16 protein-coding genes (2 of these 16 running past the window's edge) are annotated in these 57,671 nt (G+C 74.1%); 13 read left to right on the top strand and 3 right to left on the bottom strand.

Annotated features, from left to right (window positions below; all coding sequences use genetic code 11):
• The 9 genes in view from ACSMX9_RS28500 to ACSMX9_RS28540 are tightly spaced (at most 32 nt apart) and all read left to right on the top strand, a layout consistent with a single transcriptional unit that may run on beyond the window.
• On the top strand, window positions 1-3,525 hold the 3' end of the coding sequence (locus tag ACSMX9_RS28500; protein WP_445398324.1) for a type I polyketide synthase. 10,650 nt of this gene lie to the left of the window's left edge; the window shows 3,525 of its 14,175 coding nt (coding positions 10,651-14,175); its start codon lies off the left edge, out of view; its stop codon occupies window positions 3,523-3,525.
• 16 nt (window positions 3,526-3,541) lie between these two features.
• Window positions 3,542-18,460, top strand: a complete 14,919-nt coding sequence (locus tag ACSMX9_RS28505; RefSeq protein WP_445398326.1) for a type I polyketide synthase — start codon at window positions 3,542-3,544, stop codon at window positions 18,458-18,460.
• A 32-nt stretch (window positions 18,461-18,492) separates the two neighbouring features.
• Window positions 18,493-30,270 carry an SDR family NAD(P)-dependent oxidoreductase gene (locus tag ACSMX9_RS28510; protein WP_445398328.1) on the top strand — a complete coding sequence of 3,926 codons (11,778 nt, stop codon included), beginning with the start codon at window positions 18,493-18,495 and terminating at the stop codon, window positions 30,268-30,270.
• Between the two features lie 28 nt (window positions 30,271-30,298).
• Window positions 30,299-40,546, top strand: coding sequence for a type I polyketide synthase (locus tag ACSMX9_RS28515; protein WP_445403121.1), 10,248 nt, complete (start codon window positions 30,299-30,301; stop codon window positions 40,544-40,546).
• A gap of 31 nt (window positions 40,547-40,577) precedes the next feature.
• Window positions 40,578-46,778: a type I polyketide synthase gene (locus tag ACSMX9_RS28520; protein ID WP_445398330.1), complete on the top strand. Its 6,201-nt coding sequence runs from the start codon at window positions 40,578-40,580 to the stop codon at window positions 46,776-46,778.
• 27 nt (window positions 46,779-46,805) lie between these two features.
• The gene (locus ACSMX9_RS28525) at window positions 46,806-47,675 is read left to right on the top strand and encodes a 3-hydroxyacyl-CoA dehydrogenase family protein (protein WP_445398332.1); all 870 of its coding nucleotides are present in this window, start codon (window positions 46,806-46,808) and stop codon (window positions 47,673-47,675) included.
• A gap of 26 nt (window positions 47,676-47,701) precedes the next feature.
• Entirely contained in the window at window positions 47,702-47,983 is a 282-nt protein-coding gene (locus ACSMX9_RS28530) for an acyl carrier protein (RefSeq protein ID WP_445398334.1), read from the top strand.
• On the top strand, window positions 47,976-49,091 hold the full coding sequence (locus ACSMX9_RS28535; protein ID WP_445398336.1) for an acyl-CoA dehydrogenase family protein: 1,116 nt from the start codon (window positions 47,976-47,978) through the stop codon (window positions 49,089-49,091). Before ACSMX9_RS28530 ends, ACSMX9_RS28535 begins: the two co-directional genes overlap by 8 nt.
• The gene (locus ACSMX9_RS28540) at window positions 49,088-50,212 is read left to right on the top strand and encodes an HAD-IIIC family phosphatase (RefSeq protein WP_445398337.1); all 1,125 of its coding nucleotides are present in this window, start codon (window positions 49,088-49,090) and stop codon (window positions 50,210-50,212) included. The genes ACSMX9_RS28535 and ACSMX9_RS28540 overlap by 4 nt, the downstream gene beginning before the upstream one ends.
• Window positions 50,213-50,335: 123 nt before the next feature.
• On the opposite strand, the gene ACSMX9_RS28545 is transcribed toward ACSMX9_RS28540, so the two are convergent.
• Complete coding sequence (locus tag ACSMX9_RS28545; protein ID WP_445398339.1) at window positions 50,336-50,998, bottom strand: class I SAM-dependent methyltransferase; 663 nt, start codon at window positions 50,996-50,998, stop codon at window positions 50,336-50,338.
• A gap of 60 nt (window positions 50,999-51,058) precedes the next feature.
• The gene (locus ACSMX9_RS28550; protein WP_445398341.1) at window positions 51,059-52,930 is read right to left on the bottom strand and encodes a BTAD domain-containing putative transcriptional regulator; all 1,872 of its coding nucleotides are present in this window, start codon (window positions 52,928-52,930) and stop codon (window positions 51,059-51,061) included.
• 647 nt (window positions 52,931-53,577) lie between these two features.
• Here ACSMX9_RS28550 and ACSMX9_RS28555 point away from each other — a divergent pair.
• The 4 genes from ACSMX9_RS28555 to rutA all read left to right on the top strand — a co-directional run bounded on the left by ACSMX9_RS28555 (window position 53,578) and on the right by rutA (window position 57,374).
• A complete protein-coding gene (locus tag ACSMX9_RS28555) occupies window positions 53,578-53,922 on the top strand; it encodes a LuxR family transcriptional regulator (protein ID WP_445403122.1) in 345 nt (114 codons plus the stop codon).
• A 259-nt stretch (window positions 53,923-54,181) separates the two neighbouring features.
• A complete protein-coding gene (locus tag ACSMX9_RS28560; protein ID WP_445398343.1) occupies window positions 54,182-55,144 on the top strand; it encodes an ACP S-malonyltransferase in 963 nt (320 codons plus the stop codon).
• Entirely contained in the window at window positions 55,141-56,220 is a 1,080-nt protein-coding gene (locus ACSMX9_RS28565; protein ID WP_445398345.1) for an arylcarboxylate reductase, read from the top strand. Before ACSMX9_RS28560 ends, ACSMX9_RS28565 begins: the two co-directional genes overlap by 4 nt.
• A gap of 65 nt (window positions 56,221-56,285) precedes the next feature.
• On the top strand, window positions 56,286-57,374 hold the full coding sequence (rutA, locus tag ACSMX9_RS28570; protein ID WP_445398346.1) for a pyrimidine utilization protein A: 1,089 nt from the start codon (window positions 56,286-56,288) through the stop codon (window positions 57,372-57,374).
• A 36-nt stretch (window positions 57,375-57,410) separates the two neighbouring features.
• Here rutA and ACSMX9_RS28575 read toward each other — a convergent pair whose 3' ends face one another.
• Window positions 57,411-57,671, bottom strand: the end of a protein-coding gene (locus tag ACSMX9_RS28575; RefSeq protein ID WP_445398348.1) for an alpha/beta fold hydrolase. Its footprint extends 615 nt past the window's final position; only the last 261 of its 876 coding nucleotides appear in the window; its start codon lies beyond the right edge, outside the window; the stop codon is at window positions 57,411-57,413.

Below are 57,671 nucleotides of genomic sequence, written 5' to 3' on the forward strand. Positions count from 1 at the left end.
GAATCGGCCGGCGACCTCGCCCTGGACCGCCCGTTCCGCGAGATGGGCTTCGACTCGCTCACCGCCGTGGAACTGCGCAACCGGCTGGTCGCGGCCACCGGCCTGCCGCTGCCCGCCACGACGGTCTTCGACCATCCGACGACGGCCGCCCTCGGCAGCCACCTCTTCGCCGAGTTCCGTGGTGCGGAAGCCGTCGCCGTGGACGGCCCGCCCGGGCCCGCCCCGGTGGCCGCGGCCCCCGGGGAACCGTTGGCGATCGTCTCCATGGCCTGCCGCTTCCCCGGCGGCGTCGGCTCCCCCGAGGACCTGTGGCAGCTGGTGACCGACGGGGTGGACGCGATCACGGCCCTGCCGACCGACCGCGGTTGGCCCTTGGACGCGCTGTACGACCCGGACCCCCTGCACCCGGGAACCTTCGCCACCACCGGAGGCGGCTTCCTGGACGGAGCCGCCGAGTTCGACGCCGAGTTCTTCGGGATCTCGCCGCGCGAGGCGCTGGCGATGGACCCCCAGCAGCGGCTGCTGCTGGAGACCAGCTGGGAGGCGCTGGAACGGGCCGGCCTCGACCCCTCCTCGGTGCGCGGCAGCGAAGGCGGCGTCTACGTCGGCGTCGCCGCCCAGGGCTACGGCGCCGGACCGCAGGACCCGGCCGCCGAAGCCGAGGGGCACCTGCTCAGCGGCACCGTGACCAGCGTCGCCTCGGGCCGCATCGCCTACACCCTCGGCCTGAACGGCCCCGCCGTGACCGTGGAGACCGCCTGCTCCTCCTCCCTGGTGGCACTGCACCTGGCCGGGCAGGCGCTGCGCTCGGGGGACTGCTCGTTCGCCCTGGTCGGCGGATCGGCGGTGATGGCCAGCCCGGACGCCTTCGTCGAGTTCAGCCGGCAGCAGGGCCTGTCGCCGGACGGCCGCTGCCGGTCCTTCGCCGAGGCGGCCGACGGCACGGGCTGGGGCGAGGGCGTGGGCGTGCTGCTGGTGGAGCGGCTCTCCGACGCGCAACGCCTGGGGCACCCCGTGCTCGCCCTGGTCCGGGGCACCGCGGTCAACCAGGACGGTGCCAGCAACGGCCTCACCGCGCCCAGCGGCCCCGCCCAGCAGCGGGTGATCAGGGCCGCGCTCGCCACCGCCGGGGTGCGGGGCGCCGACGTCGACCTGGTCGAGGCGCACGGCACCGGCACCACCCTCGGCGATCCCATCGAGGCGCAGGCGTTGTTGGCGACCTACGGTCAGGACCGTTCGGCGGAGCGGCCGTTGTGGTTGGGGTCGTTGAAGTCGAACATCGGGCACACCCAGGCCGCGGCGGGGGTGGCCGGAGTGATCAAGACGGTGCTGGCCCTGCGGCACGGGGTCCTGCCCCGCACCCTCCACGCGGACGAGGCGTCGAGCCGGGTGGACTGGTCCGCGGGCGCGGTCCGGTTGCTCGCGCAGGCCCGCCCTTGGCCCGCCCCGGACGGGGACCGGCCGCGCCGGGCCGGGGTGTCCGCGTTCGGCATGAGCGGCACCAACGCTCACGCCGTCCTGGAGGCCGCCCCCGGCACCGGCTCGACGACGGCCCCTCAGGACCCGCCCGCCGGGCCGCCCGAGGAGGCCGGGCGGACGGCGCCGTGGCTGCTCTCCGCCAGGACCCCCACCGCCCTGCGGGACCAGGCGGAGCGGCTCGCCGAGCACCTGCGGGCCCACCCCGGGCGGGGAACGGCCGCCCTGGCGCACGCACTGGTCACCACCCGCCCCGCCCTGCCCTGCCGGGCCGCGGCGACCGGCCGCGACCGTGAGGAACTCCTCGCCTGGCTGGACGCGCTCGCCGCGGGAGCACCCGCACCGCACGCGGTGCAGGACCGCGTGCGCGGCGGGCGGACGGTCTTCGTCTTCCCCGGCCAGGGCTCCCAGTGGGCCGGGATGGCGGCCGAGGCGCTCGACGTCTCGGAAGCGTTCGCCGACGCCGTCGCCGCCTGTGAGCACGCCCTCGCCCCGCACGTCGACTGGTCCCTCACGGAGGTGTTGCGCAACGCCCCCGGCGCGCCCTCGCTCGACCGCGTGGACGTCGTCCAACCCGTGCTCTTCGCGGTGATGGTCGCCCTGGCCGCGCACTGGCGCGACACCGGCATCGCGCCGGACGCCGTGGTCGGACACAGCCAGGGCGAGATCGCCGCCGCCTGCGTCGCCGGAGCCCTCTGCCTGGAGGACGCGGCCCGGGTGGTGGCACTGCGCAGCCGGGCACTGCTACGCCTGGCCGGCAGCGGGGGCATGGTGTCGGTCGCCGCCTCCGCCGCACGCACCGAGGCCCTGCTACCGGCCGGCGGACGCAGTTGCGTCGCCGCGCTGAACGGCCCCGACGCGGTGGTCGTCGCGGGGGAACCGGCGGACCTGTCCGCCCTGCTGGCCGCGTGCGACCGGGAAGGACTGCGGGCCAGGACCGTCCCGGTGAACTACGCGGCCCACTCGGCACAGGTCGCCGAGATCGAGGACGAACTGCGCGCCGCACTGGCAGGGATACGGCCCCGCGCCTCGACGGTCCCGCTCTACTCCACGGTGACCGGGGAGCCCGTCGCCGGAGAGTCGCTGGACGCCGACTACTGGTACCGCAACCTGCGCGAGCCCGTCGACTTCGCGGGCGCGACCCGCACCCTGATGGAGGCGGGCCACGCCCTCTTCGTCGAAGTCAGCCCCCATCCGGTGCTGCTCGGCGGGATCGAGGCGGTGGCCGAGGACGCCGGGCGGGAGGTGTCGGCGGTCGGCACGCTGCGGCGCGGCGACGGCGGCCGGGACCGACTGCTGGCCTCGCTGACCGAAGCGTGGGCCGCCGGCGGCCCGGTGGACTGGTCGACCTGGGTGCCCGCCCCGCCCGAACCCGCCCCGCTCCACCTCCCGACCTACCCGTTCCAGCGCGAACGCTACTGGCTGCCCACACCGGGCCGGAGCGGCGCGTCGGTCCTCGCCGCGCCGGTCGCCGCGGAACCCGCCGCAGCGGCCCGCGACGGCGCGGAAGCCCCGGCCGCTCCGTTGGCGGAACGGCTGGCCGACCTGGACCGCAAGGGCCGCCGCCAGGCGCTCCTCGACCTGGTCGTCGGCCATGCGGCAGCGGTCCTCGGGTACGTCGGATCGGGACCGGTGCGGCCCGAACGCTCCTTCTCCGAGGTCGGCTTCGACTCGATGCTCGCGGTGCGGTTCAGGAAGCGGCTGTGCGAAGCCACCGGACTGGCCGTCCCCCCGACGATCGTCTTCGACCACCCCACGCCCGAGGCGCTCGCCGCCCACCTCGACGCGGAACTGTCCGCCGTCCCCGAGCCGCTCCCGCCCCTGCTGGCCGAGCTCGACCGGCTGGCCGTGACCCTCGCGACGGTCCCGCCCGGGACGGCGGGCGCCGACCGGGTCGGCGACCGACTGGGCGAACTGCTGCGCACCTGGGCGCGGCGCACCGAACAGGCCGACGGCACGCCGCCCCCGCCCGCACCGGTGGACGACCCCGCGACCGCGACGGCGGACGAACTGTTCGCCCTGCTCGACAACAACTTCGGAATGTCCTGAGAGGGAGTTGGCACCGGTGTCCGACGACAAGAAGCTGCTCGACTACCTCAGGCGCGCCACGGCTGACCTCGGTGACGCCCGCAGACGATTGCGGGAGGCCGAAGAGGCCCGGCACGAACCGATCGCGATCGTCTCCATGGCCTGCCGGTACCCCGGCGGGGCGAACTCGCCGGAATCGCTGTGGGACCTGCTGTCCCGGGGCGTCGACGCGATATCCGAATGGCCGGTCAACCGCGGTTGGGACGTCGAGGCCCTCTACGACCCGGACCCCGACCACCCCGGCACCTCGACCACCCGCCACGGCGGCTTCCTGCACGACGCCGCCGAGTTCGACGCGGAGTTCTTCGGGATCTCGCCGCGGGAGGCGCTGGCGACGGACCCCCAGCAACGGCTGGTGCTGGAGGCCGCCTGGGAAGCGGTCGAGCGGGCGGCGATGGACCCGCGTGCACTGCGCCGGACCGCCACCGGCGTCTTCCTCGGGGCGATCGGCAACGGCTACGGCGCGGGCTCCCGCCACCTCCCCGAGGTGCAGGGCCTGTTGGACACCGGGACCGCGAGCAGCGTGGTCTCCGGCCGGGTGGCGTACACCCTGGGCCTCGAAGGCCCCGCGGTGACCGTCGACACGGCCTGCTCCTCCTCGCTGGTCGCCCTGCACCTGGCGATCAGGGCGCTGCGGGCGGGAGACTGCGAACTGGCCCTGGCCGGCGGCGTCGCGGTGATGGCGACCCCCGACCCGTTCGTGGCGTTCAGCCGCCAGCGCGCCCTGTCGGCGGACGGCCGCTGCAAGGCGTTCGGCGCCGGCGCGGACGGCACCGGCTGGTCCGAGGGCGTCGGCGTGCTGCTGTTGGAGCGGCTGTCGGACGCCCGGCGCAACGGCCACCGGGTACTGGCGGTGGTGCGGGGCTCGGCCACCAACCAGGACGGCGCGAGCAACGGCCTCACGGCGCCCAACGGCCTCGCCCAGCAGCGGGTGATCCGCGCGGCGCTGACGGACGCCGGCCTCACGGCGTCCGAGGTGGACGCCGTGGAGGCGCACGGCACCGGCACCACCCTCGGGGACCCGATCGAGGCCCAAGCGCTGCTGGCGACCTACGGCCAGGACCGACCCGCGGAACGGCCGCTGTGGCTCGGCTCGTTGAAGTCCAACATCGGTCACACCTCAGCCGCGGCCGGAGTCGGCGGCGTCATCAAGATGGTGCTGGCCCTCCAGCACGGTGAACTGCCGCGGACCCTGCACGCCGACCTGCCGACCCCGATGGTGGACTGGTCGACGGGGGCCGTGGAACTGCTGACCGAACCGCGCGCCTGGGACGACACGGGCCGTCCGCGCCGGGCCGGGGTGTCCGCCTTCGGCGTCAGCGGCACCAATGCGCACCTGATCCTGGAGCAGGCACCGACGACGGACGCCGCCCCCGCCGAGCCCCCCGCCCGACCCGGGCCCCTGCCCTGGGTGTTGTCGGGACGGACCGAGGAGGCGCTGCGGGAGCAGGCCACCCGACTGCTGGCACACCTGAGCGCCTCCCCCGGGCAGGGGCTCGGCGCACTGGGACACGCCCTCGCCACCACCCGCACGGCCTTCGAGCACCGGGCCGTGCTCGTGGGCGAGGACCCGGCCGCGATGAGCGAGGGCCTGAGGGCGTTGGTCGAGGGGGGCGCGGTGCCCCATGTGGTGCGGGGCGACGGCGTGTCGACCGGGCGTACGGTGTTGGTGTTTCCGGGTCAGGGCTCGCAGTGGGTGGGGATGGCCGCCGGGTTGCTGGGCGAGTCGGAGGCGTTCGCGCGGCGGATGGCCGAGTGCGAGCGGGCGTTGGCGCCGCACGTCGACTGGACGTTGACGGAGGTGCTGCGCACGTCCGCCCCGTTGGACGAGGTGGACGTGGTGCAGCCGGTGCTGTGGGCGGTGATGGTGTCCCTGGCGGAGGTGTGGCGTTCCCACGGTGTGGCGGTGGACGGCGTGGTGGGGCACTCGCAGGGCGAGGTGGCGGCGGCGTGCGCGGCGGGTGGTCTCTCCTTGGAGGACGGGGCTCGCGTGGTGGCCCTGCGTAGTCGGGCGGTGCGGGTGCTGTCGGGGCGGGGCCGGATGGCCTCGGTGCCGCTGCCCTCGGAACGCGTACGGGAGCGGATCGCCTCCTGGGACGGCCGACTGTCGGTGGCGGCGGTGAACGGTCCCGCGGCGACCGTGGTCTCGGGTGACGCGGACGCGGTCGCCGAACTGGTCGAGCAACTCGTCCGGGAGGAGGTCCGGGCACGCCGGATCGAGGTGGACTACGCGTCCCACTGCGCACACGTCGAGGAGATCCGGGAGCGGCTCCTCGACGAACTGGACGGCATCACGCCCCGTTCCGGTTCGCTGCCGTTCTACTCCACGGTCACCGGCGGCTGGCTGGACACGGCGTCCTTGGACGCCGACTACTGGTACCGCAACCTTCGCGGGACGGTGCGGTTCGAGGAAGCCACCCGGGGCCTGCTGGAGGAGGGCTTCCGGTTCTTCGTCGAGGCCAGCCCGCACCCGGTGCTCGGCTTCGGCGTCCAGCAGACCGCGGAGGCGATGGACACCGCCGACTCGGCGCAGGGACCGGCGGTCGCCCTGGGCACCCTGCGGCGCGGCGAGGGCGGCCTCGACCGCTTCCTGCTCTCGTTGGGCGAGGCCCACGCCGGCGGTCTGTCACCCGACTGGAACCTCCTCTTCGCCGGACACCGCTCGGACGACGTCCGGCTGCCGACCTACCCCTTCCAACGCCGCACCTACTGGCTGGAGGACACCGACCCGACACCGGGCGACGGCACCGGACCGTCCCCGGAGGGCGAGGACCTCTGGGAGGCCCTCGGCAGCGGTGACCTGGACCGCTTCACGGCGACGCTCGGGGTGGCCCCCGAGGACCCGCTGGCCGTGGTGCTCCCCGCACTCGCCCACTGGCGCACCGAGCGCCAGGAGCGGTCGGCGGGGGAGTCCTGGCGCTACCGGGTCGCCTGGCGTGCCCTGCCCGAAGGCCCCCCGGCCCCGCTGACGGGCCACTGGCTCGTCCTGTCGTCGGCCGGACAGCCCGCGGAGCGGGCGCACCGGTCGGCCGAAACCGTCCGTGCCCTGGAACGCGCCGGCGCCGCCGTGGTGCACGTGGAGCTCACCGAGGACCACTCCCGCCGCGCGGCGCTGGCCGCGCGGCTCGGCGCGGCCCTGGAGCCGCTGACCGGCCCGGTCGCCGGGGTGCTGTCGCTGCTGGGCCTCGACGAACGCACGCACCCCGGGCATCCGACCGTCCCGCTCGGGACCGCGCTGAACCTGGCCCTGGTGCAGTCCCTCGGCGACGTCGGGGTGGACGCGCCCCTGTGGTGGGCGACCCGGGGCGCGGTCTCGGTCGGGGACGCGGACGGCCCGGTCAGCGCCGCGCAGAACCTCCTCTGGGGCCTCGGCCGGGTGGCCGCGCTGGAGTACCCGCAGCGCTGGGGCGGCCTGGTCGACCTCCCGGAGACCCTGGACGGGGACACCGCCCCCCGCCTGTGCCGGGTGCTGGCCGGCGGAGCCGGACCCGAGGACCAGGTGGCCGTGCGGGCCACCGCCTGCCACGGCCGACGTCTGGTCAGGTCCCCCCTCGGCGACGCCGTCCCGCGGCGCGCCTGGCGCCCCGGCGGAACCGTCCTGATCACCGGCGGGACCGGCGGGATCGGCGCGCAGATCGCCCGTTGGCTGGCCCGGCGCGGAGCCGAGCACCTGGTCCTGATCAGCCGTCGCGGAGCCGACGCCCCCGGTGCCCCGGAACTCTCCGACGAACTGGCCGCGCTCGGCGCCCGGGTCACCCTGTCCTCCTGCGACGTGGCCGACCTGGACGCCCTGCGCGACCTGAAGGACGGTCTGGAACGGGACGGCGAGCGGATCGGCACCGTCTTCCACGCCGCCGGCGCCGGACTCCTGGTGCCCCTGCCCACGACCGACCTGGACGAGTTCGCCGACACCCTCTACGCCAAGGTCGGCGGGGCCAGGAACCTGGACCTGCTCTTCGACCGCGACACGCTCGACGCGTTCGTGCTGTTCTCCTCCATCTCGGGGGTGTGGGGCAGCGCCGACCACGGCGCCTACGCCGCCGCCAACGCCTATCTCGACGGCCTCGCCGAGAACCGCAGGAGCCGCGGGCTGGCCGCGACCTCCGTGGTGTGGGGCATCTGGAACCCCGAGGACGGGGTCGGCATGGCCGCCGCCCTGGTGGAGGAGACCCTGCGCGGTCACGGCGTCCTGTTCATGCCGCCCGCGGTGGCGATCACCGGGCTCCAGCAGGTGCTGGACCACGACGAGACGGTGGTCCTGGTCGCCGACATCGACTGGGACCGCTTCGCCGCGGTGTTCACCTCGGCCCGCCCCAGCCCGCTCATCGCCGAACTGCCCGAGGTGCGCCGGGCCCTGGCCGCCGACCAGGGCGCCGGCCCCGAAGGGGCGCCCTCGGCCCTGGCCGACCGACTGCGCCCGCTCCCGGCCGCCGAACGGACCCGGGTGCTGGTCGAGCTGGTGCGCACCCAGGCGGCGGCCGTCCTCGGCCACGGCTCGTCGGACGACGTCATCTCCGGCCGCGCCTTCCGCGACCTCGGCTTCGACTCGCTGACCGCCGTCGACCTGCGCAACCGGCTCAACGCCGCCACCGGGCTGCGACTCCCGGTCACCGTGGTCTTCGACCACTCCTCGGCCTCCGCGCTCGCCCGTCACCTGGAGACCGGGCTGCTGGGAGCGACCGAGGAGGAACCCGCCCCCGCCCCGCCGCCGGTTCCGGCCACCTCCGCGGACGACGACCCGATCGTGATCGTGGCCATGAGTTGCCGCTACCCCGGGGGCGTGCGCAGCCCCGAAGACCTGTGGAGCCTGGTCGCGGACGGCCGGGACGCCGTCTCCGAACTGCCGTCCGACCGGGGCTGGGACCTGGACGGCCTCTACGACGCGGATCCCGACCGGCCCGGCAAGAGCTACACGGCCGCGGGCGGCTTCGTCCACGACGCCGGCCTGTTCGACCCGGGGTTCTTCGGGATCTCGCCGCGCGAGGCGCTGGCGATGGACCCCCAGCAGCGACTGCTGCTGGAAACCTCCTGGGAGGCCATCGAACGCGCGGGCATCGACCCGGCGTCCCTGCACTCCACCGCGACCGGAGTCTTCGCCGGCGCGTCCTACCAGGGCTACGGCGGCACCCTGCGCGACGTCCCCGACGAACTGGAGGGCCTGCTCATCGCGGGCATCTCCACCAGCGTCCTGTCCGGGCGGGTCGCCTACCACCTGGGCCTGCGCGGGCCCGCGGTGACCGTCGACACGGCGTGCTCCTCGTCGCTGGTGGCGGTGCACCTGGCGGCCCAGTCGCTGCGCTCGGGCGAGTGCACCCTGGCCCTCGCCGGCGGCGCCACGGTCATCGGCACCCCCCTGTCCTTCACCGGGTTCAGCCGGCAGCGGGGGCTCGCCGAGGACGGGCGCTGCAAGTCCTTCGCCGCCGCGGCGGACGGCTTCGGCATGGCGGAGGGCGTGGGGCTGCTGCTCCTGGAACGCCTCTCGGACGCGCGGCGCAACGGGCACCCGGTGCTGGCCGTGCTCCGCGGCTCGGCGATCAACCAGGACGGCGCCAGCAACGGCCTGACCGCGCCCAGCGGCCTGGCCCAACAACGGGCGATCCGCGGCGCCCTGGCCAACGCCCGGCTGACGGCCGCCGACGTGGACGCGGTGGAGGCGCACGGCACCGGCACCCGACTGGGCGACCCGATCGAGGCCGACGCGCTGCTGGCCACCTACGGCCGGGACCGGCCCGGGGACCGGCCACTGTGGTTGGGGTCGCTGAAGTCCAACATCGGCCACACCCAGGCCGCCGCCGGCGTCGGCGGCATCATCAAGATGGTGCTGGCGATGGAGCAAGGGATGCTGCCGCGGACCCTGCACGTCGACCGGCCGTCCCCGGCCGTCGACTGGACCGCGGGTGCCGTCTGCCTGCTGACCGAGGCCACCCCGTGGCCGGAGACCGACCGCCCGCGCCGGGCCGGCGTCTCCTCCTTCGGCCTCAGCGGCACCAACGCCCACGTCATCGTCGAACAACCCCCCGCCCTCCCGGCGGAACCCACCGCGCCGGACGCGCCCGGGGTGCCCGCCCTCGTCCCGTGGGTCCTGTCCGGGCGCACCCCCGAAGCACTGGAGGACCAGGCGGCACGGCTGCACGCCCACCTCACCGGGAGCCCGGAGACCTCCCCCGTCGACATCGGCTACTCGCTGGCGACCACCCGGACCGGGTTCGAGCACCGTGCCGCCGTCGTCGGCGGGGACCGCACGGCCCTGCTGCGCGGTCTGGCGGCACTCGGCGCGGGGCGCCAGGACCCCGCCGTGGTGCGCGTCGGCGTGGCCCGGTCGACGAGGACGGTGTTCGTCTTCCCCGGCCAGGGCGCCGAATGGGTCGGGATGGCGCGGGAATCGCTCGCCGTTCCGGTCTTCGCGGAGCGCATCGCCGCCTGCGAGCGGGCTCTCGCCCCGCACCTGGAGTGGTCGTTGACGGCGGTCCTGCGGGACGAGCCGGACGCGCCCCCCTTGGACCGGGTGGACGTGGTGCAGCCGGTGCTGTTCGCGGTGATGGTGGCGCTGGCGGAGGTGTGGCGCTCCTACGGGGTGGTGCCGGACGCGGTGGTGGGCCACTCGCAGGGGGAGATCGCCGCGGCCTGTGTGGCGGGGGCGCTCTCCCTGGAGGACGCGGCGCGGATCGTGGCGCTGCGGAGCCGGGCGCTGTCGGCGTTGACCGGCCGGGGCGGAATGCTCTTCGTGCCGCGGGCGGTCGACGCGGTCCGGGAGGAACTGGAGCCCTGGGGCGGGGTGTTGAGTGTCGCCGCGGTGAACGGGCCGGCCTCGGTGACGGTTTCCGGTGATCCGGAGGCCCTGGCGGAACTGGGCGAACGGTACGCCGCGGCCGGGGTGTTGACCTGGCCGGTGCCAGGGGTGGACTTCGCCGCGCACTCGGTGCAGGTGGAGGAGATCGAGGAGGAGCTGCGCACCGTGCTCGCGGGGATCGTGCCGCGGGCGTCCGGGGTGCCGTTCTACTCCACGGTCACCGGCGGGCCGGTGGAGACGGCGGAGTTGGACGGCGACTACTGGTACCGGAACCTGCGGCGGCCGGTGGAGTTCGGACGGACGGTCGAGGCGCTGATCGCCGACGGCCACCACACCTTCGTCGAATGCAGCACCCACCCCACGCTCGCGGTCTGGCTGCAACAGGCCCTGGAGGCAGCCGACGTCGTCGGCGGAGCCGTCGTCGAAACCCTGCGCCGCGACGAGGGCGGCCCCGAGCGGCTGCTCGCCTCGCTGGCCACGCTCCAGGTGCACGGGACCGCCGTGGACTGGGAGGCCGTCTTCGCCGGATCCGGCGCCCGCAAGCAACCCCTGCCCACCTACCCCTTCCAACAGCAGCGGTACTGGCTGGACACGGCCGCCCCGGGGCGTTCCACCGACGTCCTCACCGGCTCCGACCCGGCCGAAGCCGGGTTCTGGAACGCGATCGACCGCGGTGACCTGGACGCCCTCGCCGCCACCCTGCGCGTCGAGGACGGTGAGCTGCGCGCCTCCCTCGCCTCCCTCGTCCCCACCCTGTCGGACTGGCTGCGCGCACGACGTGCCAGCGGCACCGCCGACGGCTGGCGCTACCGGGTGGCCTGGAAGCCCCTGCCGACCACCGGGCGACCCCGGCTCTCCGGAAGCTGGTTGGTCGTGGCCGGTACCGCTGCCGACCCCGCCGTCGCGTTCGCCCTCGACGCCCTGCGCGCACACGGCGCCGCACCGGTCCTGGTCGAGGCGGGCCCGTCCGCCGCCGACCGGACCCACCTCGCCGACCTGCTGCGGGCCGCCCAGGACGCCGACCGGGCGCCGGCCGGAGTGCTGTCCCTGCTCGCCCTGGCCGAGGAACCCCACGGCGAGGGCTCGGCGCTCCCGCTCGGGCTGGTGCAGACGGTCGCCCTGCTCCAGGCGCTGGGCGACCTCGGCGCCGACGCCCCCCTGTGGTGCGCCACCCGGGGCGCGGTCTCGATCGGCCGCTCCGACCGCACCGGCAGCCCCGTGCAGGCGCTGGTGTGGGGCCTCGGCGGCGTCGCCGGGGTCGAGTACCCGCAGCGCTGGGGCGGACTGGTCGACCTTCCGCAGCAACTCGACGACCGGGCCGCGGCCCGACTGGCCGTGGTGCTGGCGGGGCTGGACCACGAGGACCAGGTGGCGGTGCGCGCCTCCGGCGTCTTCGGCCGCCGGCTCGCCCGCGCCGGACTCGGCGAGGCGACCCCGGTCCGCCGCTGGACGCCCGAGGGCACTGTCCTGATCACTGGTGGAACCGGCGGCCTCGGAGCCCAGATGGCCCGCTGGCTCGCCCGGGAGGGCTCCGCGCACCTGCTGCTGACCAGCCGTCGCGGAGCTGCGACACCCGGCGCGGAAGCCCTGCTCGCGGAGGTGCGCGGGCTCGGCGCCGAGGTCACCGTGGCGTCCTGCGACGTCGCCGACCGGGACGCGCTGGCCCAGCTGCTGGCCACGATCCCGGCCGAACGCCCGCTGCGCGCCGTCCTGCACGCGGCGGGGGTCCTGGACGACGGAGTGATCGACTCGATCACGCCCGAGCGCGCGGCCGGGGTACTGCGTCCCAAGCTCGACGCCGCCCGCAACCTCGACGCGCTCACCCGGGCGCACGACCTGACGGCCTTCGTCCTCTTCTCCTCGCTGGCCGGGACGCTCGGCGGCACCGGCCAGGGCAGCTACGCCGCCGCCAACGCCTACCTCGACGCCCTGGCCCGGCAGCGCCGTGACCTCGGGCTGCCGGCCACCTCGGTGGCCTGGGGCCTGTGGGGCGGCGACAGCCTCGCCTCGGGGGCGGTCGGCGAACGGCTGGTCCGCAACGGTCTGCCGGCCATGGCCCCCGAATCGGCGACGGCCGCACTGCAACAGGCCCTCGACCACGACGACACGGCGGTGCTGGTCGCCGACTTCGCCTGGGAACGCTTCACCCGGGCGTTCACCGCGCTCCGGCCCAGCCCCGCCATCGGCGACCTGCCGGAGGTGCGGCAGGTGCTCGCGGCGGGGCGGCCCGCCCCCGGGACGGACGACGCCACCGGCTCGCCGCTGCTGCGGCTGGCCGGGCTGCCCCCGGAGGAACGGGACCAGGCCCTGCTGGAACTGGTCCGCACGGAGGTCGCCGCCGTCCTCGGCCACCCCGGACCCGAGGCGGTGGAACCCGACCGGGCGTTCAAGGACATCGGCTTCGACTCGCTGACCGCCGTCGACCTGCGCAACCGGCTCGCCGAGGCCACCGGACTGCGCCTGTCGGTGACCCTCGCCTTCGACTACCCGACGGCGACGGTGCTGGCCGGCCATCTGCGCACCGAACTGCTGGGCGCCGCCGAGGCGCTGCCCGCCGCCCCGCGGCGGGCAGCCGCACCGGCGGCGGAACCGGACGACGAGACGATCGCCGTCGTCGCCATGAGCTGCCGCTACCCCGGAGGCGTCGCCACCCCCGAGGACCTGTGGGAACTCGTCACAGGCGGCCAGGACGCCATCTCCGGCTTCCCCACCGGACGCGGCTGGGACCTGGAGGGCCTCTACGACCCCGACCCCGACCGGGTCGGCAGCACCTACGCGCGGGAGGGCGGCTTCCTCCACGAGGCCGACCGCTTCGACCCGGCCTTCTTCGGGATCTCCCCGCGCGAGGCGCTGACCATCGACCCGCAGCAGCGGCTGCTGCTCGAACTCTCCTGGGAGGCGTTCGAAAGGGCCGGCATCGACCCGCTCTCCCTCAAGGGCAGCCGCAGCGGCGTCTTCGTCGGGTGCAGCCACCACGACTACGGCTCACGGGTCGCCCGGCCCTCCGAAGAGACCGAGGGCTACCTCGGCATCGGCAGCGCGGGCAGCGTGGCGTCCGGACGGATCTCCTACACCCTCGGGTTGGAAGGACCCGCGGTCACCGTGGACACGGCGTGCTCCTCGTCGCTGGTCGCGGTGCACCTGGCGGCCCAGTCGCTCCGGGCGGGGGAGTGCTCGCTCGCCCTCGCCGGCGGGGTCACCGTGATGTCGACGCCCGGGGCGTTCGTGGAGTTCAGCCGGCAACGGGTGCTCGCCGAGAACGGGCGCTGCAAGCCCTTCGCCGCCGCCGCGGACGGCACCTCCTGGGCCGAGGGCGCCGGGCTGCTGGTCCTGGAACGACTCTCCGACGCCCGCCGCAACGGGCACCCGGTGCTCGCCCTGGTACGGGGCTCGGCGGTCAACCAGGACGGTGCCAGCAACGGACTGACCGCCCCCAACGGCCCCTCGCAGCAGCGGGTGATCCGGGCCGCGCTCGACCACGCCGGGCTGGCCGCCTCCGAGGTGGACGCGGTGGAGGCGCACGGCACCGGGACCAGGTTGGGCGACCCGATCGAGGCGCAGGCCCTGCTGGCGACCTACGGCCGGGAACGGGCGGCGGACCGGCCGCTGTGGCTGGGTTCGCTCAAGTCGAACATCGGGCACAGCCAGGCCGCCGCCGGGGTGGCCGGGATCATCAAGATGGTGCAGGCGATGCGGCACGGGGCACTGCCCCGCACCCTGCACGTCGACGCGCCGACCCCCTTCGTGGACTGGTCGGCCGGCACGGTCCGGCTGCTCACCGAGGACACCCCGTGGCCGGAGACCGGCCGCCCCCGCAGGGCCGCGGTCTCCTCGTTCGGGGTCAGCGGCACCAACGCCCACACCATCCTGGAACAGCCCACCGACCCCGTCCCCGCCCCCGACGCCCCGCCTTCGACGGCCCCCCCGCTGCCCTGGCTGCTCTCCGCGCGGAGCGCGGCCGCGCTCCGCGCGCAGGCCGGGCGGCTGCTCCGGCACCTGGAGCGCGACCCCCGGCTCCGCGTCGAGGACCTGGGCCGCACCCTGGCGCTCAACCGCAGCGCCTTCGAACACCGCGCCGCCCTCACCGGCACCGACCGCGAAGCCCTGCTGCGCGGGCTGACCGCCCTCAGCACGGCCGAGCCGGCGGCGGACCTGGTCCGCGGCGTCACCGACACCGCCGGCAAGACCGCCTTCCTCTTCCCCGGCCAGGGCAGCCAGCGGCCCGGCATGGGCGCCGAACTGTACGCCCGTTTCCCGGTCTTCGCCGACGCCTTCGACACCGTGTGCGCCGCACTCGACCCGCTGTTGGACCGTCCGCTGCGCGAAGTGGTCGATGCCGCCCCCGGCACCCCCGACCACGGTCTGCTGGACCGCACCGGCTACACCCAGCCCGCCCTGTTCGCCCTCGGCGTCGCCCTGTTCCGGCTGGTCGAACACTGGGGCGTACGCCCCGACTACCTGCTCGGCCACTCGGTCGGCGAACTGGCCGCCGCCCACGTCGCCGGAGTGCTCTCGCTGCCCGACGCCGCCGCCCTGGTGGCCGCACGGGCCCGGCTGATGCAGGCACTGCCGGCGGGCGGCGCGATGGTCGCCCTCACCGCCCCGGAAGAGGACGTGCTGCCGCTGCTGGCGGGCCGGGAGGACACCGTCGGCCTGGCCGCCGTCAACGGGCCCGCCTCGACCGTGATCTCCGGCGAGGACACGGCGGTCACCGAACTCGCCGCCGAACTCGCCGCGCTCGGGCACAAGACCCGGCGACTGAAGGTCAGCCACGCCTTCCACTCGCCCCTGATGGAACCGGTCCTGGACGAACTGCGGAAGGTCGCCGCGCAGATCGATGCGGGCGAGGCCACCATCCCGATCGTCTCCGACCTCACCGGGGAGCCGGCCACCACCGAACAGCTCGGCTCCCCGGACCACTGGGCCGAGCACGTGCGCGCGACGATCCGGTTCCAGGACGGGATGCGCCACCTGGAACGCGAGGGCGTCACCGCCTTCCTGGAGCTCGGCCCGGACGGCGCGCTCAGCACCATGGGACAGGACTGCCTCACCGGCGACTCCGACCGCGCCGTGCTGATTCCGTTGCTGCGCCGGGACCGCCCCGAGGTCGCCACCGCCACCACCGCCCTGGCCCGGCTGCACGTGCACGGCGTCCCGGTGGACTGGCAGGCCGTCCACACCGAGGGCGCGGCGACCCCCACCGACCTGCCGACCTATCCCTTCCAACGCCGCAGCTACTGGCTGGAGGGCAACTCCGCCGGAGCGGACCTCCCCTCGGCCGGACTGCTGACGGTCGATCACCCGCTGCTCGGCGCCGGCTCCGAACTGGCCGACTCGGACGGCTTCCTGTTCACCGGCCGGATCTCCCTGCGCAGCCACCCGTGGCTCGCCGACCACGGAGTCTTCGAGGGCGTGCTGTTCCCGGCCACCGCCTTCCTCGAACTCGCCGTGCGCGCGGGTGACCAGGTCGGCTGCGAGCGGGTCGAGGAACTCACCCTGGAGGCACCGCTGCTGCTGCCCGCCGGCACGGCGGTGGCCCTGCAACTCACGGTCGGCGCCCCCGACGGCTCCGGAGTCCGCCCGCTGAGCATCCACGCCAGGCCGGAGGGCTCCGACACCGACACGCCGTGGACCCGGCACGCCAGCGGACTGCTCGCCCCGGACGACGAGCCGGCCGGGGACGACCCCACGCACCCCGCGCCCTGGCCGCCGGCCGGAGCCGTCCCCCTCGACGTGGAGGGGCTCTACCAGCGCTTCGCCGAGGGCGGATTCGCCTACGGTCCCGCGTTCCAGGGCCTGCGGGCCGCCTGGCGGCTCGGCGAGGAGGTCTTCGCCACCGCGAGCCTGCCCCCGCAACAGCAGGCCGACGCCGCCGGCTTCGGCCTGCACCCCGCCCTGCTGGACGCCGCCCTGCACGCCCTGGTCTTCGACGTGCTGCAAGGACCGGAGAAGGGCTGGCTCCCGTTCTCCTGGAACGGGGTGCGGCTGCACGCCGCGGGCGCGTCCGAACTCCGGCTGCGGCTGACCCCGACCGGCGGCAACGCCGTCGAGGTGGTGGCGACCGACGACACCGGACGACCCGTGGTCTCGGCCCGGTCCCTGGTGCTCCGTCCCGTCTCGGCCGACCAGTTCAAGGCCGCGCAGCACGGACACCACGAGGAACTGTTCCGCCCCGGGTGGCAGCCCCTGCCCGCGGGCGCCGGCACCGCCGACGCCCTCCCCGGCCCGGAGTCCTGGACGGTACTGGGCACCCGGTCGCCCTGGTGGTGCGGATCCCCGCCGTTCCCGGGCCGGACGGTGCCCGACCTCGCGGCACTGGGCGAACTGATCGACGGGGGCACCCCGCCGCCCCCGCTGGTGTGGGCCGCCTGCCCGACCGTGGCGGGCCCGTCGGACGACCTCCGAGCGGCGGTGCACCGCGAGGTCGGCGCGGTCCTCGGCCTGCTGCGCGACTGGCTCGCGGACGAGCGCCTCACCGGATCCCGGCTGGTGCTGGTGACCTCGGGCGCGGTGCCCCTGCCCGACGACCAGGACGCCCCGGACCCGGTCCGGGCGGCCGTGTGGGGGCTGGTCCGCTCGGCGCAGACCGAGAACCCCGACCGTTTCGTCCTGCTCGACACGGACGCCCACGAAGCCTCGCCCGCGGCCCTCGCCCGGGCCCTCGCCTCCGGTGAGCCCCAACTGGCGGTCCGCGCCGGGAACGTGCACGTCGCCCGACTGGCCCGGGTACCGCTCTCCACCCCCGAACGCAGGCCCGGCTGGGACCCCGGGGGAACCGTCCTGATCACCGGCGGCACCGGCGCCATCGGCGCCCACGTGGCCCGCCACCTGGTCGCCGAGCACGGCGTCCGCCACCTGCTGCTGACCAGCCGCAACGGGCCCGCCGCCGAAGGGGCGACGGAACTCCACGCGGAACTCACCGCAGCGGGCGCCCACGTCGAGGTCGTCGCCTGTGACGCCGCCGACCGGGACGCCCTCGCGGCCCTGCTGGCCGGACTGCCGACGGAACACCCCCTGACCGGGGTGGTGCACGCCGCGGGCGTACTGGCGGACGGCGTGGTCGCCGACATGACCCCCGACCGACTCGACCCGGTGCTGCGCCCCAAGGTGGACGCCGCGGTCAACCTGCACGAACTGACCGCGGACCTGGACCTCACCGAGTTCGTCCTGTTCTCCTCCATCGCGGGCGTCTTCGGCGGCATGGGCCAGGGCAACTACGCCGCGGCCAACGCCTTCCTGGACGCACTGGCCCACCGCCGCCGGGCCGAGGGCCTGGCCGGACGCTCCCTCGCCTGGGGGCTGTGGGCCAACCGGACCGGGATGACCGGCGGCCTCACCGAGGCTGACCTGAAACGGATCGCCCGGGGCGGCATCGTCGCCTTCACCCCCGCCGAGGGACTGGCCCTGTTCGACGCGGCCGGGGAACTCGACGAGACCGTCGTCCTGCCGCTGCGGCTGGACACCGCCGCGGTGCGGGACCAGGCCGCCTCCGGCGGCGTCCCGGCGCTGCTGCGCGGCCTGGTGCGCCCCGCCCCCCGGCGCGGCACCGCGGGCCGCGCCACCGACAGCGGCCCCGACCGGCCGGATGCGCTCAAGCAACGGCTCGGCACCCTCAACGGTCCGCAGCGCGAGCGGGTGCTGCTCGACCTGGTCCGCTCGCACGCCGCGATGGTGCTCGGCCACAGCGGCCCCGCCGCGGTCGAACCGGGGCGCGGGCTGCTGGAGATCGGCTTCGACTCGCTGACCGCGGTGGAACTGCGCAACCGGCTGCGCGCCGCCACCGGCCTCCCCCTCCCGGCGACCCTGCTCTTCGACCATCCGACCCCGGCCGCGATCGCCGGGCACCTGACCACCGAACTGACCCCCGAACCCGGGCCCGCCCCGGTGCCGGCACTGGCCGAACTGGACCGACTGGAACGCGCCCTCGACGACGGAGTCGACGACGACGCGGCCCGAGAACGGCTCGCCGTCCGACTCCAGGAACTCCTGGGGCGCCTCCACCCCGCGGCCGCCGACGCGACCGGCGACGGGATCGAGGACCGCATGGACGGTGCGACCGACGACGAGATCTTCGACTTCATCGACAACGAACTCGGCATGGCATGACGACGAGGCGCGCGAACCGAGGTGACGAGGCAATGGGGAACGACGACAGGCTGAGGGACTACCTCAAGCGGGTGACGGCCGACCTGCACCGGACCCGGCAGCGCCTGACCGAGACCGAGACGGCGGCCCGCGAACCGATCGCCGTCGTCGCCATGAGCTGCCGGTACCCGGGCGGCGTGCGGACGCCGGAGGACCTGTGGCGGCTGGTCGCCACCGGCACCGACGCGATCACCGGCTTCCCCGACGACCGCGGATGGGACCTGGACCACCTCGACGACCCGCAGCAGCTGCGCAGCGGCACCAGCTACGCCGCGCGGGGCGGCTTCCTCGACGACGTGCAGGGGTTCGACCCCGGCTTCTTCGGGATCTCGCCGCGCGAGGCCCTGGCGATGGACCCCCAGCAGCGGCTGCTGCTGGAGACCACCTGGGAGGCGTTCGAACGCGCCGGCATCGACCCGGCGTCCCTCCGGGGGAGCCGGACCGGGATCTTCGCCGGAGTGATGTACCAGGACTACGCGGTGCGGTTGCGCCGGGTCCCCGACGACGTGGCCGGCTACCTCGGCAACGGCAGTTCCGACAGCGTCGCCTCGGGCCGCATCGCCTACACCTTCGGCCTGGAGGGCCCGGCGGTCAGCGTCGACACCGCCTGCTCCTCCTCCCTGGTCGCCATCCACCTCGCCGCCCAGGCCCTGCGGCAGGGCGACTGCACGCTGGCCCTGGCCGGCGGCGCGATGGTGATGTCGACGCCGGTCCCGTTCGTGGAGATGAGCCGACAGGGCGGCCTGGCCAGGGACGGCCGCTGCAAGTCATTCGCCGCCGCCGCGGACGGCACCGGCTGGGGCGAGGGCGTGGGCGTGCTGCTGCTGGAGCGGCTCTCCGACGCCCGCCGGCACGGGCACCCCGTACTCGCCCTGATCCGCGGCACCGCCGTCAACCAGGACGGCGCCAGCAGCAGGCTCACCGCGCCCAACGGCCCCGCCCAGCAACGGGTGATCCGTCAGGCACTGGCCAACGCCGGGCTCGCCCCCACCGAGGTGGACGTGGTGGAGGCGCACGGCACCGGCACCCCGCTCGGCGACCCGATCGAGGCACAGGCCCTGCTCGCCACCTACGGCCGGGAACGGCCCGCCGACCGACCGCTGCTGCTCGGCTCCTTGAAGTCCAACATCGGCCACACCCAGGCCGCCGCCGGCGTCGGCGGCGTCATCAAGGCCGTCATGGCCATGCAGCACGGCACCGTCCCGCCGACCCTGCACGCCCAGGACCCGTCCCCGCAGATCGACTGGGCCTCGGGCGCGGTGCGCCTGGTCACCGCGAGCACCCCGTGGCCGGACACCGGACGACCCCGCAGGGCGGCGGTGTCCTCGTTCGGCGTCAGCGGAACCAACGGACACGTCGTCCTCGAACAGGCCGACGCCCCGACCGGGCCGGCGGACGACCCGGCCGCGGAAGCACCGGACGCCGAAGCCGGCACCGGACACCCCGTCCTGCCCTGGGTGCTCTCCGGCCGTACCGCCGGGGCGCTGCGCGCCCAGGCCGAACGGCTCCGGGCCCACCTGGACGCCCGCCCCGGATGGCGGCCGGCCGAGGTCGGGCACGCCCTCGCGACCACCCGCGCCTCGCACGAACACCGGGCGGTGCTGATCGGCACCGACCCGGACGGCTTCCGCCGGGCACTCGACACCCTGGCCGCGGACGACACCGCCCCCTGCCTGGTGCGCGGCACGGCCGGAGCGGGCGGCGAAGTCGCCATGGTGTTCCCCGGACAGGGGTCCCAGTGGGCCGGGATGGCGGTGGAACTCCTGGACTCCGCACCGGTCTTCGCGGCCCGCGTGGCGGAGTGCGAGCGCGCCCTCGCCCCCTTCGTCGACTGGTCGTTGGAAGCCGTCCTGCGCGGCGAGCCCGGAACCCCGCCCCCCGAGCGGGTGGACGTGGTCCAGCCGGTGCTCTGGGCGGTCATGGTCTCCCTCGCCGAACTGTGGCGCTCCCACGGCGTCACCCCGGGCGCCGTCGTCGGCCACTCCCAGGGGGAGATTGCGGCGGCCTGCGTGGCGGGCGCCCTCTCGCTGGACGAGGCCGCACGGGTGGTCACCCTGCGCAGCCGGGCGATACGGGACCTGTCCGGCCGCGGCGGCATGGCCTCCGTGGCCCTGCCCGCCGACCGGGTCGCCGAGTGGCTCGCCCCTTGGACCGGCAGGCTCTCCGTCGCCGCGGTGAACGGCCCCGCCTCCACCGTGGTCTCCGGGGACGCCGACGCCCTGGAGGAGTTCCTCGCCCGGGCGACCGCCCGGGAGGTGCGCAACCGGCGCATCCCCGTCGACTACGCCTCCCACGGCGCCCACGTCGAGGACATCCGCACCGAACTGCTCGCACGGCTCGACGGGCTGAACCCGAGCGCATCCGGGATCCCGTTCTACTCCACGGTCACCGGCGGCCTCCTGACGGACACCTCCGTCCTGGACGCCGACTACTGGTACCGGAACCTGCGCGGCACCGTCCGGTTCGAACAGGCCACCCGCGCCCTGCTGGCGGACGGCTACCGGGTGCTGCTGGAGAGCAGCCCCCACCCGGTGCTCACCGTCGGCGCGCTGGAGACCGTCGAGGACGCCGGCGCCGACGCCACCGCCCACGGCACGCTGCGCCGCGGCGAAGGCGGACTCCACCGGTTCACCGAATCCCTCGCCGAACTCCACCTGCGCGGGGTCCCCTTGGACTGGGACGCCGTCTTCGCCGGGCGCCGTCCCGGGACGGTCGACCTGCCCACCTACCCGTTCCAACGGGAACGGTACTGGTTGGAGGACGGAGCCGAGCCCGCCGCCGACGTCACCGCCGCCGGCCTGGCACCCGCGGACCACCCGCTGCTGGGCGCGGTCGTGGTCCTCGCGGACGGCGACGGCCTCCTGCTCACCGGACGGCTGTCCACCCTGACCCACCCCTGGCTGGCCGACCACGCGGTCCGGGGCAGCGTGCTGCTCCCGGGAACCGCCTTCCTCGAACTCGCACTCCAGGCCGGAGCCCGTGTCGGCTGCCCCCGGGTCGAGGAGTTCACCCTCGAAGCACCCCTGCTGCTGGCCGGCTCCGGCGGGACGATGCTGCGGCTGACCGTGGGCGCCCCCGACCGGCACGGACGCCGCCCGCTGAGCCTGCACGCGCAGCCGGACGCACCGGCCGGCGAGGGCGGCGAGTGGGTCCGGCACGCCCGGGGCGTCCTGGCCGCCGAGGCCCCGACGACCGCCGCGGAGGACACCGGGCTGACCGCCTGGCCCCCGCCCGGGGCCGAACCCGTCGCCCTCGACGGGCTGTACGACCGCTTCGCCGAGGGCGGATTCGCCTACGGCCCCGCGTTCCAGGGCCTGCGCGCCGCCTGGCGGCGGGGCGAGGAGGTCTTCGCCGAAGCCGTCCTACCGGACGGGCCCGCACCGGCCGCCGACCGCTTCGGCCTGCACCCCGCGCTGCTGGACGCCGCCCTGCACGCCACCGGACTGCCCGGCGCCGCCGGCACCGAGGAACACCCCGGGGGACGGCTGCCGTTCTCCTGGAACGGGGTCACGCTGCACGCCACCGGCGCCGACGCGATCCGGGTCCGGCTCACCCCGGCGGGACCCGACGCGGTGACCCTCCAGGTCGCCGACCCGACCGGCCGCGCCGTGACCACGGTGGACTCGCTGGTGCTCCGGCCGGCCGCCGCCGAAGGGTTCGCCCCCGCCCGCGACGGTCGCCGCCACCACCGGGACCTGTACCGGGTGGAGTGGGTCCCGGCGCGTTCCACCGGCGCCGAAGCACCGGCCCGGCTCACCACCGACCTGGCCTCGCTGGTGGCCGAGGTGGACGCCGGTGCCCCGGTGCCCGAGACGGTGTTGCTGGCCTGCGCGGAGCAGGAGGACGACGGCGACCCGGCCGCGGCGGCCCGAACCTGCGTGCACCGGGCCCTCGCCGACGTGCAGACCTGGCTGGCCGACGACCGCTTCGCCGGATCCCGACTGGTCTTCCGCACCCGAGGCGCGGTCAGCGTCACCGGAGGAGACCTGCGGAACCCGGCACAGAGCGCCCTGTGGGGCCTGGTCCGCTCCGCACAGTCCGAGCACCCGGACCGCTTCGCCCTGCTCGACCTCGACCCGGCCGACGAGTCCGGGACCTCACCCGGCGTGGCGGCGGCCCTCGCCACACGGGAGGCCCAGTCGGCCGTGCGCGGCGACCAGGTCCACGTACCGCGTCTGGCCGGGGTTCCGAGCGACGCCCCCGGCCGGCCGACCGCACCCGCCCGACCCCTGGACCCGGACGGCACGGTCCTCGTCACCGGCGGCACCGGCCTGCTCGGCTCCCACGTCGCCCGCCGGCTCGCCGCCCGGCACGGCGTCCGACACCTGCTCCTGCTCTCCCGCAGCGGCCCGGCCGCCGAAGGCGCCGCACACCTGCGGACCGAACTCGCGGCCCTGGGCGCCGACGCCAGGATCGTCGCCTGCGACGCCGCCGACCGCACCGCCCTCGCCGCCGTGCTCGCCGACCTGCCGCCGGCGCACCCCCTGACCGCGGTGGTCCACACCGCGGGCGCCCTCGACGACGGCGTCGTCACGGCCCTCACCCCCGCACGGGTGGACGAGGTCCTGCGCCCCAAGGTCGACGCGGCCCTCCACCTGCACGAGCTGACCCGCGGACGGGACCTCGCCGGCTTCGTCCTCTTCTCCTCGGCCGCCGGCACCTTCGGCGGCCCCGGGCAGGCCAACTACGCCGCCGCCAACGCCTTCCTCGACGCCCTCGCCGAACAGCGCCGGGCCGCGGGACTGGCCGGCCAGTCCCTGGCCTGGACCCTGTGGGAGCAGGCCAGCGCACTGACCGGCCACCTGGACGACGCCGAGGTGCGACGCATCGCCCGCTCCGGGATGCAGCCGCTGGCCACCGAGCAGGGACTCGAACTCTTCGACACGGCCCTCACCGTGGACCGCGCCGTCCTGGTGCCGATGCGCCTGGACACCGCCGCCCTGCGCTCCGCAGCGGCGGCCGGGACGCTGCCGCCGCTGCTGCGCGGCCTCGTCCGGACACCACTGAGGCGGGCGGCGACGGCCACCGAGGCGACGGCTGACGAGGACGCCCTGCGCCGGCGCCTCGCCGACCTCGACGGCGCCGGACGGATGCGGATGCTGCTCGAACTCGTCCGCACCCGCACGGCCGCGGTCCTGGGCCACGCCTCCCCGGACGACCTGGACCCCGGGCGGGCCTTCCGCGAACTCGGCTTCGACTCGCTGGCCTCGGTGGAACTGCGGAACCGTCTGAACGCCGCCACCGGACTCCGGCTCCCGGCGAGCCTGGTGTTCGACTACCCGACGCCCACCGCACTGGCCGGCTTCCTGCTCGCCGGACTGACGGACGACCGCACCGACTCCGCCCCTTCCGCGGGCCCCGCGCCCCGGACCTCGGACGACGACCGGATCGCGATCGTCTCCATGGCCTGCCGCTTCCCCGGCGGGGTCCGCTCGCCCGAGGACCTCTGGCGGATGCTGGCCGAGGGCCGCGACGGCATCTCCGAGTTCCCCACGGACCGGGGCTGGGGACTGGACGCGCTCTACGACCCGGACCCCGACCGGCCCGGCACCTCCATCACCCGCCACGGCGGCTTCCTGCACGACGCCGCCGAGTTCGACGCGGAGTTCTTCGGGATCTCGCCGCGCGAGGCGTTGGCGATGGACCCCCAGCAGCGGCTGCTGCTGGAGACCACCTGGGAACTGTTCGAGCGCGCCGCCATCGATCCCTCGGAACTGCGCGGTGCTCCCGTGGGCACCTACGTCGGCCTGATGCAGCAGGACTACGCGGCACGCCTCCTGCCCTACATCCCGGAGGACGTCGAGGGATTCCTCGGCACCGGCAACTCCGGCAGCATCGTCTCCGGACGCCTGGCCTACTTCTTCGGGCTGGAGGGTCCCGCGGTCACCGTGGACACCGCCTGCTCCTCCTCGCTGGTGGCCCTGCACATGGCCGTGCGGGCACTGCGCTCGGGGGAGTGCTCCATGGCCCTGGCCGGCGGCGTCAACGTGATGTGCAGCCCCGAACTCTTCGTGGAGTTCAGCCGGCAGGGGGGCCTGGCTCCGGACGGCCGGTGCAAGTCCTTCGCCGGCGCCGCGGACGGCACCGGCTTCGGCGAGGGTGTGGGGTTGGTGTTGGTGGAGCGGTTGTCGGATGCGGTGCGTAGGGGGCATCCGGTGTTGGCGGTGGTGCGGGGTTCGGCGGTGAATCAGGACGGTGCGTCGAACGGGTTGACGGCGCCGAACGGTCCGTCGCAGCAGCGGGTGATCCGGGCGGCGTTGGCGGATGCCGGTCTTGCGGGGTCCGAGGTGGACGTGGTGGAGGCGCACGGCACCGGCACCACCCTCGGGGACCCGATCGAAGCGCAGGCGCTGTTGGCGACCTACGGTCAGGACCGCCCGGCGGAACGGCCTGTGCGGATCGGCTCGTTGAAGTCCAACATCGGCCACACCTCGGCGGCCGCCGGTGTGGGCGGCGTGATCAAGTCGGTGCTGGCCCTGCGGCACGGGGTCATGCCCAAGACCCTGCACGTCGACGGCCCGACCCCCCAGGTGGACTGGTCCGCCGGGGCGGCCGAGCTGCTCACCGAGGCCGTGCCGTGGCCGGAGACCGGTCGGCCGCGTCGGGCGGGCGTCTCGTCCTTCGGGGTGAGCGGCACCAACGCCCATGTCGTCCTGGAACAGCCGCCCGTGCGGGAACCGGTCGATCGGCCCGGCGCACCGGAGCACCTGCCCGTCACCGTGGCCTGGCCGCTGTCGGCACGGAGCCCCGAGGCGCTGCGAGCCCAGGCGGCGGCGCTGTCCGGCGCAGTGGGCGAGCGGCCGGACACGCCCCCGGGCGATGTGGCGTTCTCCCTGGCCACCGGCCGTGCCGTGCTGGGACACCGCGCGGTGGTGGTGGGCCAGGGCGACGAACTGGCGGCAAGGCTCGATGCCTTGGCGCGTGGTGTGGAGTCGGTGGGTGTGGTGTCGGGTGGTGGTGTGGTGTCGGGTCGTACGGTGTTGGTGTTTCCGGGTCAGGGTTCGCAGTGGGTGGGGATGGCTGCGGGGTTGTTGGGTGAGTCGGGGGTGTTTGCGGAGCGGTTGGGTGAGTGTGAGCGGGCGTTGGCGCCTTATGTGGGGTGGTCGTTGTCGGAGGTGTTGCGTTCGTCGGGTTCGTTGGTGGGGGTGGATGTGGTGCAGCCGGTGTTGTGGGGGGTGATGGTGGCGTTGGCGGAGGTGTGGCGGTCGTGTGGTGTGGTGGTGGATGGGGTGGTGGGTCATTCGCAGGGTGAGGTGGCGGCGGCGTGTGTGGCGGGTGGGTTGTCGTTGGAGGATGGTGCGCGGGTGGTGGCGTTGCGGAGTCGGTTGGTGGGGGGGTTGTCGGGTCGTGGGGGGATGGTGTCGGTGGCGTTGGGTGTGGGGGAGGTGGGGGAGCGGATTGCTGGTTGGGGTGGTGGGTTGTCGGTGGCGGCGGTGAATGGTCCGTTGTCGACGGTGGTGGCGGGTGATGTGGTGGCGGTTGAGGAGTTGGTGGAGGAGTTGGTGGGTGAGGGGGTGCGGGTGCGTCGGATTGAGGTGGATTATGCGTCGCATTCGGTGCATGTGGAGGAGGTTCGTGAGCGGTTGTTGGTTGAGTTGGATGGGATTGTGCCGCGTTCTGGTTCGGTGCCGTTCTTTTCGACGGTGACGGGTGGGTGGTTGGACACGGCGTCGTTGGATGCGGGGTATTGGTATCGGAATCTGCGGGAGACGGTGCGGTTCGAGGAGGCGACCCGGGCCCTGTTGGGGGAGGGTTTCCGGTTCTTCGTGGAGCCGAGTCCGCATCCGGTGTTGGCGGTGGCGGTGGGGGAGTCGGTCGAGGCGGCGGGGGTGGACGCGGCGGTGCTGGGGACGCTGCGTCGTGGTGAGGGGGGCATGGAACGGCTGTTGCTCTCCCTCGGTCAGGGGTATGTGCGGGGGTTGCCGGTCGACTGGTCGGGGATGTTCCCGGGAGGCCGGCGGGTCGAACTGCCCACCTACGCCTTCCAACACCGGCGCTACTGGCTCGACGTACCGACCACCAGTTGGGACGTCTTCTCCGCGGGCCTCGCCACCACCGGCCACCCGCTGCTCGGCGCCTCGATGGAAGCCGCCGACTCCGGTGAACTCCTGCTCAGCGGAAGGGTGTCGTTGCACACCCATCCCTGGCTCGCCGACCACGCGGTGTCCGGCGTCGTGCTGTTCCCCGGCACGGCCCTGCTGGAACTGGCGCTGCGGGCCGCCGCCGAGGCGGGCTGCCCCGTGGTGGAGGAACTCACCCTCCAGTCCGCGCTGGTGCTGCCGGAGGAGGGTTCCGTCCTGTTGCAGGTGCGGGTCGGCGCCTTCGACGAGGACGGTCGCCGACCGCTGAGCGTGTTCGCCCGCAGCAGCCGGGACGACCCGGACCAGACCTGGACCGAACACGCGACCGGCACCCTCACGTCCCGGCCCGCCGCGGACGGAGCCGGAACCGGCATGCTGAGCTGGCCACCGGCCGGTGCCGAACCCGTGGACACGGACGACCTGTACCAACGCTTCGCCGAGGCCGGCTACCACTACGGTCCCGCCTTCCGCGGCATTCGATCCGCATGGCTCCGCGGGGGCGAGGTCTTCGCCGACGTGGTGCTGCCGCAGCCGCAACACGCCGACGCAGCCGGCTGCGCCCTGCATCCCGCACTGCTGGACGCGGCCCTCCAGACCGCCGCGCTCCTACCCGAGCAGGACGGCCGGGCCCGACTGCCGTTCAGCTGGGCCGGGGTGACCAGCCGGATCACCGGCGCCACCACCCTGCGCGTGCGGCTCACCGCCGACGCCGCGGACACGGTGACCCTCGCCGTTCACGACCTGGCCGGTCAGCAGGTGCTCGCCGTGGACTCCCTGACCCTGCGGCCACCGGCCGCCGGCGGGCCGCTGCCCACCACCGCCCACGCCGACCTGCTGTTCCGCCTGGACTGGACACCGGCCACCGCCCCGGTCGAGGGCTCCGTTCCCACCTGGGCGGCCCTGGGCGACGCCGTCCCCGGCGCGGAACGCTGGGAGGACCTCGACGCCCTGGGCAGTGCCCTGGACTCGGGCGCACCCCTCCCCCGTGCGGTCGTCGCGAGGGTGGCGACCACCGGTTCGGCCGACCCCTCCGACCGGATCCGTGCCACGGCCCGGGCCGGCCTCGCCCTGGTCCAGCAGTGGCTCGACGACGAGCGGTTCGCCGAGACCGCCCTGGTCGTGCTCACCGGGGACGCGGTCCGGACCCGGCCGACCGACCGCCCCGTCGACCTCGCCCAGTCCGCCCTGTGGGGGTTGGTGCGCAGTGCGCAGACCGAGCACCCCGACCGCTTCGTGCTGATCGACCTGGACCGGGCGGACGCATCGGCCGACGTCCTGTCGGCGGCCCTGGCCGGAGGCGAACCGCAACTCGCGGTACGGGCCGGGGAACTGTTCCTGCCCCGACTCGCCCGCGGCGAACGGCCGGACGGGACGCTGCCCCCACCGCCCGCCGAGCCGGCGTGGCGGCTCGCCACCGACGGTCGGGGCTCCCTGGAGGACGTGGCGCCCGTTCCCGCACCCGAGGTCCTGGCCCCGTTGGGCAAGGGCGAGGTGCGGATCGCGGTGCGGGCCGCCGGACTGAACTTCCACGACGTCATCGCCACCCTCGGCCTGGACCCGGACCCCGAGCAACAGGGCTTGGGCAGCGAGGGGGCCGGAACCGTCATCGAGGTCGGGCCCGGTGTGGACGACCTGGCACCGGGCGACCGGGTGATGGGGATCTTCCCGGGCGCCTTCGGCCCGGTGGCCGTCGCCGACCGGCGCACCGTCGCCCGCATCCCCACCGGCTGGTCCTTCGCCCGTGCGGCGTCCGTGCCGGTGGTGTTCCTCACCGCCTACTACGGCCTCTTCGACCTGGGCGGGCTGCGGCGCGGGGAGTCCGTACTGATCCACGCCGCGGCCGGCGGCGTGGGCATGGCAGCGCACCAACTCGCCGCCCATGCCGGTGCGCAGGTGTTCGCGACGGCCAGTCCGCCCAAGTGGGAGGTCCTGCGCGCGGCCGGCCTGGACGACGCGCACATCGCCTCGACCCGTGACACCGGCTTCGCCGAGCGCTTCCTCACGGCCACCTCGGGACGGGGCGTCGACCTCGTGCTGGACAGCCTGGCGCGGGAGTTCGTCGACGCCGGCCTCCGGTTGTTGCCCGGCGGCGGGCGCTTCGTGGAAATGGGCAAGACCGACGTCCGCGATCCGGAGGCGGTCGCCCGGCAGCACCCCGGCGTGCGGTACCGGGCGTTCGACCTGATGGAGGCGGGGCCGCAACGCATCGGCGAGATGCTGGCCGAGGTCCTGGACCTGTTCGCACGGGGCGTGCTGCGTCCCCTGCCGGTCACCGGCTGGGACGTGCGACGCGCCCCGGCGGCGCTGCGGTCGCTCAGCCAGGCCGCGGGCACCGGCAAGAACGTCCTGCTCCTTCCCGCCCCGCTGGACGTGGACGGCACCGTCCTGGTCACCGGGGCCACCGGCACCCTGGGACGGCTCCTGGCCAGGCACCTGGTCGCCGCGCACGGCGTCCGGCACCTGCTGCTGGCGGGGCGCCGCGGGGAGACCGCCGCGGGGATGCCGGAGCTGGCGGCGGAGCTCACCGAACGGGGGGCCGCGGTGAGCGTCGTCGCCTGTGACGTGACCGACCGCGGCGCGCTCGACGCCCTGCTCGCGACCGTACCGGACGCGCATCCGCTGACCGCGGTCGTCCATGCAGCCGGAGTCCTGGACGACGCCACGGTCACCGGGCTGACTCCCGACCGACTCGACCGCGTCCTCGGGCCCAAGGCGGACGCGGCGCTCGCCCTCCACCGGGCCACCCGGGACCGGGACCTCGCCGCCTTCGTCCTGTTCTCCTCGGGTGCCGCCCTCTTCGGCGGGGCCGGGCAGGCCAACTACGCAGCCGCCAACGCGGTCCTCGACGCCCTCGCCGTCGAACGCCGGGCCGAGGGGCTGCCCGGCGTGTCCATCGGTTGGGGGCTGTGGGAGGAACGCAGCACCATGACCGCGGGGGTCACGGCCGGCCGTGGCGCCGGAGCGGGCGCGCTGACCACGGCGGAGGGCCTCGCCCTGTTCGACGCGGCGCTGAGCTCCCCGCACGCGTACCGGCTCGCGGCCAGGATCTCCCCGTCCGTCCTGCGGGCGGGCGACCGGGTGCCCGCCGTGCTGCGCGGTCTGGTCCGGCCGGCCCGCACGGTCGCCTCCTCCGCCGCTCCGCAGACGGGCTCCTCCACGGCGCAGCAACTCGCCGCCCTCCCGGCGGCCGAACTGCACCGGGTGCTGCTCGACCTGGTGCGCGGCAGCGCCGCCGCGGTGCTCGGGCACAGTTCGCCGGAGCTCGTCCGGGCGGCCCGCCCGTTCAAGGAGATCGGCTTCGACTCCCTCACCGGGGTCGAACTGCGCAACCGGCTGGCGTCCTCGACCGGGCTGCGACTGTCGCCCGCACTCGTCTTCGACCACCCCACGCCGGAGGCACTGGCACGTCACCTCGCGGCCCGCACCGCCGCCGGCCGCCCCACGGACGACTCCGCGGTCCGCGCCGGACTCGACTCCCTGGAGACGCTGCTGGACGCGCTGCCGGAGCAGGCCGTCAGTGAGGAACTGGCGGCCCGGCTCCACCAGGTGCTGTCCCGCTGGCAGACCCGCCGGCCGTCCGACCCCGCCCCGACCGGGGACGGCCCGGACGAGTTGGCCCCCGACCGGATCGAGGCGGCGAGCGACGACGAGGTCTTCGACTACATCGACCGGCAGTTGGGACTCACATGAGCCCGGGACCGAGCACCGTTGCCCGCGCATCCTTCGACGAGAACGGCAGGGTCCTGTGAGCGACCAGAAACTGCGTGACTACCTCAACCGGGTGACCATCGACCTCCAGAAGACCCGGCAGCAGCTCAAGCAGGCCGAGGCGGACGCGCACGAGCCCATCGCGATCGTGGCGATGAGCTGCCGCCTGCCCGGCGGCGTCCGCACCCCCGAGGACCTGTGGGACCTGCTCCTCGCCGGCCGCGACACGGTCACCCCGGTCCCCGACGACCGGGGCTGGCAAGCCGCCTGGCCGGCGGACGGCCAGGTCCCCGCACAGGGCGCCTTCCTCGACGGGGCGGGGGACTTCGACCCCGAGTTCTTCGGCATCTCGCCCCGCGAGGCGGTGGCCATGGACCCCCAGCAGCGGCTGCTGCTGACGGCCGCCTGGGAGGCCGTCGAGCAGGCCGGCATCGATCCGCTCACCCTGCGCGGCAGCCGGACCGGGGTGTTCGCCGCGGCCATCGACCAGGGCTACGCGACCCTGGGGCCCACCGCGCCGGAAGCCGTGCAGGGCTTCCTGATGACCGGGAACTCGATGAGCGTGATGTCCGGGCGGGTGTCCTACGCGCTCGGTCTCGAAGGCCCCGCCGTCACGGTCGACACCGCCTGCTCGGCGTCGTTGGTGGCCCTGCACCTCGCGGTGCGGGCGCTGCGCGCCGGCGACTGCTCGCTGGCGCTCGCCGGCGGTGTCACCGTCATGGCGCTGCCGGCCGTGTTCGTGGAGTTCAGCCGGCAGGGCGCGATGTCCGGCGACGGCCGTTGCAAGCCCTTCGCTGCGGCCGCGAACGGCACCGGCTGGGGCGAGGGCGTGGGCATGCTGCTGCTGGAGCGGCTCTCCGACGCCCGGCGCAACGGCCGTGAGGTACTCGCCGTCCTCCGCGGCTCGGCGATCAACCAGGACGGTGCCAGCAACGGCCTCACCGCCCCCAACGGCCCCTCCCAACAGCGCGTCATCCGCGCGGCGCTCGCCGACGCGGGCCTGACCCACCGGGACGTGGACGCCGTCGAGGCGCACGGCACCGGCACCACCCTCGGCGATCCCATCGAGGCCGAGGCGTTGTTGGCGACCTACGGTCAGGACCGTTCGGTGGAGCGGCCGTTGTGGTTGGGGTCGTTGAAGTCGAACATCGGCCACACCCAGGCCGCGGCGGGGGTGGCCGGAGTGATCAAGACGGTGCTGGCCCTGCGGCACGGGGTCCTGCCCCGCACCCTCCACGTGGACCGGCCCACCCCGCACGCCGACTGGTCGGCGGGGGCCGTCGAACTGCTCACCGAAGCCCGCGACTGGCCCGCCACCGGCAGACCGCGCCGGGCCGGGGTGTCCGCGTTCGGCATGAGCGGCACCAACGCCCACGTCGTCCTGGAACAGGCGCCGGAACCCGACCCGGAGACCGACCCGACGGACGGTCCCGGCCACGCGCCCGTCTCCGTGCTGCCCTGGGTCCTGGCCGGCCGCACCGCGTCCGCACTCCGGGACCAGGCGGTCCGACTGGACGCCCACCTCGCCGCCCGCGCCTGCCTGCGCCCGGTCGACGTGGGCCACTCGCTGGCGACCACCCGGTCCGCCTTCGAACACCGGGCGGTGGTCATCGGCGACGGGAAACCCGCGCTGTCGGCCGGGCTCGCCGCCCTGGCCGCGGGCACCGCGGACGCCCCCACCGGCGACGCCCTCGTCGTGTCCGGCGCCGGCCGCGTCGTCGAGGGGCGCACGGTGCTGGTCTTCCCCGGTCAGGGCTCGCAGTGGGCCGGCATGGCCCGGGACCTGCTCGCCACCAGCCCCGTCTTCCGGGACCGGCTCACCGCCTGCGGCACCGCCCTGTCCGCACACGTCGACTGGTCGCTCCTCGCGGTCCTGGAGGAGGCGCCCGACGCGCCCTCGCTGGAACGGGTGGACGTGGTGCAACCGGTGCTCTGGGCGGTGATGGTGTCCTTGGCCGCGCTCTGGGAGTCCTGGGGCGTCCGGCCGGACGCCGTGGTCGGCCACAGCCAGGGCGAGATCGCCGCCGCCGTGGTGGCGGGGGCGCTGACCCTGGAGGACGGGGCCGCGGTCGTCGCCCTGCGCAGCCGCGCCATCCGGGCGCTGACCGGCCCCGGCGGCATGGCCGCGGTCTCCCTGCCGCAGGACCGGGCCCGTGCCGAGATCCGCCCGTGGGGGGACCGGCTGTCGATCGCCGCCGTCAACGGGCCGGCCGCCGTGGTGGTCTCCGGGGAGGCGACGGCGCTCGCGGAACTGCTCGCCCACTGCACGGCGCACGGCGTGCGGGCCAGGGCCGTGCCCGTGGACTACGCCTCCCACTCGGCGCAGGTCGAGCGCATCGAGACGGAGGTGCTGACCGCCTTGGCGGGCGTGCGTCCGGTCACGAGCCGGGTGCCGCTGTTCTCCACGGTCACCGGCGACTGGCTGGACACCGCACTCATGGACGCCGACTACTGGTACCGCAACCTCCGACGGACCGTCCGCTTCGACACGGCCGTCCGCGCCCTGGCCGCACAGGGCCACGAGGTGTTCCTCGAAGTGTCACCGCACCCCGTGCTGACCATGGCCGTCCAGGACACCGTCGAGGACCTCGCCGCCGGAGGACCGGCGGTGGTCGTCGGCACCCTGCGCCGGGACGACGGCGGGATGCGCCGGGCACTGGCCTCGGCCGCCGAACTCTGGGTGTCGGGCGCGGCCGTCGACTGGGCCGCGGTGTTCGCCGGCACCGGGGCCCGCACGGCCGGCCTGCCCGGATACCCCTTCCAGACGCAGCGCTACTGGCTGGAACCCGAGGCGCCCGGTCCCACGGGACCGGCCGACGACGATCCGACCGGCACCGCCTTCTGGCACCTGGTCGAGCACGAGGCCCCCGCCGAGGTCGCCGCCCACCTCTCCGTCGACGAGGACACCCTCGACCGGGTGCTGCCCGCCCTGCGCGAGTGGCGGCAGCAGCAGAAGGACGGAGCCGTCCTCGACTCCTGGCGCTACCGCATCGACTGGCAGCCGCTCCCCGACCCGGTGACCGCCCCCACCACCGCCGGGACCTGGCTGGTGGTGCTGCCCGCCGGCCACGGGTCCGAGGAACGGACCCCCGGCCCGGTCCTGGCCCTCACCGAGACCGGAGCCTCGGTCATCACGGTCGAACTCGCCGCGGACGACGTCCGCCGCGAGCGACTCGCGGACACGCTCACCGCAGCCCTCGACGGCCGCACCCCGACCGGAGTGCTGTCGCTGTTGGCACTGGACGCCCGTCCGCACCCCGACCACCCCCAACTGCCCACGGGCACCGCGCTGACCGTCGCCCTCGTCCAGGCGCTCGGAGACCTCGCGCACACGGCCCCCCTCTGGTGCGTCACCGACGGGGCCCTGTCGACCGGCGACGACGACCCGATCAGGGAACCCGCCCAGGCCATGGTCTGGGGCACCGGACTGGTGGCGGCGCTGGAGGCGTCCGGGCGCTGGGGCGGACTCATCGACCTGCCGGTCGACCTCGACGCCCGCGCCAGGACCCGGCTCGCCGCGGTACTGACGGCCACCCCGGGCGAAGCCGGCACCGGCGGCGAGGACCAACTCGCGCTGCGCCCCGGCGGTCTCCTCGCCCGCCGACTGCGCCACGCCCCCAGGACCGGCGGGACGCGGAGGTGGAAGCCCCGCGGAACCGTACTGCTCACCGGCGGCACCGGAGCCGTCGGCCCGCACATCGCCCGTTGGCTGGCCCGCAGCGGCGCCACCCACCTCGTCCTCCCGGGCCGCCGCGGCCCCCAGGCACCCGGCGCGGAGGAACTCGCCGCGGAACTCGACGAACTCGGCGTGCGCCTGTCGCTGCCGGTGTGCGACCTCGCCGACCGGGACTCCGTCGAGGCACTCCTCACCGGTCTGGAAGCGGCCGGCACCCCGGTCACCGCGGTCTTCCACGCCGCCGCCTTCATCGCGCTCGCCCCCCTGGACCGCACCCCCCTGTCCGCCTTCGAGCAGATCGTCGCCGCCAAGGCCACCGGAGCCGGGCACCTCGACGCCCTGCTCGACCGGGAGTTGGACGCCTTCGTCCTGTTCTCCTCCATCGCAGGCGTCTGGGGCAGCGGCGACCACGCCGCCTACGCCGCGGCCAACGCCTACCTGGACGCCCTGGCCCAGCACCGCCGGGCCCGTGGCCTGACCGCAACCACCATCGACTGGGGCGTCTGGCAGGCGGAGAACCCCTGGCAGGACCGCATCGCCGGCGAGGACGCCGACCTGTTCAAACTGGAGCAACACGGCCTGCCCCGCATCTCCCCCGACCTCGCCGTGAGCGCCCTGCAACAGGCACTGGACGACGACGAGACCCTGCTCGCCGTCGCCGACGTCGACTGGGAGCAGTTCGCGGCCGTGTTCACCTCCGGCCGCCCCAGCCCGCTGCTGACGGGAGTCCCCGAGGCCCGCCGCGCGCTGGAACGGCCGGCGGACGACGGCGCGGCCCAGGCGCCCGCAGCCCAGGCGCTACGTGAACGGCTGACCGCACTGGGCCCGGCCGAACAGCAGCGCCTGCTGCTCGACCTGGTCCGCACCCATGCGGCGGCCGTGCTCGGTCACGGCGCGGCGGACGACATCCGGCCGGGCAAGGCGTTCCAGGACATGGGCTTCGCCTCGCTCACCGCCGTGGAACTGCGCAACCGTCTGAACGCCGCCACCGGCCTCCGCCTGCCGTCCACCCTGGTCTTCGACCATCCGTCGCCCACCGCGCTCGCCGCGGAGATCCGCGCCGAACTGGTGGGCCGCCAAGGGCCCACCACGGCGGAACCGGCCGTCCGGGCCGCCGTCGCACCCGAGGACGACCGCATCGCGATCGTCTCCATGGCCTGCCGCTTCCCCGGCGGGATCGGCACCCCCGAGGACCTGTGGCGGCTGCTCGCCGAGGGCGGCGACGCCGTCTCGGAGTTCCCCGCCGACCGCGGTTGGGACCTCGAAGCCCTCTACGACCCGGACCCCGACCACCCCGGCACCTCGACCACCCGCCACGGCGGCTTCCTGCACGACGTCGCCGAGTTCGACGCGGAGTTCTTCGGGATCTCGCCGCGGGAGGCGGTGGCGATGGACCCCCAGCAGCGGCTGCTGCTGGAGACCAGCTGGGAAGCGATCGAACGCGCCGCCATCGACCCGGTGGCCCTGCGCGGCAGCCGCACCGGGGTGTTCACCGGAGTCAACTACGCGGACTACGCCGCGGTGGTCGCGCAGGCCGGCGAGGGCGACGGGCACCTGCTCACCGGGAGCGCACCCAGCGTGGTCTCCGGCCGGGTGGCGTACACCCTGGGCCTCGAAGGCCCCGCGGTGACCGTGGACACGGCCTGCTCGTCCTCGCTGGTCGCGATGCACCTCGCCGGCCAGTCCCTGCGCGCCGGTGACTGCTCGCTGGCACTGGTCGGAGGCGTCGCGGTGATGGCGACCCCCGGCGCCATCGTCACCTTCTCCCGCCAACGAGGACTCGCCGAGGACGGACGCTGCAAGGCGTTCTCGGACGACGCCGACGGAATGGGCATGGGCGAAGGGGCGGGCGTCGTCCTGCTGGAGCGGCTCTCCGACGCACGGCGCAACGGGCACCCGGTGCTGGCGGTGGTGCGGGGCTCGGCGGTCAACCAGGACGGTGCGAGCAACGGCCTCTCCGCACCCAACGGCCCCTCCCAGCAGCGGGTGATCCGGGAGGCGCTGATCGCCGCCGGGGTGACGGCGTCCGAGGTGGACGTGGTGGAGGCGCACGGCACCGGCACCACCCTCGGCGATCCCATCGAAGCGCAGGCCCTGCTCGCCACCTACGGCCGGGAACGGCCTGCCGACCGACCGCTGTTGGTCGGTTCCCTCAAGTCCAACCTCGGTCACGCCCAGGCCGCTTCGGGTGTGGCGGGCGTGATCAAGACCGTGCTGGCGATGCGGCACGGACAGGTGCCCGGCACCCTCCACGTCGACGAGCCGTCCCGCCACGTCGACTGGACGCGCGGATCGGTGGCCCTGGCGACCGGGCTGCGGCCCTGGCCGGACACCGGCCGCCCGTTCCGGGCGGGCGTGTCCTCCTTCGGCCTGAGCGGCACCAACGTCCACACCGTCCTGGAGCAGGCGGCCCCCGGGGACGACGCCCCGGAGCCCGCACGGGAGCACGGTGCGCCGGTGGTGCCCTGGCTGCTCTCGGCCCGTAGCCCCCGGGCCCTGCGGGACCAGGTCGACCGCCTCGACCGCCATCTGGACGGCAGGCCCGAGCTGGATCCGCGCGACGTCGGCTTCTCGCTGAGCGCGCGCACGGCCTTCGAGTACCGGAAGGCCCTGGTCGGGGACGGGGAGCAACTGCGTTCCCTGCTGCACGGGTTGGCCGGCGAGCAGACGGAAGGGCTCCCCGGGGTGGGCCGCGCGGTCGACGGTCGTACGGTGTTGGTGTTTCCGGGTCAGGGTTCGCAGTGGGTGGGGATGGCTGCGGGGTTGTTGGGTGAGTCGGGGGTGTTTGCGGGGCGGTTGGGTGAGTGTGAGCGGGCGTTGGCGCCTTATGTGGGGTGGTCGTTGTCGGAGGTGTTGCGTTCGTCGGGTTCGTTGGTGGGGGTGGATGTGGTGCAGCCGGTGTTGTGGGGGGTGATGGTGGCGTTGGCGGAGGTGTGGCGGTCGTGTGGTGTGGTGGTGGATGGGGTGGTGGGTCATTCGCAGGGTGAGGTGGCGGCGGCGTGTGTGGCGGGTGGGTTGTCGTTGGAGGATGGTGCGCGGGTGGTGGCGTTGCGGAGTCGGTTGGTGGGGGGGTTGTCGGGTCGTGGGGGGATGGTGTCGGTGGCGTTGGGTGTGGGGGAGGTGGGGGAGCGGATTGCTGGTTGGGGTGGTGGGTTGTCGGTGGCGGCGGTGAATGGTCCGTTGTCGACGGTGGTGGCGGGTGATGTGGTGGCGGTTGAGGAGTTGGTGGAGGAGTTGGTGGGTGAGGGGGTGCGGGTGCGTCGGATTGAGGTGGATTATGCGTCGCATTCGGTGCATGTGGAGGAGGTTCGTGAGCGGTTGTTGGTTGAGTTGGATGGGATTGTGCCGCGTTCTGGTTCGGTGCCGTTCTTTTCGACGGTGACGGGTGGGTGGTTGGACACGGCGTCGTTGGATGCGGGGTATTGGTATCGGAATCTGCGGGAGACGGTGCGGTTCGAGGAGGCGACCCGGGCTCTGTTGGGGGAGGGTTTCCGGTTCTTCGTGGAGCCGAGTCCGCATCCGGTGTTGGCGGTGGCGGTGGGGGAGTCGGTCGAGGCGGCGGGGGTGGACGCGGCGGTGCTGGGGACGCTGCGTCGTGGTGAGGGCGGCATGGAACGGCTGCTGCACTCCCTCGGCCGGGCATGGGAGAGCGGGCTCACCGTGGACTGGTCGGGGATGTTCCCCGGAGGCCGGCGGGTCGAACTGCCCACCTACGCCTTCCAACACCGGCGCTACTGGCCCACGCCCGTGCACACGGGCACGGCCGATGTGGGATCGGCCGGACTGGACTCCACCGACCACCCGGTGCTCGGCGCGGCCATCGAGGTGGCGGAGACGGGCGAACTCCTGCTCACCGGCCGCCTGTCGCCGCGCACCCACCCCTGGCTCCTCGACCACGCCGTGGCCGACACGGTGCTGCTCCCCGGCGCGGCCTTCGCGGAACTGGCCGTGCGCGCCGCGGACGAGGCGGGGTGCCCGTCGGTGGAGGAACTGACGCTTCAGACACCGCTGTTGATTCCCGCGGACGGCGCGGTCCGTCTGCAAGTGCGGGTCAGCGCCGCCGACGAGTCGGGCCGGCGCTCCCTGGACCTGTTCTCCTGCCGCGAGGACGCGGCGGCACCGCTCTGGACCGCCCACGCCACCGGTGTGCTCGGTGCCGCCCCCGCGAAGGAACCGTCACCGACCGTCCTGCCGATCGACGCCGGTTCCTGGCCCCCGCCCGGTGCCGTCCCGGTCCCCGTCGACGACCTCTACGAACGGTTCCGAGCCGCCGGCTACGGCTACGGCCCCGCCTTCCGAGGGCTGGCCGCCGCCTGGCGTCGGGGCGACGACCTCTTCACCGAGGTGCGTCTGCCACAGGAACAGCACCGGTTCGCCACCGCCTTCGGCCTGCACCCCGCCCTCCTGGACGCCGCTCTCCAAGGACTCTTCCTCGCCGGGGGATCGGAAACAGACCCGCAACGGGGCCGGGCCTCCGCCGGACTGCCGTTCTCCTGGAGCGGTGTGCGGCTCCACGCCTCCGGGGCCACCGCGCTCCGGGTCCGGCTCGGGTTCGGACCGGACGGGTCGGTGTCGATCGACGCCACCGACCCCGGCGGCCTCCCGGTCGCTTCGGTCGAGGCGCTCTCCGTTCGTCCCGTCGACCTCGACGCCCTGCGCGCGGGCAACGGCCCGGAATCCCTCTACCGGCTGGAGTGGTCCCCGGCACCGGCCCGGGTGCCGGCCGAACCCCTAGGAGACTGGGCGGTCATCGGAGTCGGGGAAGCGTTCCCCGACGCCCACCCGGACCTCGCCGCGCTCCGCGCCGCGGTGGACCTTGGCACGCCCCGGCCCGCCACGGTGCTGCTGCACTGCGACCACGCCGCACGGCTCCCCTCTCCCCCCGATGCCGCATCCGTGCACGCGGCGCTGGACGACGCCCTTCGACTGGTCCAGGACTGGCTGGCGGACCCCCGCTGGGACGAGGACACCCGTCTCGTCCTCCTCACCCGCGGCGCGGTCGCCACGGAGGTCGGCGAAGACGTCACCGACCTCACGGCAGCAGCGGTCCGCGGCCTCTTCCGCTCCGCCCAGTCCGAGCACCCCGGTCGCTTCGTGCTGCTCGACACGGACGATCCGGCCGCCGTGGTCGACCTGCTGCCACAGGTGCTGGCCGGAGCGGAACCCCAAGCGGCGATACGACGGGGACGGCTCCTCGCCGCCCGGCTCGCCAGGACGAGCGTCCCTGCGGAGGTGCCACCGGCCCCGATCCTCCCGGACGGCACGGCCACGGGGACCGTCCTGGTCACCGGGGCCGGCGGGACGATCGGCGGCCTGGTGTCGCGGCACCTGGTGACCGCGCACGGGGTGCGGAACCTGCTGCTGGTCGGCAGGCGCGGCGCGGAGGCCCCCGGCATCCTGGACCTGGCCGCCGAACTGCGCGGACTCGGCGCCCGGGTGACCGTCGAGGCGTGCGACGTCGCGGACCGGAAAGCCCTCGCGGCCCTGCTCTCCGACGTCCCCGCCGACCGTCCGCTCAGCGCGGTGGTCCACGCGGCAGGCGTCCTGGACGACGGCGTGGTCGAGTCGCTCACGCCCGAACGGATGCACCGGGTGCTCCGGCCCAAGGTCGACGCGGCGCTGAACCTCCACGCCCTCACCCTCGGACTGCCGCTGTCGGCCTTCGTCCTGTTCTCCTCCGCCTCCGCCACGGTCGGCAACGCCGGGCAGGGCAACTACGCGGCGGCCAACGCCTTCCTCGACGCGCTCGCCCAGCAACGCCGCGCCCGGCACCTGCCCGCGCAGTCCCTCGCCTGGGGGCTGTGGGCGCAACGCAGTACCATGACCGGCGCCCTGGCCGAGACGGACCTCCGGCGGATGGCCAGGGGCGGCACCGCCGCGATCGGTACCGACGAGGGCCTGGCGCTCTTCGACGCGGCACTGTCCCTGGACGAACCGCTGTTGGTCCCGGTCAGGATCGACCTCGGCCGGCTGCGGGCGGCGGCCCGGTCCGCCTCCGTCCCGGCCCTGCTCTCCGGGCTGGTCCCCGCTGGCGCCCGTCGCCCCGCCTCGGGAGCGGACGCCGCCGAGGTGGGCTCGCTCCGTCGCCGGCTGGCCGGACTCGCGCCGGAGGAACGCGTGCCCGCCGTGCTCGAACTGGTACGGAGCCGGGTCGCGGACGTCCTCGGCCACGGCGGCGCGGGAACCGTCGAACCGGACCGGGCCTTCAAGGACCTCGGCTTCGACTCGCTCACCTCGGTCGAACTCCGCAACAGGCTGAGCGCGGCCTGCGGCCAGCGGCTGCCCGCGACCCTGGTGTTCGACCACCCCACCCCGGTCGCCGTCGCCACCTACCTGACCGGGCGGCTCGTCCCCCGGGAAGCAGACGGTGCGGGAGGCGGCACCGGTACCGCGGACCGGGGGGACCGCGAGATCAGCTCGCTGCTCGCCACCATCCCGCCGTCCGCACTGCGCCGGGCCGGGCTGCTCGACGCGCTGTTGCGGCTCGCCGACGGCGCGGAGGCGTCGGGCCCCGCCGAGGACATCGCGAGCATGGACGTCGGTGACCTCGTCCGGATGGCGCTGGGCGGCGAACGTGACTGACCGACCGGGACCGAGGGAGAGGCTGAACGGCATGTCCATGGACACGGACCAGGTGGTCGAGGCGCTGCGCGCCTCGCTGCTGGACAACCAGCGGTTGCGGCAGGAGAACCGGCGGCTCCTGGACGGCGCGGCCGAGCCGGTCGCGATCGTGGCCATGAGCTGCCGCTACCCCGGCGGCGTGCGCACCCCGGAGGACCTGTGGGAACTCCTGGTCAAGGAGCGCGACGCGGTCTCGACGTTCCCCACCGACCGCGGTTGGGACGTCGAGGGACGGTTCGACGAGGACCCCGACGCCCCGGGCACCCTCTACGTCCGCGAGGGCGGCTTCCTCCACGACGCGCCCGACTTCGACCCGGGGTTCTTCGGGATCTCGCCGCGGGAGGCGTTGGCGATGGACCCCCAGCAGCGGCTGCTGCTGGAGGCGTCCTGGGAGGTGGTCGAGCGGGCCGGCATCGACCCGCTGACCCTGCGCGGCAGCCGCACCGGCGTCTACACCGGAGTGATCAACAGCGACTACGGGTCCCGGCTGGGCCGGGTGCCAGACGAGTTGGAGGGCTTCCTGGGAACGGGCACCATCCCCAGCGTGGCCTCCGGCCGTGTCGCCTACACCCTGGGCCTGGAGGGCCCGGCGGTGACCCTGGACACCGCCTGCTCGTCCTCCCTGGTCGCCATCCACACCGCCTGTCAGGGCCTGCTCTCCGGCGACGCCACACTGGCCCTGGCCGGCGGAGTGACCGTCCTGTCCACCCCCGGTCTCTACATCGGATTCAGTCGCCAGCGCGGCCTGGCACCGGACGGACGCAGCAAGTCCTTCTCGTCCTCCGCCGACGGGGCCGGATTCGGCGAGGGACTCGGTCTGCTCCTGCTGGAACGGCTCTCGGACGCACAGCGCAACGGCCACCCCGTCCTGGCCGTCATCCGCGGTTCGGCCGTCAACCAGGACGGTGCCAGCAACGGGCTCACCGCACCCAACGGGCCGGCCCAGCAGCGCGTCATCAACAAGGCGCTCGACCGTGCCGGACTCGCTCCGGGCGAGGTGGACATGGTGGAGGCGCACGGCACCGGCACCACCCTCGGAGACCCGATCGAGGCCCAGGCGCTCCTGGCGACCTACGGCCAGGGCAGGCCGGGCGGAAGGCCGCTGCGGCTGGGGTCGCTGAAGTCCAACCTGTCCCACACCCAGGCCGCGGCGGGCGTGGGCGGTGTGATCAAGTCGGTGCTGGCGATGCGGCACGGGCTGATGCCGAAGACCCTGCACGTCGATCGGCCCTCGCCCCAGGTCGATTGGACCGAGGGCGCCGTTTCCCTGCTCACCGAGGCCGTGCCGTGGCCGGAGACCGGTCGGCCGCGTCGGGTGGGTGTGTCGTCGTTCGGGGTGAGCGGGACCAATGCCCATGTGGTTCTGGAGTCGGCGCCGGTGGTGGCTTCGGGCGAGCCGGTCGCTTCGACCGGGGTCGTTCCGCGGTCGGTGGTGTGGCCGTTGTCGGCTCGGGATGGTGCGGGGTTGCGGGGTCAGGCGGCTGCGTTGGTGGCGCGGGTGGCGGCGGAGCCGGCGTTGGACGTGGTGGACGTCGGTTACTCGTTGGCGGTGGGGCGTTCGCGTTTCGGGGAGCGTGCGGTGGTGGTGGGTGCCGATCGGGATGAACTGGTGCACGGGCTGCGGGTGTTGGCGGAGGGGGGTGTGGTGCCTCAGTTGGTGCGGGGTGGTGGTGTGGTGTCGGGTCGTACGGTGTTGGTGTTTCCGGGTCAGGGTTCGCAGTGGGTGGGGATGGCTGCGGGGTTGTTGGGTGAGTCGGGGGTGTTTGCGGGGCGGTTGGGTGAGTGTGAGCGGGCGTTGGCGCCTTATGTGGGGTGGTCGTTGTCGGAGGTGTTGCGTTCGTCGGGTTCGTTGGTGGGGGTGGATGTGGTGCAGCCGGTGTTGTGGGGGGTGATGGTGGCGTTGGCGGAGGTGTGGCGGTCGTGTGGTGTGGTGGTGGATGGGGTGGTGGGTCATTCGCAGGGTGAGGTGGCGGCGGCGTGTGTGGCGGGTGGGTTGTCGTTGGAGGATGGTGCGCGGGTGGTGGCGTTGCGGAGTCGGTTGGTGGGGGGGTTGTCGGGTCGTGGGGGGATGGTGTCGGTGGCGTTGGGTGTGGGGGAGGTGGGGGAGCGGATTGCTGGTTGGGGTGGTGGGTTGTCGGTGGCGGCGGTGAATGGTCCGTTGTCGACGGTGGTGGCGGGTGATGTGGTGGCGGTTGAGGAGTTGGTGGAGGAGTTGGTGGGTGAGGGGGTGCGGGTGCGTCGGATTGAGGTGGATTATGCGTCGCATTCGGTGCATGTGGAGGAGGTTCGTGAGCGGTTGTTGGTTGAGTTGGATGGGATTGTGCCGCGTTCTGGTTCGGTGCCGTTCTTTTCGACGGTGACGGGTGGGTGGTTGGACACGGCGTCGTTGGATGCGGGGTATTGGTATCGGAATCTGCGGGAGACGGTGCGGTTCGAGGAGGCGACCCGGGCTCTGTTGGGGGAGGGTTTCCGGTTCTTCGTGGAACCGAGCCCCCACCCTTCGCTGGCCTACGGGATCGAGGAGACCGCCGCCGACGCGAACGTTCCCGAGGCGCAGGCCCTCGGCACCCTCCGGCGCGGCGAAGGAGGACTCCGCCGACTACAGCTCTCCCTCGCCGCAGCACACGTCCGGGGTCTGCCGGTCGACTGGGAGCGACTCTTCGCCGGGACCGGTGCCCGACGGGTGGACCTGCCCACCTACGCCTTCCAACGGAGCCGCTACTGGCTCGACGCCCTCCCTGCCGACCGGGACCCGGTGTCCACCGGACAGGAGGCGGCCGACCACCCGTTGCTCGGCGCGGCGGTCGACCTGCCGGACGGCGCGGGCACCCTCTTCACCGGTCGCCTGTCGCTGGCGACCCACCCCTGGCTCGCCGACCACGCGGTGGCCGGCACGGTCATCCTGCCCGGCGTGGCCTTCGTGGAACTGGCCGCGCACGTGGGCCGTCGCTTCGGCTGCGGCCTGGTGGAGGAACTGACCCTGGCCACCCCGCTGCCGCTGTCCGACGGCGCCCCCGTGCACCTACGGATCCTGGTGGGTGCCGAGGACGGCTCCGGGCAACGGCCGGTGGAGTTCCACTCCCGGCCCGAGGACGGCACCGACCCCGAGCGGCCCTGGACCCGGCACGCGACGGGCACGCTCCGGGCGCAGGAGCCACCGGCCGACGCGACACCGACCGGTGCGTGGCCCCCGCCGGGCGCGGTTCCCCTGGACGTGGAGGAGCTCCACGAACTGTTCGCGTCCCGGGGCCTGGACTACGGACCGGCGTTCCGGGGCCTGAGCGCCGTGTGGCGCAGCGGCGACGGGACCGTCCACGCCGAGGTGGCACGACCGCCGGGCGTGCCCGGTTCCGGGCGCGACGGCTTCGCGGTGCACCCGGTCCTGCTGGACGCGGCCCTTCAGACCACCGGTGTGCGCGGGGACTTCGGGACGGGGGAGCGCGGCAACGCCGTCCCCTTGCCGTTCTCCTGGCAGCGGGCCGCGATCGAGCCGTCCGATGCGCCCGTGCTCCGCGTGCGGCTGAGCTCCGACGGACCCGACGCCGTGACGGTGCGGATCACCGAACCCACGGGCCGTACCGTGGCGTCGGTCGAGTCGCTCACCCTGCGGGCGGCGTCCACCGCCTCCTTGCGGCCGCCCTCGGACTCCGTCTTCCACGTCGGATGGACCCCGCTCCCCGCATCCACCGAGCCGCGTCCCCCGGTCCGCTGGGGTCTGCTCGGCCCGCGGGACGAGCGGCTGCTGCCGGCCGCGTTCCCCGTCGTCGAACCCGCCGCGGCGCCCGATGCCGTGCTCCTGCTCTGCCCGCCGTCCACCGGGACCCGCGACGACGGGCCGGCAGGGGTGCACGCGGTCGCCGCCTCGGTGCTCGCCCGCGTGCAGGGGTGGCTGGCCGACGAGACGGCGGCCCGCACCCCGCTGGTGGTGCTCACCCGGGGGGCGACGGGCCCGGACACCGGGGAGCAGCAGCCGGTGGACCTCGGCGCGGCGACCGTCTGGGGCATGCTCAGGGCCGCGCAGCTCGAACACCCCGAACGCTTCGTCCTGCTGGACCTCGACGATCCGGACGGCGTCGAGGACGCACTCGCCCGACTCCTCGCCGCCGGCGAACCACAAGCGGCCCTCCGCGCGGGCCTGTTGTACGCGCCGCGGCTACGGCGTCCCTCCGTCCCCCCGGCGGCGACCCGACCGGTCGGGTCGTTCGGTCCGGCCGAGGGGACCGTGCTCCTGAGCGGGGGCGGTGCGCTCGCCGCGGTCCTGGCGCGCCACCTGGCCGCCGAGCACGGGGTGCGTCATCTGCGCATGCTGAGCCGCCGGGGCGCCGACGCTCCCGGTGTGGCGGAGCTGACGGCGGAGCTGGCCGCGTCCGGAGCCGAGTTGACGGCCCTGCGCTGTGACGTGTCGGACCGTCAGGAGCTGGTCGCAGCCCTGGCGGACATTCCGGCGCGACATCCGCTCCGCGCCGTGGTGCACACCGCCGGTGCGCTCGACGACGGCCTGCTCCAGGGGATGACCCGGGAGCGGATGGCGACGGTCCTGCGGCCCAAGCTCGACGCCGTCTGGCACCTGGACCTGCTGACGCGCGGCACGGACCTCTCCGCGTTCGTGGTCTTCTCCTCGGCCGCAGGGGTCCTGGGCAGCCCCGGCCAGGCGTCCTACTCCGCCGCCAACGCGGCCCTCGACGCGCTCGTCGCGGAACGCCGGCGGCTCGGGCTGCCGGGTACGTCCCTGGCCTGGGGCCTCTGGGCGCGGCAGAGCGGGATGACCTCGGAACTCGACGACGCGGAACTGCGGCGGATCGACCGGCGCGGGGCACGCGGCCTCTCCGACGCGGAGGCCATGGCCCTGTTGGACACCGTGCTGGCCGCGGACGGGGCCGCATCCGGCGTCCCCGCCGTCCTCGCCCACCTCGACCTGACGGCCCGCCGCGAGGGCCCGGTGCACCCGCTGCTGCGCTCGCTGGTGCGGAGCCGTCCGACGAGCAGCGGGAGCACGACGGCGACGGCCGCCGCATCGCTGCGGCACCGGCTCGACGCCGCCGACGAGGAGGAACGCCCGTCCATCCTGCGGGAACTCGTCCTCGCCCAGGCCGCCGAGGTCCTCGGGCACCCCGACCCCGAAGCGCTCTCCGGGACGGTGCCGTTCCTCTCCCTCGGCTTCGACTCGTTGACCGCGATCGAGCTGCGGAACCGGCTGACCGCCGCCACCGGCCTGCGGCTGCGGCCCTCGGTGGTGTTCGACAGCGGAACGCCGGCCGGGCTCGCCGCGCACCTGGTCGCCGCGGCACGGACCGAAACCGCTGCCCGGACCGTGGCCACGACGGAACCCGCCGCCCCCCTCGACAGCGTCGACGTCGACCCGGTGAGCCTGCTGTTCCGCCGGGCGTGCGAACTCGGCCGGACCGACGAGGGCATCGCCCTGCTCAAGCACGCCTCCGCCCTGCGTCCCGCGTTCCCCAGCGGGGACGAGCTCGCCGCGGCCGGGACGGGACCGCGACTGCTGCACCTGAACGAGCGCGACGGAGCCCCGGTGATCGTCTGCTTCGGTTCCGTGGTCGCGCTCGGCGGCGCCCACCAGTACGCCCGCTTCGCGTCGGCCTTCCGGGACCACTACGCCGTCAGCGCCCTGGACGCGCCCGGTTTCACCCCCGAGGAGGAACTGCCCGCCGATATGACGGCGCTGCTGGAGTTCCAGGCGGCGACGCTGTTGGGGGAGTTGTCCGGGCGAACCCTGGTGCTGGTGGGTTCCTCCTCGGGCGGCACCCTCGCCCACGGGGTGGCCGCCGAGTTGGAGCGGCGCGGCCGGGGCCCGGCGGCCGTGGTGCTGCTGGACACCTACCTGTCGGACGACGAGGGCATCACCCAGTTCAACGACGTGCTGTTGGGCGGGATGTTCGCCCGCGAGGAGCGGGCGGCCCCGATGGACGGGACCAGGCTGACCGCGATGGGCGGCTACTTCCGTCTGCTCGACACCTGGCAGCCGCCGTCGGTCCGCGCCCCGGTGCTGCTGGTGCGGGCGACCGAGCCCCTGGGCCGACCCTCCTCCGGAGCCGGCGACTGGCGTTCCTCCTGGGCGACCGCCGACGCCGTCGTCGACGTCCCCGGGGACCACTTCTCGATCATGGAGGAACACGTCGCGACCACCGGCAAGGCCGTCGCCGACTGGCTCGACGACACCCTCCGCACCACCTGAAGGCCCGTGAAGACGAAGGAGAGTCAGTTGACCAGCGCTCCACGCGAGGAACCGGAACCGTCGCACGCGCTCACCGTGCTGGGCGCCGGTGTGATGGGTGTCGGCATCACCGTGCTGGCCCTCGGGCACGGCCTGCCGGTGCACCTGGTCGACCTGGACCGGGAACGGCTCGACCGGGCCCGGGAGCGGATCGACGGTGAACTCCGGCTGGCCGCGCTGATGGCCGCCCTGCCCGAAGGCACCCCCACCGGCACCCTGGTCACCGGCACCTCGCTGAAGGCCGCGGCCGGCGCCACCGCGGTCATCGAGGCCGTCACCGAGAACGCCCGGACCAAGACCGAGGTCCTGGCCGAGGTCTCCGCGCTGGTCCGCCCGGGGACCCCGCTGGTGACCAACACCTCCTCGATCCCGGTCGACGAGCTGGCCGGGGCGTTGGAGCGGCCGGAGGAACTGGTCGGCACCCACTTCATGAACCCGCCCTACCTGATCGGGACCGCCGAGGTGATCCGCGGCAGCCGGACCGGGGAGTCCACCCTGGCGGCGGCGGTCGCGCTGCTCGGCGCACTGCGGCGGAAGGCGGTGGTGGTGAGGGACGCACCGGGCTTCGTGACCAGCCGCATCCTGCACCCCATGATCAACGACGCGGCGCGCGTCGTGCAGGCGGGCACCGCGACGGCCGAGGACGTCGACGCCCTGATGCAGGGCTGCCTGGGTCACCCCACCGGCCCGCTGCGCACCGCCGACCTGATCGGCATCGACAACCTCGTCGACTCCCTCACGGTGCTGCACGAGAGGACCGGCGACGACGGCTGCCGCCCCAGCGAGTTGCTGCGCCGACTGGTCCGCGAGGGCCGGCTCGGCCGCAAGTCCGGACGCGGCTTCTACGACTACACCTGATGCGATCCCCGACGAGGAGACAGCCCATGACCACGGAGAACGTCCCGAGCACCAACGATCTGGAGAAGGAACTGCTGGGGTTCCTGGAGGGACACACCGGGAAACCCTGGGAGCCCGACACCGACCTGTTCCGGGCCGGCGGCCTCTCCTCCCTGTTTGCCATGCAACTGGTGGTGCACCTGGAGAAGACCTACGGGATCGCCGTCCGCGGCGCGGACCTGCGGCTGGACAACTTCCGCACCGTGCGGCAGATGGCCGAACTGGTGGTCCGCCTCCGGCAGCCCGCCGCCGGAGGCGTCGATGGGTGAGGGCCTGGCCGGCGCCCTGGCCGAGGCCACGCTCAGGGTCGGGGACCAGGCGGGGAAGTGGGACCGGGACGGCCTGCTCCCGCTGGACCTGCTCCACGACCTGGGCGCGGAGGGACGACTGTGCGCCCAGGTCCCCGAGGAGTACGGCGGCTGGGGCCTCAGCAGCACCCTCAACGGCGCGTACACGGCCCATGTGGGGGGCCTGTGCAGCTCGCTGCGGAGCGTGATGACCTCCCAGGGCATGGCGGCCTGGACCGTGCAGCGCCTGGGCACTCCGGAGCAGGCGGCCGCCTACCTGCCCCGGCTCACGGGGGGCGAGTTGGCGGCGATCGGCTTCAGCGAGCCCGGGGCCGGCAGCGATCTCGCGGCGATGACCACGACCGTCCGCCGCGACGGGGACGCGGTCGTCCTGGACGGCCACAAGAAGTGGGTGACCGCCGCCCACTACGCCGACCTGCTGCTGATCGTCGGCCGCTACCAGGACGGTGCGGTGGCCGTCGTGGTGCCCGCCGACGCACCGGGCGTCCGCACCGAGCGGATCGCCGATCCGCTCGGCTGCCGGGCGGCCGGCCACGCGGACGTGCACCTCGACGGGGTCCGGCTGCCGGCCGACCACGTCCTCGGCGGGCACGGCCTGCCCCCGACGCTGTTGGTGACGACCGCGCTGGCCTACGGCCGGATGTCCGTGGCCTGGGGATGCGTGGGCATCCTGCGGGCCTGTCTCGCCGCGGCCACGGCGCACGCCGCCGAACGCGAGCAGTTCGGCAAGCCGCTGGCCGAACACCAACTCGTCGCCGGGCACCTCGCCGACCTCTTCACCGCCGAGCAGGTGGCCCGTCGGGTGTGCGAGCACGCCAGCCGCTGCTGGGACGAGGGCACCCCGGACCAGGTGGTCGCGGCGGTACTCGCCAAGCACGTCAGCGCGACCCAGGCGGCCCGGGGCGCGGCGACCGCCGTGCAGGTCCTCGCGTCGGCCGGGTCGCAGGACGGACACCCGGTGGCCAGGGCCTACCGGGACGCCAAGCTGATGGAGATCATCGAAGGCAGCAGCGAACTGTGCCGGCTGATGCTGGCACAGCACGCCCTCTCGCTCCCGGGGACCTCATGACCGGGCCCGCGCCCGCCCGGGCGGTGGAGGAGTCCGCGACCGTGACGGTCAAGTGCCTGGTCTGGGACCTGGACGAGACGCTCTGGCAGGGCACCCTGCTGGAGGACGGCGAGGTGCGCCTGACGGACGAGGTCCGCAAGGTGGTGAGCGAGCTCGACTCCCGCGGCATCCTCCAGTCGGTGGCGAGCCGCAACGACCACCAGCACGCCTGGGCGCGGTTGGAGGCCCTCGGTATCGCCGAGTACTTCGTGCTGCCGGAGATCGGCTGGGGCGCCAAGTCGGAGTCGGTGCGCCGGATCGCGGACCGGTTGGGGTTCGCGCACACCACCATCGCGTTCGTCGACGACCGGCCCGCCGAGCGCGCCGAGGTCGCCTTCCACCTGCCCGAAGTGCGGTGCTACCCCGCCGAGCAGGTCCCCGCACTGCCCGGACTCGCCGAGTTCACACCCGCCACCAGCACCGTCGACTCCCGTCGGCGTCGACAGATGTACCAGGCGGGTTTCCGCCGGGAGGCGGAGCGGGCGGCGACCCGGGGGCCCGACGAGGCGTTCCTGCGCTCCCTGGACCTGAGGATGCGCATCGGGCGCGCCACCGGCGACGAACTGTCCCGGGTCGAGGAACTCACCCTGCGCACCAGCCAGATGAACGCGACCGGGGTGCACTACCCGGACGCGGTGCTGCGCGGCCTGATCGACGATCCGGGGCACGAGGTCCTGGTGGTCACCATGGCGGACCGGTTCGGACCGCACGGCGCGGTCGGCGTGCTGCTGCTGGAGCGGCACCCGGGGCTCTGGCACCTCAAACTGCTGGCGACCTCCTGCCGGGTGGTCGCCTACGGCGCCGGTTCGACCCTGCTGAACTGGCTGGCCGGTGCGGCGGTCCGGGCCGGGGTGCACCTGGTGGCCGACTTCCGGGCCACCGACCGCAACCGGATGATGGAGATCGCCTACCGCTTCTCGGGCTTCGAGGAGGAGACGTGCCCCTGCGCCGCGCCCCTGGCGGACGCGCCCGCGGGACTCCAGAGGCTGCACCTGACCCCGCAGCCCCGCGAGGCGTCCACCACCATGACCCTGGACGCACCCGATCTGGGGTCACCGGCGGCGGGGGAGGGGCCGCGCTGACCGCCCGGGTGCGCGGGCCCGCCACGGCCCGGAGCTGACCGCGGGCCACCGTCGCCCGACGAACGGTGCCGGAAGGGGGCCCGCCCCCTTCCGGCACCGTTTCCGCCGTTCGGCTCTCCTCGTTCAGCGCTTGCGGGCGAGCGTGATGCCGTCGGCCATCACCAACAGCGACACCTCCACCCGAGGATCCTGGTGCAGCAGCCGGTTGAGCTCCCTGACCGCGGCGGTGTCCGGGTCCACCGCGTTCGGGTCGAGGACCCGGCCGAAGAACAGGGTGTTGTCGACCACGATCAGGCCGCCGGGGCGCACCAGCGCCAGTGACGCCTCGTAGTAGCGGACGTAGTTGGCCTTGTCCGCGTCGATGAACACCAGGTCGAAGCCGCCCGGGCCGCGTTCCGCCAGCAGCGCGTCCAGGGTGCCGGCCGCGTCCCCGATCCGCAGGTCGATCCGTGAGTCGACCCCGGCGCGCTTCCAGAAGTCGGCGCCGACGGACGGCCATCTGTCGTCGATGTCGCAGGACACCAGCAGCCCGTCCGCCGGGAGCGCGCGGGCCATGCACAAGGTGCTGTAGCCGGTGAAGGTGCCGATCTCCAGCACCCTGCCGGCTCCGGTCAGCCCCACCAACAGGGCCAGCAGTTGGCCCTCCTCCGCCATCACCTGCATGGCGGTCCCCCCGGGTAACTCCGCGGTGACCTCCCGCAGTTCCCTGAGCAGGTCGTCATCGCGGAGGGAGACCTCGCGCACGTAGGCGAGCAGATCGGGGGTGGCTGACGTCTGATGGGCCATGGCGGGGGCGTCCTCTCGAAGGGGATGGCCGTCGGGGTGGGGTGGCCGGGCGGCGCACCCTCACCCGACGCGGACGGACGTGCGACCGGACGGCGACGGGCAGTGTGCTTGTGCCCGCTCGCCGGCGTAGGCGTGCGCCAGCGCGTCCAGTCGGTAGGCGCCCGCCGTCGGCGGGCACAGCAGATGGGCGCGGACCAGGGCGTCCAGGGCTTCCTCCGCCTCGGCCGTGGAACGGCCGAGCAGTTCCGCGACGCTGGTGGCGGAGAAGGAACGCGCCCCGGTGGTCCCGAGGAGGGTGAACACCTCGGCCGGGTGGACGCCGCCCGAGGTCGTCAACCGCAGCCCGTCGTGGTCGACGTCGAGCCCGCGGCGGACGTCGAGGTCGTCGGTGCGCAACTCGTCCAACAGGCGCGGTGCCTCGACGAGTCGGCGGGCGAAGCTCCCGGTGCTCCAGTGCGGGCGTTCCAGCAGTCGGGTGCCGACGATCCGGATGGCCAACGGGAGACCCGAGCAGATCGCCAGCACCGTGCGGGCGGCCCACGGTTCGGCGCCGGCCCTGGTCGGCCCGATGATGCTGCCCAGCAGGTCCAGTGCCGCGTCCTCGTCCAACTGGGGGACGAGCAGGGTGTGCGCGCCTTCGAGGTCGGCCAGTCTTCGTCGGCTGGTGACCAGCAACCGGTTGCCCCCGCTGCCGGGTATCAACGGCCGTATCTGCGCGGTGCTGTGCGCGTTGTCGAGCACGACCAGCATGCGGCGGCCCGTGGTGAGCGAGCGGTAGAGGTTCACCCGTTCGCACTGCTCCGGCGGGATCTCGTCACGGGGGACCCCGAGGTCGGCCAGGAACCGCGGCAACACGGTACGCGGGGTCAGCGGGTGGGACCCGCCGCCGAGGTCGGCGTAGAGCTGGCCGTGCACCGAGCTGTTGCGCAGCGCGTGGGCGGCGTGCAGGGCCAGTGTGCTCTTGCCGACCCCGCCGCGACCGGTCACGACCGCGGTCGGCACCGTTCCCGTGGGCTGTGCGGAGCTGCGGAGGAGACGTTCCAGCCGTGCCAGGAGGCCGGAGCGCGCCGGCAGCAGGGACGGCACGGAGGGGAGTTGGGCCGGGCTCGGACGGCCGGAACCGTTCCACCCCGGGGCGGCCGCCGTGGTGACGGCGGCCGGGGGGCTCGGCGTCGGGGCCGTGGGGCGCGGCCGGTCGTGGGCCGACAGGATGTGCCGCTGGACCTCGCGCAGATCCGCGCTCGGCTCGGCACCGAGCTGTTCGACGAGTTGGGCGCGGGTGCGCTGGTAGAGGTCCAGTGCCTCCGACTGCCGACCCGAGCGGAACAGCGCCAGCATGAGCTTGCCCACCAGGGCCTCGCGGAGCGGGTACTTCCTGACCAGCCGCCAGAGCTCCGGGACGAGTTCGGCGTGCCGCAGCAGGGCGAGTTCCGCGTCGAACCTCAGCTCCATGGTCTGCAAGCGCAGTTCCTGGAGGTATCGACCCTCGACGTCACGCAGGGTCCGGGACGGGACGTCCGACAGCGGCTCCTCGCGCCAGAGGGCGAGGGCCTCGGCCAGTTCGGCGGAGGAGCCCTCCAGGTCTCCGTGCTCGGCCAGTTCCGCCGCGCGTCGGCGGTGCGCCGTGAACTGTCCCAGGTCGCTCTCGTGTTCGTTGATCTCCAGGAGGTATCCGGGTGCCCGGGTGAGGATCCTGGCGGAGGCGTGCTCGCCCAGGGCCTGTCGCAGGCGCATGACATAGGTGCGGACGGTCGCGGGGGCGCTCCGCGGTGCGGCGCCGTCCCAGACGTACTCCGCGAGCCGGTCGACCGAGATCACCCGATTGGCGTTGAGGAGGAGCGCCGCCATGACCACGCGCTGCCTCGGAGCCGACACGTGCACCTCGCGCGCGTTCGACCGGATGGAGAGCGGGCCAAGTAGCAGGAATTTCACGGGGAATCCTTCTTCGTCACACGACCGGTGGCCAATGATGCCTTCAGCATCATTGGCAGTGGTGTGTCGGTCAATCAAATCCTGTTATATCTAGATGTCCTCCTAGAGTCTGACGGTGGAGATCGATTCAAGGCTATGGGATCGCGTATCCGGCAACGAACCGAGTTCCCTCCCCCTTCGCACCCGAATGAGGGTCGCTGCACCCTGGCGGCGTGCGTCGGGTCATGTCCCCTCTGCGGCCCCGGGGGCATTGGTGACCCGTTTTTGTGGTGTGCGGTGTGCCGCATGATCACGGGGAAGGCGCTCGCCGGCCTTCGGTGCGAAGAAGTGTTCGATGAAATCGAGCCACTTGTTTGTCGCCGGGGTACAGATCAGGGAAAGGAATGAACGAGCGGGGCATGACTGCCCTCCTCGTGGGCAGCGTTCTCAGGCGCCGAGGCTTCCGCCCACCCCCACCGCGGAACGTGGACCGCGGGAGCCGCACATCCGGCGCGGCGCACATCGGTGGCGTTCGATCGTGGGGCGTTCCCTGTCGGTCGGTCCCGCCGGGCAGTCGGTGGGAGGCGGTCGCGTGCAGAACGACCACCTCGCCGTCCCTGCGCTGTGCGCGAGGCAACGGACAACAGGGGAAGCGGGTGTTGAGGTTGGTGCTGGTATCCGCCTCTGAGGGGACCGAATCCACTGTGGAGCCGCCGCGCCGCGGCTCCGGTGACGGGGGCGTCGCAGGAGCGGGCGTCGCCGGCGGGCCGGGCGTCAAACGCCTGACCGCCCTGGACGTCTGTATCCTGGAAGGCGTCGCGGTCGGCACTCCTACCGTCCGACTGGCCGCCTCGCTCTATCTGAGCCGTCAGGGCGTCGAGTACCGCATCGGATTGTTGATGCGTCAATTCCAGGTCTCGAACCGGACCGCCCTGGTCTCCCGTGCGCACTCCCTCGGAGTGCTGAGCATCGGCGTATGGCCACCCCGCGTTCTTCCGGAATTCGTTGAGTAAGGTAAAGGTAAATGGCGTGACAACACTGACTCAAAGCCAGGTGATCTTCGCCGTGATTATCGAAAATGTTCCCCCACGGCGCCTGGGGCAGATCCTCCCATGCGGGAATATCGTATCGGTATCGTGCCGCGAGACGGACCGGACCTCCGCGTCGCGGTAACGCAAAGAGGCCCTCCTTCTGCTGACATTTCCCGTGTCCCTGCACTACGGTTGAGGCGCACTGCCCCCTCTTTTCCGGCCTCACATTACGGGAGCTGTCATGGGCTTGGGGTACCTCTTCGGCGGCGGCGTAGGGACGGAGCCTCACGGCCTGGAGCTCTACCGCGCGTATCCGGTGGTGCGCAGTTGGTACGAGCAGGTGGCGGACTGGACCGGCCTGACGGTGAGTCAGATCCTGGAGGACGACCTCCCGACCGCCCAGGAGGAGCGGCAGAGCGTGGGTACCGTGCGCGAGGCCGCCCTCGCGATCGGCGTGCACGACGTCCTCGCCACCTTCCACCTGCGCCCCACCGCCATCGGCGGTCTGAGCCTCGGGGCGATGGCCGCCAGTTGTCTGGCCGGAGCCGTGGAACGGCAGCAACTCTTCGAGATGCTCGCCGGGTCCCGTGACGTTCCGGAACCGGCGGCCGACGCGCCGAAGCAGGGCATCGCCATCGCCTTCGGCGGCCTCGGCGACGGTGCCCCCTCCCACCCCGGCGAGGGCGTCCCCGGCGTCCACCTGGCCGGGGACTTCGGCCCCACCGTCGACGGCACCCAGCGCATCCTGATGCTGGCCGGCCGGGCCGAGGCACTGAACGAACTCGCCGCCGAGCTCCCGCAGGGTACGGTGGTCCCGCTCCCCGGGCGCACCATCGCGGTGCACACGCCGCTGCGCAAGCCCTACCGCGACTTCATGGCCCGGCGCATCGACGCCATGTCCTTCACCGACCCCGAGGTCCCCCTGCTCTCCTGCCTGGAACCCAAGGTGCTGCGGTCCGGGGACGACGTCAGGGACCTCTTCCAACGCAACTCCACGGACCCCATCAGCCTGGTCGACGTCTACAGCGGGATGAAGGAACAGGGCGTGCAGCTCGGCTTGGTGATGGGCCCTTCGATCCCGGAGGGCATCCTCGCCTTCCCCTTCCCCGTGGTGCACATCGAGCGGCCCGAACACATCGAGCAGGCACTGGGCACCGCCTACGACCTCGGCATCGACCTCACCAGCGGCCCGGTGCCGTCATGACCGCCCCGGCCCGGGACGACCCGGACTCCCTGATCGCGAAATGGCTGGACACCGACCTGGACGCATGGACCCGCAGGGTCCTCGGGCGGCACTTCGACCCGCAGACGGGGAGCCCCTACTGGCTCGGGCAGGTCCCCCGACTGGACTTCGACCCCCGTGACATCACCCGGTACGACCAACTCGGCGCCTTCGGCCCGTTCCCCTTGGACAGGCTGCGCGAGGAGGACCCCGCGAACCTCGTACCGCTCTCCGTCCCCCGCCCGCTCGCCGGCCGGGTCTGGGACACGGGCGGCACCACCGGCACGCCCTGCCGGGTGTTCTACACCCCCGACATGCTGTTGCACCGGGCGGCCTGGCGCCGCTGGTCCTTCGTCCGGGAGGGCTTCGCACCCGGCCGGACCTGGTTGCAGGCCACCCCCACCGGGCCGCACCTGATCGGCCACGGGACCTGGGAGGTCTCGGAGCTGCACGCCGGCCAGGTGTACGCGGTGGACATGGACCCGCGGTGGGTCAAACGCCTCATCCGGTCCGGCCGTCTGGCCGAGGTCGGGGACTACACCACCCACCTGGTCGAGCAGATCACGGACGTGCTCCGGCAGGCCCGGGTGCAGTACCTCAACACCACGCCCGCCCTGTTCCAGACGCTCCGACAGCGCCACCCCGAGGAGGTCGCCGCCCTCGACGGGGTACGCCTGAGCGGTACCCAGATCAACGGCGACATGTACCGGACCTTCAGGAGCGCCCTCCGAGGCGGGATCTGCGGCCTGACCTACGGCAACACCCTCGGCAACGCGGCCTGCCTGGACGTGGAGGAGGACGGGGAACTGATCAGTTACGTCCCGAACTACCCCCAGGTCACCATGGCGGTGGTCGACAAGTCCGACCGGTCGACCCCGGTCGCTCCCGGGACGGTGGGCCGAGTGCGCCTCACCGTGCTGCACGACGACCTGTTCCTCCCCAACGTCCTGGAGCGCGACCAGGCGTTGTGCCACCGCTCCGACCGGTGGCCGAGCGACGGCGTCGCCAACGTCCGTCCCCTCCAGACGACCAACTCGTCCCCCGAAGGACTGTACTGAGCGGGGAGCGGCGCCGCGCCCCGCACGTGCGACCACCGGCGGCGCACCGCGGACGGAGGAACGAGATGGAGATCGGGGTCTTCCTCCCGGTCGGCAACAACGGCTGGCTCATCTCGAAGAGCTCTCCGCAGTACATGCCGACCTACGATCTGAACAAGACGGTCGTGCAACGGGCCGAAGCGCACGGGCTGGACTTCGCGCTGTCGATGATCAAGCTCCGGGGCTTCGGCGGCGAGACGGGGTTCTGGGACCACGCCCTCGACTCGTTCACCCTCACCGCGGCCCTGGCCGCCGTGACGGAGCGGATCAGGCTGTACGCCTCCGCGCCCGTCCTCGCCCTGCCGCCGGCGATCGCCGCCCGGATGGCCGCCACCGTCGACGCGATCGCTCCGGGACGGGCCGGCGTCAACATCGTCACCGGTTGGGCGCCCGCCGAGTACGCGCAGATGGGCCTGTGGCCCGGGGACGCCCACTTCGTCGACCGCTACGCCCGGGCGGCCGAGTACGTCACCGTGCTGAAGCAGTTGTGGAGCGAGGGCAGGAGCAACTTCCGGGGCGCGTTCTACGCCATGGACGACTGCGTCCTGTCGCCCCGCCCGGCGAGCGGACGCATCCACGTGCTGGCCGCCGGGCAGAGCGGTGCGGGAACGAGGTTCGCGGCCGAGCACGCCGACGGCAACTTCATCCTGGGCAGCGGAGTCAACACCCCCCTGGCGCTCTCGGCTGCTACCGCGGCGCTCGCCGGACACTCCCGCGAGAGCGGCCGTGACGTCGGCGCCTTCGCGCTGTTCATGATCATCGCGGACGAGACCGACCAAGCCGCGCAGGCGAAGTGGCGGGACTACCACGACCACGCCGACCACGCGGCGCTGCGGTACGTGGCGGCGCAGACGGCCGGGGACGAACACGCCGACGCGTCCTCCACCGCGAAGACCGTGGTGCTCCCCGAGGGCGCCGTGAACCTCAACATGGGCACCCTCGTCGGGTCCTACCGGACCGTCGCGCGGATGCTCGACCGGATCGGCGGGGTTCCCGGAGTGCGCGGGGTCATCCTCGTCTTCGACGACTTCCTCGAAGGCGTGGAGCGGTTCGGGACGCGCATCCAACCGCTCATGGAGTCCCGGGCCCCCTTCCGGGGGGACCGGGACGGATGACCCCGCGCGCCCGCCCGTCGGGGCGGGCGGGCACGCTCACCCGTGCGGGAGGAGACCACCGTCCTTCGGGGGCGTCCCCGCGGGGGTGGCGCGGATGAACTCCCGGATCAGCCGGGCGGTCACCTCGGGTTGGTCGCGCATGACCCAGGTGCGGCTGTCGGGCACGGCCTCCAGGCGGGCGCCGGGGATCAGGGCCGCCAACCGCTCGCCGTGGGCGAAGGGGAAGATCCGGTCCTCGCGGGCGAAGGCCAACAGGGCGGGACGGTCGAACGAGGCCAGTCGCTCGGCGGCGTCGAA

It is taken from the genome of Streptomyces sp. LE64, assembly GCF_052606915.1.

Coding starts and splice junctions, on each gene's coding strand:
- ACSMX9_RS28510 (WP_445398328.1), top strand. CDS start 18,493: ATGGGGAACGACGACAGGCTGAGGGACTACCTCAAGCGGGTGACGGCC.
- ACSMX9_RS28540 (WP_445398337.1), top strand. CDS start 49,088: ATGACCGGGCCCGCGCCCGCCCGGGCGGTGGAGGAGTCCGCGACCGTG.
- ACSMX9_RS28535 (WP_445398336.1), top strand. CDS start 47,976: ATGGGTGAGGGCCTGGCCGGCGCCCTGGCCGAGGCCACGCTCAGGGTC.
- rutA (WP_445398346.1), top strand. CDS start 56,286: ATGGAGATCGGGGTCTTCCTCCCGGTCGGCAACAACGGCTGGCTCATC.
- ACSMX9_RS28530 (WP_445398334.1), top strand. CDS start 47,702: ATGACCACGGAGAACGTCCCGAGCACCAACGATCTGGAGAAGGAACTG.
- ACSMX9_RS28565 (WP_445398345.1), top strand. CDS start 55,141: ATGACCGCCCCGGCCCGGGACGACCCGGACTCCCTGATCGCGAAATGG.
- ACSMX9_RS28520 (WP_445398330.1), top strand. CDS start 40,578: ATGTCCATGGACACGGACCAGGTGGTCGAGGCGCTGCGCGCCTCGCTG.
- ACSMX9_RS28560 (WP_445398343.1), top strand. CDS start 54,182: ATGGGCTTGGGGTACCTCTTCGGCGGCGGCGTAGGGACGGAGCCTCAC.
- ACSMX9_RS28545 (WP_445398339.1), bottom strand. CDS start 50,998: ATGGCCCATCAGACGTCAGCCACCCCCGATCTGCTCGCCTACGTGCGC.